The sequence below is a fragment of the Ruegeria sp. YTSA168 genome, assembly GCF_059610045.1.
The window spans coordinates 1-56,799 of record NZ_JBXWMW010000010.1 but is presented as its reverse complement, the minus strand read 5'-3'; the positions used below and the strand labels follow the sequence as shown (position 1 = coordinate 56,799).

Annotated in this window: 56 protein-coding genes and 1 riboswitch (1 of these 57 only partly in view); of the genes, 39 read left to right on the top strand and 17 right to left on the bottom strand. The window is 57.9% G+C overall.

Going from position 1 to position 56,799, the window contains the following annotated elements:
* From AC2FFE_RS16095 to AC2FFE_RS16085, 3 genes are all read left to right on the top strand, one after another.
* Positions 1-306: the final stretch of a class I SAM-dependent RNA methyltransferase gene (locus AC2FFE_RS16095; protein ID WP_496820449.1), read on the top strand. The gene continues 924 nt to the left of window position 1, outside the view; 306 of the gene's 1,230 nt are visible here — the last part of the coding sequence; its start codon lies beyond the left edge, outside the window; it ends in the stop codon at positions 304-306.
* 13 nt (positions 307-319) lie between these two features.
* Positions 320-1,105 carry an ion transporter gene (locus AC2FFE_RS16090; RefSeq protein WP_496820450.1) on the top strand — a complete coding sequence of 262 codons (786 nt, stop codon included), beginning with the start codon at positions 320-322 and terminating at the stop codon, positions 1,103-1,105.
* A gap of 61 nt (positions 1,106-1,166) precedes the next feature.
* Positions 1,167-1,685, top strand: coding sequence for a L,D-transpeptidase family protein (locus AC2FFE_RS16085; protein WP_496820451.1), 519 nt, complete (start codon positions 1,167-1,169; stop codon positions 1,683-1,685).
* On the opposite strand, the gene AC2FFE_RS16080 is transcribed toward AC2FFE_RS16085, so the two are convergent.
* From AC2FFE_RS16080 to cysQ, 7 genes are all read right to left on the bottom strand, one after another.
* Complete coding sequence (locus AC2FFE_RS16080) at positions 1,669-3,114, bottom strand: sulfotransferase family 2 domain-containing protein (protein WP_496847104.1); 1,446 nt, start codon at positions 3,112-3,114, stop codon at positions 1,669-1,671. The genes AC2FFE_RS16085 and AC2FFE_RS16080 overlap by 17 nt on opposite strands.
* 6 nt (positions 3,115-3,120) lie before the next feature.
* Positions 3,121-4,821, bottom strand: a complete 1,701-nt coding sequence (locus AC2FFE_RS16075; RefSeq protein WP_496820453.1) for a DUF5927 domain-containing protein — start codon at positions 4,819-4,821, stop codon at positions 3,121-3,123.
* Entirely contained in the window at positions 4,818-5,804 is a 987-nt protein-coding gene (locus AC2FFE_RS16070; RefSeq protein ID WP_496847137.1) for a glycosyltransferase family 2 protein, read from the bottom strand. Before AC2FFE_RS16070 ends, AC2FFE_RS16075 begins: the two co-directional genes overlap by 4 nt.
* Before the next feature lie 177 nt (positions 5,805-5,981).
* Positions 5,982-7,028, bottom strand: a complete 1,047-nt coding sequence (locus tag AC2FFE_RS16065; protein ID WP_496820456.1) for a glycosyltransferase family 2 protein — start codon at positions 7,026-7,028, stop codon at positions 5,982-5,984.
* 7 nt (positions 7,029-7,035) lie between these two features.
* A complete protein-coding gene (gene galE, locus AC2FFE_RS16060; RefSeq protein WP_496820457.1) occupies positions 7,036-8,019 on the bottom strand; it encodes a UDP-glucose 4-epimerase GalE in 984 nt (327 codons plus the stop codon).
* A gap of 69 nt (positions 8,020-8,088) precedes the next feature.
* A complete protein-coding gene (locus tag AC2FFE_RS16055; protein ID WP_496820458.1) occupies positions 8,089-8,889 on the bottom strand; it encodes a 3-deoxy-manno-octulosonate cytidylyltransferase family protein in 801 nt (266 codons plus the stop codon).
* The gene (gene cysQ, locus AC2FFE_RS16050) at positions 8,889-9,686 is read right to left on the bottom strand and encodes a 3'(2'),5'-bisphosphate nucleotidase CysQ (protein WP_496820460.1); all 798 of its coding nucleotides are present in this window, start codon (positions 9,684-9,686) and stop codon (positions 8,889-8,891) included. Before cysQ ends, AC2FFE_RS16055 begins: the two co-directional genes overlap by 1 nt.
* Before the next feature lie 122 nt (positions 9,687-9,808).
* Between cysQ and AC2FFE_RS16045 the strand changes: the two genes are divergently transcribed.
* Positions 9,809-10,630 carry an ABC transporter permease gene (locus AC2FFE_RS16045; RefSeq protein ID WP_496820461.1) on the top strand — a complete coding sequence of 274 codons (822 nt, stop codon included), beginning with the start codon at positions 9,809-9,811 and terminating at the stop codon, positions 10,628-10,630.
* On the opposite strand, the gene AC2FFE_RS16040 is transcribed toward AC2FFE_RS16045, so the two are convergent.
* The gene (locus AC2FFE_RS16040) at positions 10,627-11,229 is read right to left on the bottom strand and encodes an alpha-ketoglutarate-dependent dioxygenase AlkB family protein (protein ID WP_496820462.1); all 603 of its coding nucleotides are present in this window, start codon (positions 11,227-11,229) and stop codon (positions 10,627-10,629) included. The genes AC2FFE_RS16045 and AC2FFE_RS16040 overlap by 4 nt on opposite strands.
* A gap of 214 nt (positions 11,230-11,443) precedes the next feature.
* On the opposite strand from AC2FFE_RS16040, the gene dnaK reads away from it, so the two are divergent.
* The 13 genes from dnaK to radC all read left to right on the top strand — a co-directional run bounded on the left by dnaK (position 11,444) and on the right by radC (position 23,131).
* Complete coding sequence (gene dnaK / locus AC2FFE_RS16035; RefSeq protein ID WP_496820464.1) at positions 11,444-13,351, top strand: molecular chaperone DnaK; 1,908 nt, start codon at positions 11,444-11,446, stop codon at positions 13,349-13,351.
* Between the two features lie 74 nt (positions 13,352-13,425).
* The gene (gene dnaJ / locus AC2FFE_RS16030; RefSeq protein WP_496820465.1) at positions 13,426-14,574 is read left to right on the top strand and encodes a molecular chaperone DnaJ; all 1,149 of its coding nucleotides are present in this window, start codon (positions 13,426-13,428) and stop codon (positions 14,572-14,574) included.
* Positions 14,575-14,836: 262 nt separating this feature from the next.
* A riboswitch (TPP riboswitch) is annotated at positions 14,837-14,941 on the top strand.
* Positions 14,942-14,984: 43 nt separating this feature from the next.
* On the top strand, positions 14,985-15,788 hold the full coding sequence (gene thiD, locus AC2FFE_RS16025; RefSeq protein ID WP_496820466.1) for a bifunctional hydroxymethylpyrimidine kinase/phosphomethylpyrimidine kinase: 804 nt from the start codon (positions 14,985-14,987) through the stop codon (positions 15,786-15,788).
* Entirely contained in the window at positions 15,785-16,762 is a 978-nt protein-coding gene (locus tag AC2FFE_RS16020; protein WP_496820467.1) for an FAD-dependent oxidoreductase, read from the top strand. The genes thiD and AC2FFE_RS16020 overlap by 4 nt, the downstream gene beginning before the upstream one ends.
* Positions 16,746-16,940, top strand: a complete 195-nt coding sequence (thiS, locus tag AC2FFE_RS16015) for a sulfur carrier protein ThiS (RefSeq protein WP_496820468.1) — start codon at positions 16,746-16,748, stop codon at positions 16,938-16,940. Before AC2FFE_RS16020 ends, thiS begins: the two co-directional genes overlap by 17 nt.
* Positions 16,941-16,942: 2 nt before the next feature.
* Positions 16,943-17,707 (top strand): thiazole synthase, encoded by a 765-nt coding sequence (locus AC2FFE_RS16010; protein ID WP_496820470.1) that lies wholly within the window; start codon positions 16,943-16,945, stop codon positions 17,705-17,707.
* Complete coding sequence (locus AC2FFE_RS16005; RefSeq protein ID WP_496820471.1) at positions 17,704-18,300, top strand: thiamine phosphate synthase; 597 nt, start codon at positions 17,704-17,706, stop codon at positions 18,298-18,300. Before AC2FFE_RS16010 ends, AC2FFE_RS16005 begins: the two co-directional genes overlap by 4 nt.
* Positions 18,297-19,259, top strand: a complete 963-nt coding sequence (locus AC2FFE_RS16000; RefSeq protein WP_496820472.1) for a HesA/MoeB/ThiF family protein — start codon at positions 18,297-18,299, stop codon at positions 19,257-19,259. Before AC2FFE_RS16005 ends, AC2FFE_RS16000 begins: the two co-directional genes overlap by 4 nt.
* A gap of 20 nt (positions 19,260-19,279) precedes the next feature.
* Complete coding sequence (locus AC2FFE_RS15995; protein WP_496820473.1) at positions 19,280-20,215, top strand: ABC transporter substrate-binding protein; 936 nt, start codon at positions 19,280-19,282, stop codon at positions 20,213-20,215.
* Complete coding sequence (gene tenA, locus AC2FFE_RS15990) at positions 20,212-20,886, top strand: thiaminase II (protein ID WP_496847103.1); 675 nt, start codon at positions 20,212-20,214, stop codon at positions 20,884-20,886. Before AC2FFE_RS15995 ends, tenA begins: the two co-directional genes overlap by 4 nt.
* Entirely contained in the window at positions 20,883-21,608 is a 726-nt protein-coding gene (locus AC2FFE_RS15985) for an ABC transporter ATP-binding protein (protein ID WP_496820475.1), read from the top strand. The genes tenA and AC2FFE_RS15985 overlap by 4 nt, the downstream gene beginning before the upstream one ends.
* Positions 21,605-22,339 (top strand): ABC transporter permease, encoded by a 735-nt coding sequence (locus AC2FFE_RS15980; protein WP_496820476.1) that lies wholly within the window; start codon positions 21,605-21,607, stop codon positions 22,337-22,339. Before AC2FFE_RS15985 ends, AC2FFE_RS15980 begins: the two co-directional genes overlap by 4 nt.
* A 36-nt stretch (positions 22,340-22,375) precedes the next feature.
* Entirely contained in the window at positions 22,376-23,131 is a 756-nt protein-coding gene (radC, locus tag AC2FFE_RS15975; protein ID WP_496820477.1) for a RadC family protein, read from the top strand.
* 4 nt (positions 23,132-23,135) lie between these two features.
* Here radC and AC2FFE_RS15970 read toward each other — a convergent pair whose 3' ends face one another.
* From AC2FFE_RS15970 to secA, 3 genes are all read right to left on the bottom strand, one after another.
* Positions 23,136-24,692, bottom strand: a complete 1,557-nt coding sequence (locus AC2FFE_RS15970) for a phosphate ABC transporter substrate-binding/OmpA family protein (RefSeq protein WP_496847102.1) — start codon at positions 24,690-24,692, stop codon at positions 23,136-23,138.
* Between the two features lie 24 nt (positions 24,693-24,716).
* Positions 24,717-25,646 carry a hypothetical protein gene (locus tag AC2FFE_RS15965; protein WP_496847101.1) on the bottom strand — a complete coding sequence of 310 codons (930 nt, stop codon included), beginning with the start codon at positions 25,644-25,646 and terminating at the stop codon, positions 24,717-24,719.
* A gap of 101 nt (positions 25,647-25,747) precedes the next feature.
* Positions 25,748-28,465, bottom strand: coding sequence for a preprotein translocase subunit SecA (secA, locus tag AC2FFE_RS15960; protein ID WP_496820481.1), 2,718 nt, complete (start codon positions 28,463-28,465; stop codon positions 25,748-25,750).
* Positions 28,466-28,641: 176 nt separating this feature from the next.
* Here secA and AC2FFE_RS15955 point away from each other — a divergent pair, with 176 nt between their 5' ends.
* The 4 genes from AC2FFE_RS15955 to AC2FFE_RS15940 all read left to right on the top strand — a co-directional run bounded on the left by AC2FFE_RS15955 (position 28,642) and on the right by AC2FFE_RS15940 (position 31,639).
* Positions 28,642-29,490 (top strand): peptidylprolyl isomerase, encoded by an 849-nt coding sequence (locus AC2FFE_RS15955; protein WP_496847100.1) that lies wholly within the window; start codon positions 28,642-28,644, stop codon positions 29,488-29,490.
* 5 nt (positions 29,491-29,495) lie between these two features.
* A complete protein-coding gene (gene argJ / locus AC2FFE_RS15950; protein ID WP_496847099.1) occupies positions 29,496-30,722 on the top strand; it encodes a bifunctional glutamate N-acetyltransferase/amino-acid acetyltransferase ArgJ in 1,227 nt (408 codons plus the stop codon).
* Complete coding sequence (gene mutT, locus AC2FFE_RS15945; protein ID WP_496847098.1) at positions 30,719-31,117, top strand: 8-oxo-dGTP diphosphatase MutT; 399 nt, start codon at positions 30,719-30,721, stop codon at positions 31,115-31,117. Before argJ ends, mutT begins: the two co-directional genes overlap by 4 nt.
* 168 nt (positions 31,118-31,285) lie before the next feature.
* Positions 31,286-31,639 carry a hypothetical protein gene (locus tag AC2FFE_RS15940; protein ID WP_496847097.1) on the top strand — a complete coding sequence of 118 codons (354 nt, stop codon included), beginning with the start codon at positions 31,286-31,288 and terminating at the stop codon, positions 31,637-31,639.
* Between the two features lie 205 nt (positions 31,640-31,844).
* Here the strand turns inward: AC2FFE_RS15940 and AC2FFE_RS15935 are convergent, their stop codons facing one another.
* Positions 31,845-32,966, bottom strand: coding sequence for a serine/threonine protein kinase (locus tag AC2FFE_RS15935; protein WP_496847096.1), 1,122 nt, complete (start codon positions 32,964-32,966; stop codon positions 31,845-31,847).
* Positions 32,967-33,440: 474 nt separating this feature from the next.
* Positions 33,441-34,292, bottom strand: a complete 852-nt coding sequence (locus AC2FFE_RS15930) for a class I SAM-dependent methyltransferase (protein ID WP_496820487.1) — start codon at positions 34,290-34,292, stop codon at positions 33,441-33,443.
* Between the two features lie 593 nt (positions 34,293-34,885).
* Between AC2FFE_RS15930 and AC2FFE_RS15925 the strand changes: the two genes are divergently transcribed.
* The 11 genes from AC2FFE_RS15925 to AC2FFE_RS15875 all read left to right on the top strand — a co-directional run bounded on the left by AC2FFE_RS15925 (position 34,886) and on the right by AC2FFE_RS15875 (position 46,424).
* On the top strand, positions 34,886-36,829 hold the full coding sequence (locus AC2FFE_RS15925) for an AMP-binding protein (protein ID WP_496847136.1): 1,944 nt from the start codon (positions 34,886-34,888) through the stop codon (positions 36,827-36,829).
* Between the two features lie 79 nt (positions 36,830-36,908).
* Positions 36,909-37,727, top strand: a complete 819-nt coding sequence (locus AC2FFE_RS15920; RefSeq protein ID WP_496820488.1) for an ABC transporter ATP-binding protein — start codon at positions 36,909-36,911, stop codon at positions 37,725-37,727.
* Complete coding sequence (locus AC2FFE_RS15915) at positions 37,720-38,373, top strand: hypothetical protein (protein WP_496847095.1); 654 nt, start codon at positions 37,720-37,722, stop codon at positions 38,371-38,373. The genes AC2FFE_RS15920 and AC2FFE_RS15915 overlap by 8 nt, the downstream gene beginning before the upstream one ends.
* Entirely contained in the window at positions 38,373-39,359 is a 987-nt protein-coding gene (locus tag AC2FFE_RS15910) for a branched-chain amino acid ABC transporter permease (protein ID WP_496820490.1), read from the top strand. The genes AC2FFE_RS15915 and AC2FFE_RS15910 overlap by 1 nt, the downstream gene beginning before the upstream one ends.
* Before the next feature lie 2 nt (positions 39,360-39,361).
* The gene (locus tag AC2FFE_RS15905) at positions 39,362-39,619 is read left to right on the top strand and encodes a hypothetical protein (RefSeq protein WP_496847094.1); all 258 of its coding nucleotides are present in this window, start codon (positions 39,362-39,364) and stop codon (positions 39,617-39,619) included.
* 3 nt (positions 39,620-39,622) lie between these two features.
* The gene (locus tag AC2FFE_RS15900; RefSeq protein ID WP_496847093.1) at positions 39,623-40,699 is read left to right on the top strand and encodes a branched-chain amino acid ABC transporter permease; all 1,077 of its coding nucleotides are present in this window, start codon (positions 39,623-39,625) and stop codon (positions 40,697-40,699) included.
* 75 nt (positions 40,700-40,774) lie between these two features.
* Positions 40,775-42,058 carry an ABC transporter substrate-binding protein gene (locus tag AC2FFE_RS15895; protein WP_480550541.1) on the top strand — a complete coding sequence of 428 codons (1,284 nt, stop codon included), beginning with the start codon at positions 40,775-40,777 and terminating at the stop codon, positions 42,056-42,058.
* Positions 42,059-42,171: 113 nt separating this feature from the next.
* On the top strand, positions 42,172-43,005 hold the full coding sequence (locus AC2FFE_RS15890; protein ID WP_480550543.1) for an ABC transporter ATP-binding protein: 834 nt from the start codon (positions 42,172-42,174) through the stop codon (positions 43,003-43,005).
* A 19-nt stretch (positions 43,006-43,024) separates the two neighbouring features.
* Positions 43,025-44,242 (top strand): phenylacetate--CoA ligase family protein, encoded by a 1,218-nt coding sequence (locus AC2FFE_RS15885; RefSeq protein ID WP_496847135.1) that lies wholly within the window; start codon positions 43,025-43,027, stop codon positions 44,240-44,242.
* A 103-nt stretch (positions 44,243-44,345) separates the two neighbouring features.
* A complete protein-coding gene (locus AC2FFE_RS15880; RefSeq protein WP_496847092.1) occupies positions 44,346-46,010 on the top strand; it encodes an ABC transporter permease in 1,665 nt (554 codons plus the stop codon).
* A 63-nt stretch (positions 46,011-46,073) separates the two neighbouring features.
* A complete protein-coding gene (locus AC2FFE_RS15875) occupies positions 46,074-46,424 on the top strand; it encodes a DUF2794 domain-containing protein (RefSeq protein ID WP_353009256.1) in 351 nt (116 codons plus the stop codon).
* Here AC2FFE_RS15875 and AC2FFE_RS15870 read toward each other — a convergent pair.
* From AC2FFE_RS15870 to AC2FFE_RS15860, 3 genes are all read right to left on the bottom strand, one after another.
* Positions 46,421-47,158, bottom strand: a complete 738-nt coding sequence (locus tag AC2FFE_RS15870) for a C40 family peptidase (protein WP_496847091.1) — start codon at positions 47,156-47,158, stop codon at positions 46,421-46,423. The two genes, AC2FFE_RS15875 and AC2FFE_RS15870, sit on opposite strands and share 4 nt — an antisense overlap.
* Positions 47,155-48,537: a leucyl aminopeptidase family protein gene (locus AC2FFE_RS15865; protein WP_496847090.1), complete on the bottom strand. Its 1,383-nt coding sequence runs from the start codon at positions 48,535-48,537 to the stop codon at positions 47,155-47,157. The genes AC2FFE_RS15870 and AC2FFE_RS15865 overlap by 4 nt, the downstream gene beginning before the upstream one ends.
* Positions 48,538-48,600: 63 nt before the next feature.
* Positions 48,601-48,990, bottom strand: a complete 390-nt coding sequence (locus AC2FFE_RS15860; protein ID WP_496820495.1) for a hypothetical protein — start codon at positions 48,988-48,990, stop codon at positions 48,601-48,603.
* A gap of 144 nt (positions 48,991-49,134) precedes the next feature.
* On the opposite strand from AC2FFE_RS15860, the gene AC2FFE_RS15855 reads away from it, so the two are divergent.
* Together AC2FFE_RS15855 and AC2FFE_RS15850 are read left to right on the top strand one after the other, a co-directional pair.
* Positions 49,135-49,785 carry a carbonic anhydrase gene (locus AC2FFE_RS15855; RefSeq protein WP_496820496.1) on the top strand — a complete coding sequence of 217 codons (651 nt, stop codon included), beginning with the start codon at positions 49,135-49,137 and terminating at the stop codon, positions 49,783-49,785.
* Positions 49,786-49,892: 107 nt separating this feature from the next.
* Positions 49,893-50,429, top strand: coding sequence for an SRPBCC family protein (locus AC2FFE_RS15850; protein WP_496847089.1), 537 nt, complete (start codon positions 49,893-49,895; stop codon positions 50,427-50,429).
* A gap of 10 nt (positions 50,430-50,439) precedes the next feature.
* Here AC2FFE_RS15850 and AC2FFE_RS15845 read toward each other — a convergent pair whose 3' ends face one another.
* Positions 50,440-51,042, bottom strand: a complete 603-nt coding sequence (locus AC2FFE_RS15845; protein ID WP_496820498.1) for a helix-turn-helix domain-containing protein — start codon at positions 51,040-51,042, stop codon at positions 50,440-50,442.
* Between the two features lie 146 nt (positions 51,043-51,188).
* On the opposite strand from AC2FFE_RS15845, the gene glyA reads away from it, so the two are divergent.
* The 5 genes from glyA to AC2FFE_RS15820 all read left to right on the top strand — a co-directional run bounded on the left by glyA (position 51,189) and on the right by AC2FFE_RS15820 (position 56,694).
* Positions 51,189-52,442 carry a serine hydroxymethyltransferase gene (glyA, locus tag AC2FFE_RS15840; protein ID WP_496820499.1) on the top strand — a complete coding sequence of 418 codons (1,254 nt, stop codon included), beginning with the start codon at positions 51,189-51,191 and terminating at the stop codon, positions 52,440-52,442.
* A gap of 11 nt (positions 52,443-52,453) precedes the next feature.
* Positions 52,454-53,836, top strand: coding sequence for a dihydrolipoyl dehydrogenase (gene lpdA, locus AC2FFE_RS15835; protein ID WP_496847088.1), 1,383 nt, complete (start codon positions 52,454-52,456; stop codon positions 53,834-53,836).
* Between the two features lie 15 nt (positions 53,837-53,851).
* A complete protein-coding gene (lipA, locus tag AC2FFE_RS15830) occupies positions 53,852-54,796 on the top strand; it encodes a lipoyl synthase (RefSeq protein ID WP_496847087.1) in 945 nt (314 codons plus the stop codon).
* Positions 54,797-54,821: 25 nt separating this feature from the next.
* On the top strand, positions 54,822-56,195 hold the full coding sequence (locus tag AC2FFE_RS15825) for an alanine/glycine:cation symporter family protein (protein ID WP_496820502.1): 1,374 nt from the start codon (positions 54,822-54,824) through the stop codon (positions 56,193-56,195).
* Between the two features lie 76 nt (positions 56,196-56,271).
* Positions 56,272-56,694, top strand: coding sequence for a universal stress protein (locus AC2FFE_RS15820; protein ID WP_496847086.1), 423 nt, complete (start codon positions 56,272-56,274; stop codon positions 56,692-56,694).
* Positions 56,695-56,799: the final 105 nt, after the last annotated feature.

Sequence of the window (56,799 nt, the reverse complement as noted above, 5' to 3'; positions counted from 1 at the left end):
AAACGCGTCACAACCGAGGCGCGTGATCTGTTTCGCCGCCCATTGATGCCCGATGAACTTAAGACTTTTGATGCGGTCGTGCTGGACCCGCCGCGCGCGGGGGCCGAGGCGCAAGTGGCTGAACTGGCTCAGGCGCTGCGCCCGGTAATCGCTTATGTGTCCTGCAATCCGGTGACCTTCGCGCGCGATGCAAAAATGCTTGTTAACGCAGGCTACACCCTTGAATGGGTACAGGTTGTTGACCAATTTCGGTGGTCGTCACATACGGAACTGGCCGCGCGGTTTGTTTTGAACCCCGCATCCTGAGGAGACAGCGAACATGGGCTTTCAACAGCGATTGCAGCACATCATCGAAACACCCCTGTTCGGGCGTTTCATCACTGGTGTGATCATGTTCAACGCCGTGCTGCTGGGCATGGAGACCTCTCCGACTTTGATGGAAATCGCGGGCCCTCTGATCGTAACGCTGGACAAGCTTTGCCTTGCCATTTTCGTTGCTGAGATTGCGATGAAGCTGGTGGCGACAGGCCGCAATTTCTTCAAAAGCGGCTGGAATCTGTTTGATTTCGTGATCGTGGGGATCGCCTTGGTGCCCAGTGCTGGCAGCTTGTCGGTTCTGCGGGCACTGCGGATCCTGCGGGTGTTGCGCGTCATTTCGGTTGCACCGCGGCTGCGACGGGTGGTCGAAGGCTTTATCTCGGCGCTGCCGGGTATGGCCAGTGTGTTCCTGCTGATGGCGATCCTGTTCTATATCGGCTCGGTAATCTCGACCAAGCTGTTCTCGGAAAGCTTCCCGAACTGGTTCGGTGATCTGGGTTTGTCGGCCTATACATTGTTCCAGATCATGACGCTGGAAAGCTGGTCCATGGGCATCGTCCGCCCGGTGATGGAAGTGTATCCCTACGCCTGGCTGTTCTTTGTCCCGTTCATCATGGTGACCACCTTTGCGGTGGTGAACCTGCTGGTTGGTCTGATCGTGAATTCGATGCAGGATGCCCATCATGCCGAGGACGAAGTTAGAACAGACGCCTACCGTGATGAGGTGCTGGAACGGTTAGAAGCCATCGAACGCCGCTTAATCGAACACTCAAACATCAAAAAGTGATTTCAGTTTTTTGATTTTTTGGCATAATAGCCAAAAAAAACAGAGTAGCAGGCAGTGAAACATGGATCGTCGAGCATTTGGATTGGGTGCGATGGCAACGCTAAGCCTTTCGGCTTGTGCCTCAGCCAGCCCTAGAATTCTATCTTACAACGGGCCCGAAGTGACCTCTTTGGTTGTCAACAAGGGTGCGCGGAAGCTGTATCTTCTGCACAACGAACAGATACTTCGGGAATATGAAGTTGATCTGGGCTTTGCGCCGAGGGGCACCAAAACCCGGCGTGGTGATGGCCGGACACCCGAAGGGACATATCTGATCGACCGCCGCAACCCACGCAGCCGGTATCATCTGTCCTTGGGTATTTCCTATCCAAACTCGGCTGATATCGCCAAGGCCAAAGCTGCCGGGGTCGATCCGGGCGGGGATATCTTTATCCACGGTCAGCCGAACCTGCGGTCTGAATTCAAGCGTGCGAAAAAGACGCCGGATTGGACGGCAGGCTGTATCGCGGTCAAGAATGACGAGATGGAAGAGATCTACGCGATGGTCAATCGGGGTACTTTGATCACCCTGCGGGCCTGACCGGGCGCCATTTGTCAAACCCGAACTGATCAAAGTCGCGCTGGTAGGTTTCGACCGCCAGCGCCTGCAACCTGTCATCACAGATTTGATGCAGAGAAAACGGTGTTTCCCCTGCGCTGTCCTGCGGCGTTGGCGGATTGTCATGACCCATGTTTCGCGCCAGATCGGGTAGGGCGGTTGCCAGCTCATCCTCGCGCAGGATCAGGTCAGGCATGGCGAAGGTCGATATCCCCTCCAGTGCTTGTGCCTGGGTGCACCAGCTTGCATCCACGCGGATTGGGGTTTGGCCTGCAAGGTTGTGGCGCAGAAAGGTCAGGAAGGCGGAAAATGCCTCATAGTGCTGATCTTGGGAGTAATTCTTTTCGCGTACCTGCCCCGGGATTGGCAGCTTGAACCGATTGCGTAACAGGGTGCGGATGTCCTCAAAACACTCCGGCCCTTTGTTCAGGATATGAGTGCAGAACGCACTGTGGGCACGTGCCAGGGGATGGCGTAGCACCGTGAATTTGCGGTGACCGGGCGAAGATCGCATCCAATCGAGGATCGCATCGGGGGTCAGATTTGTGTGCAATGCACCGGCATCCACACCGTCCAGTGCGGCCACCCACTGCTGCACAACCGGATCGACACCACTACGCAGGGGCATGTAAATCAGCGGTGTTTTGGCCGCGATGATGTATCTATCCATCGCAGGATCGCGCTTGGGTTCGAAATTCGGGCTGCGCGTAATGGACAGCAGGTCCAGCCCGGATAGTGCTTTTTGCATTTCGTCCGGGTTGGTGACTTTCGATACAGCTGGTGCCGGGTTTTGTGGTTTCAGTCGGTCATCCAATTGGCCTAGCCTTGACGAAACCCCCAGCCAGGCGGCGAGGCCGTTCAGAATGCTCAGATCGGTCAGGTCTTTGTAATCAATGTAGAACGCGGTCTGACCGGTGCGTTGTATATGGGTGCGCAGACGGGACTGAAACCCATAGTGTTGATCCAGATAGTCAGAGAACTCGGGCCCGTCGAAGACAACTTGGGCCTCAAGCCGTCGTTTGATGTTCTTTAGCTGCCACTGCTTGGTTTCGAGCACGATCTTGAGCGACAGATAGCTGTCCAGCGGATTGCGGGTCAGGATGATTTTGGCACAACGTGGATCGTTCAGGGCCGGTTCCAGCACTCTGGGATCATGGTCCTGAAAATAACGGAAGCCGTTCAACGCATTGGGGTCAGAGCGCATCGCCTCAATCAACTGTGCGGGATCCTTATCCCTTTGTTCCAGAGTTATGCCCAGCACATCCTGCGCTTTGACGCGACCGATGAAATGCGGATTGAAGGCTTCGCCATGGCAGGTGATGCTATCCAGCACGTTCAGATTGGCCTCGAGCAGGTTCGAACCCGTGCGCATGGCGGCCAGTATAACGAAGTAGTCAAACGGTCGGGTCATCGGCCATCACTGAACCAGATAGGGCTTTCGGAACGGTTTGGTCTGGGTTCCAAACACGTCATCCGCAGGGAAATCACCCATCAGTTTCGGGTGCATTCCCTGGTTTTTCAGGTTCTGCAGAAACTGACCAAAGCCGGACAGATCGACCATTGTGGGCGCTTCGGTCAGGTGGCTGGGCATCTGGGTGCCGATTTCATCAATGATGGTTTGTAGCGGTTCCATTGGCGCTTCGACAAAGTCCGACAAGGTCCAGCTGCGCACATTGGCCTTGGTCCAGACCGAGGTCAGAACCTCAATCTGCTTGGTTTCAATCTGTTGCAGGCGTGCGGCCTCGGACCTGATATCGGCGAAGTTCAGGTTTGATCGGAACAGCGGAATCGCCCAGGCACCGGTAATGACCGAGATTTGCGCATTTCGATCCCGTGCCATGAACCAGTTGATGTCTTGGGTGTCGTTCGGCCCGAATTGAAAGCATTGGCGCTCACCGCGTGTATTCCAGACCAGATTCGACAGAAACGCTGTGGGATTGTAATCGCGCAATGTCGCGTCGTCGCTCAACGCACCATTGGTGATGGTCTGGCCCTTGGAAAATTCGGCACGATCAGGGCCAAACAGATGACCATGCACCCGGGCACCCGTCGCGGCCTCTAGCCAGATCTCGAAATCCTCGAATAAATCGGTGAAACCCTGAAACATCGAGTAAGCCGATGAGGTCAGGCCGTTCTCGCTGCCATGTTTGGGAAAGCGGCTTTGCATGTACAGCCCATCGCGACCATGGGTTCGACGCTCGACCGCTTTGGCAAAGACCCGGTCGATCTTGCCGGGGTTGGGCTCTGCCGGTCGCATTGCGCCGGACTGATCTGTGAGAAAGGTTTGATACAAACGATCTGCGCGCCACCAGATCTTGCGTGCCACAAAGCAATCAGAGCGGCGGAGCAATTGCAGGTGGTCGTCATAGAAGATGTGCGGACGCCCCTGATAGTCGAATTTCGACAACGTCAGCGAGCGACTTTCGATATGGGTCGAATAGAGCCGTGCCAAGGTCTGAAAATAGCTTTCATCCGGTATCCAGACATGCCTGAAATAACGATCATAGGTTTTACGTTTCGGGTCCTGAAGAATCGCAGAGAGTGTCTGGCGGGTCAGGCACCACCACTGGCTGCCCATATGGGGCATCAGGCCATCGGGAATTTGGCGGCGCAGCCCCAGGGCGCGCTGCAGCCTGACATAGGTATCGAATAGTTTCCGATGTTTGCGCCAGGAAAACGGAAAACGCAGCGTGAAACGTTCATGATCCAACCCGCCAATGGTCCAGCTGACATCAGCGGTGGTTGCACTTTCAATGAAGTCCACACGGGGGCGATCGGACAGGTAGCTTACAAGCTCCTGCACCGGGCGCAGGGGTAGGCAGGACCCGGAGGACAGAAACACATGCCGCACATCCGGAAACTGTTCCAACATCTGTTCAGAGGCCGCTTGCGTTCCTGCGACGATGCCCCAGCCGCCCCAGTCGCATTTGTGACGTTTGGAAAACGCGATCAGGGGGTCGTCGGCGCAAGAGGCAGCGAATTCCGAATATACGTGGTCCGGGACCTTCAGGTCCACATGGATCACAACGGGACAGCCTGCATCGGTCCAATGCCGCGCCACCTGTTCGGCGCGATCCAGGGCTGTGTGAACCAGCATAACGACGCCCAGAGAGCTCATGCCCAGTTTCCTTTTGACATGAGGCCCAGAATTTCAAGCTGTCGCCAATTGATATAGGTTTCCGAAAAATCGCACCAGAACACCGGCTTTTCATCCAGTTGTTCGGCATAGGCCTTGTATTCGCCTGATCCGCGATAATGCTGCCCGCGCTGCAATTCTTCGCGGGCCTTATCGCCTAGCGTATTGATAAGCTTGGCATGCAGCAGCGCGCCGCTGGTCTTTTCACCGCCCCATTCATCGTAGACTTGGTTCAGGCCTCGTGGCAGCAAGGAATGGGTCGAGCTGACATAGACATAGCGCCGGTCCCATTTCACCAGGGGGATTTTGTTCAATGCCGGCGCCTTTGAGGGATTGTCGCCAAAGAACACACGCGCCCGCGCGCCGCCTTGAATCCAGAGGTTATTGTATTCGGGGTTCTTGGTGATCATGTAGTTGCCCGCATCGAACCAGCGCGCAATCTCGAACGGGTCCTGCCCTTCGTGATAGGGTTCATCCTCGACGGGGCCTTGGGGGTACATATCAATCAGCATGGTGCCGAAACTGCGCACAGCACTGCCATCCAGCCAATCGGTCAGGGCCCGGATCGGGCGGGTATCGCAGAACGGGTAGATAAAGAATTCATCCGGGTCGACGGTCAGAACCCAGTGTTTATGGGCATATTTGCGCAGCAGGTAGTTCGACCAATCCAGCCCAAACCCTGCGCGCTTATAGCTGGTTCTTGTACGCCAGACCGAGACATCCGGCTGTGCCCGAAGGAATTCGAAGCTGCCGTCATCGCTGTCATTGTCGACAAACAGAAAGTGATCGATGCCCAGCTTGCGGTAGTATTCCAGAAAATACGGCAGGCGGATTTTTTCGTTGCGCACAACGCTCATCAACAGGATATCGTTGCGCCGAATAGCGGCGGTGTTGTTGCTGGCGGGTTCAAGCTCGCGTCGACGGCGCAGACAGCGCAAAATACGGCGCTTGCGCCGCAATCTCATCCGATACGAATCCAACAGGCTCACGCGTTTAGCCTACCCTTATTGTGACGCGAGCATTCACCGCCCCTTTTCAAAAAAGGGCCGGGATTATGCTAAGTTATGTCATCTTTGCATATTGCAGGGCAATGGATTTAGAACCGGTTAGCAGAAAACATGACATATATGTGTATGTATTCGTCATGGCTGCCATCCTCCGGCATTCATTAACCCCAATGTTTCGAGCTGTTCCCACCCTTCAAATGGCGCCGATTGCTTTGTCCAAAGGGTTGGGCCATCAATGATCCCATCATAGTACGACCCGAACTGATCGGGGTCGTGAAAGTGCTGGCGGCGCTGTTTTTCGATCTGAGATTTCTCGATGATTTCAGGCAGGAACTTGGTGTGCAGCAAAACGCCAGAAGGTGCCTCCCCGCCGGGCCCGTCATAGGCCGCGTTCAGTTGCCGCGGCAGGGCTGAGTGGCAAGAATTCACATAGGCATAACGTCGGCACCAGCGCACCAGAGGAATCTTGTTGAGTGTTGGTGACCGTTGGCGCGTTTTTGCAAAAAACATGCGCTCACGCGCCCCGCCCTGAACCCAAAGATTACCCATAGGGCTTTGGTGCTGGGCGCGATAGGGGGCTGCGTCGAACCAGTTCAACACGGTTGTTGGGTCGGTTGTTGGGTCATAGCTCTGATCCCCCAGTGCACCTTTTGGATAAAGGTCCAGCATCAGTGCTCCAAAGGCCCGGTGCTGGTTCTGGTCAAGCCATGCGGTCAGATCATGCAGGGTCTGTGTCTCGTGATGGGCGTAGATCAACAGCTCATCCGCATCGACCATCAGGCACCAATGCCCATGGCCGTATCGCATTTGCAGCAAGGTCAGCCAGTCCAGCCCATAGCGAGACGCGCGATAGCTCGCATGGGTTTGCCAGAGCGAGACATCATGCTGATCCAGCAGCAATTCGGTCGAGCGATCGTCGCTGCCATTGTCGACGATCAGAAAGTGATCAACGCCCAACTGCCGATAATGGTGCAGAAACCACGGGATCCGGGTGATTTCATTGCGCAGCGTGGTAACCGCCAGGATGTTGCCGGGTTTGATTTTAGAGGTCTGATTGTTCAGACTGGTCAGTTGATGGCGGCTGCGCCAGGATCGCAGCAACAGGCGGCGACGTTTCCAGCGCAGGCGGTACGCGTCAGCCCATCCAATCCGGGGCAGGGTCTGCGGCGAAGCGCCGCTCAATCCCGCCTCATTGGTCGTAATGTCCGTTCTGATGCCAACGCCAGGCATCGGCAATCATCGTCTCTAACGTTGATCTTTTGGGCTTCCAGCCCAGTTCGGCTTCGGCGCGGACTGAGCCTGAAACCAACTTGGTGCAATCGCCCTCGCGGCGGGCTCCGACCGTGTAAGGCACGGCTCGGTTGGTCACTGCTTTGGAATGCTCGATCACCTCAAGAACCGAAAAGCCCGATCCGGTGCCCAGGTTGAAGACCTGACTGCCCTTGTCCTGTTCCAGCCAGTTCAACCCTAGCACATGGGCGTCGACCAGATCGCAGACGTGGACATAATCGCGGATGCAGGTGCCGTCCGGCGTATCGTAATCCGTGCCGAACACGGTCAGACCGTCCCGTTTGCCGTCGATTGCATCTAGCATCAAAGGTACAAGATGCGTCTCAGGGCGGTGGAACTCGCCCACCTCACCTTCCGGGTCTGCGCCTGCCACATTAAAATAGCGGAAGATCACATGGCGCAGGCCATGGGCGGCCTCGAAATCGCGTAAGATATCTTCGATAGCGCGTTTTGAAGCGCCATAAGCGTTCAGCGGGTGCTGTGATGTGGTCTCATCCAGAACCACATTGTCATGCTCGCCATAGGTGGCACAGGTCGATGAGAACACAAAATCCAGACATCCCGCCGCGACCGCAGCCTCGATCAAGTTCAGGGAGCCGGTCACGTTGTTGGACCAGTATTTGCCCGGTTCCGCCATCGCCTCGCCCACCTGGCTAAGCGCGGCGAAATGCATCACGGCGCCTGGCTGGTATTTGGCGAACACCTCATCCAAACGGGTGCGATCCAGCAGGTCGCCTTGTTCGAACGGCCCGAACTTGACTGCATCCTGCCAGCCTGTGATCAGGTTGTCATAGGTCACGGGAACATACCCCGCCTGCGACAACGCCTTGCAAGCATGGGATCCGATATAGCCAGCGCCACCGGTGACAAGAACAGTTTTCATGTGCGATCCATGGTGTCAGGGTTGGGCGTTCCTACGCCATCTTGAGTTTGGGGTCAGGGGGAAAAGAGGTCACTCCAGCCCCATAGCGGCCATCATCTCTTCGATTTTGGGCACGTCCTCGGGGTTGTTCAGCTCCCAGAATTGGCGACCTTTGGCTTCAACCTCGACACACAGCACTTTGCGCCCATTTTCCATGAAGCGCAGCTGTTCCAGACCTTCCAACTGTTCCAGCGGGCCCGTTGGCCAGCCAGGATAGGCGGCCAGGGCGTCCGGCCGATAGGCATAGACACCCACGTGGTGATAAACCGGAGTTGGCGCATCGCCAGAAAATGTGTCCGAGGTGAAAGGAACGACTTCTTTCGAGAAATACATCGCGCTGTGGTCTTGGGCGAACACCGCCGTGGTGCCGCCAACGCGCCCCTGTTTGCGGTCGTTCAACAGGCTGTTCAGGGCACCGCCGTCACAGCGCAGAACCGGGGTCGCCACGCCGGCATCAGGTGCTGCGCGCAGGCCGGTGATCAGGTCTTCGACAAACCACTGCGGGGTCAGGGGCGCATCACCTTGCAGGTTGACGATGATGTCGTACCCGCCGCCCAGGACCGCATGTGCCTCGGCACAGCGTTCGGTGCCGTTCTGGCAGGTTTCCGACGTCATGACGACCTCGGCCCCGAACCCTTCGGCGGCGGTGCGGATGCGCTCATCGTCGGTGGCCACGACCACCTTGTCCACGCCCGAAACCGAACAGGCGGCGCGCCAGGATCGTTCGATCAGCGTCATCGCCTGACCGGTTGCACCGGTCAGCGGCACCAAAGGTTTGCCGGGATATCGGGTCGAGGCATAGCGGGCCGGGATGGCGATCAGAACAGACATCAGGCGTCTTTCAGCTCTACACCCGGAGCGTAGGCGATGAAGAACGGGTTCGCATAACCGTCCTTGCCATAGGTCAGCGGGGTATGATCGTCGAACCGGACCACCTGACCGCCCGCGCCTGACAGAACTGCATGGCCGGCTGCGGTGTCCCATTCCATGGTGCGACCAACGCGCGGGTAGATATCCGCCTCACCCGTGGCCACCAGGCAGAATTTCAGCGACGATCCCGCGCTTTTGCTGTCCTGCACCTGGTATTTGTTGATGTAGTCATCCGTCGCCTGATCCCGGTGGGATTTTGATGCCACCACCAAAAGCGCGGAATTGTCTGGGTCTGAGACCGAGATCGGCGTGACCTCACCGGGTTGAGCTTTGTCCAATTTGCCGGTTTCTTCCACCGCCTGCCCATCAGCCTGCGTATAGAACATCCGACTGCGCGCCGGAGCATAGACAACGCCGCGTGTGGGAACGCCGTTTTCAACCAACGCAATATTGACGGTGAAATCACCACGGCGGTTGATGAATTCCTTGGTACCATCCAACGGATCAACGATCAGGAAGGTATCCCCTTTGGTCAAATGCGACGCTGCCTGTTCTTCGGTAACCAGCAAGATATCCGGGAAGGCTGCGCGCAGCCCTTTGGAAATCAAGGCGTCGGCGGCTTCGTCCGCCTCGGTCACGGGGCTTTCATCTGATTTGACCTTCACGTCGAAATCATCCGCCTGGTAGATCTCCATGATCTTGTCGCCAGCTTCCAGGGCCAGACGTCGGATGACGGGGATAAGCGCATCGTAGGTCACAAAAATGCTCCGTTTACATGGTTTGTTGATCCAAATCTCTGACGGACTTATGATGCGCCGGTTACCGAACGGCAAGGTATTCGTGCCAGTTTGAGGGCAACAAAACAGGAAAGACCCCTCGCGTGTTTTATTTCAAGCGCAGTCAATCGTTGCTGGGCAGCGCCTTTACCACCGCAGAACTGGTGTTCCACGGCGTGGTGCGCGACGTGCGAACGCAACACTCAAATGCCGTGATCGCGATCTTGATCAACATTGTGCAGATCGTTCTGATGGCGATGGTGTTTTATCTGATTATGTCATTCATGGGTGCACGGGTTGCCAAGATCAGGGGTGAGTTCATCCTGTATCTCTTGTCGGGTATCTTTTTATTCATGGTTCATACCCAGTCGGTGGGTAGTGTTGCGAAACTGGGCGGCAAGAACAATCCGATGATGCAGCACTCGCCGATGAATGCGATGGTCATGATTTTGGCCGCTGCGTTCGGCACGCTTTATAAGCAAATGATGTCAATCTTGGTCATCTTGTTTATCTACAGCGTGGCCGTTGCACCGCTAGAGATACAGCACCCAGGCGGCGCCTTTGGAATGTTGATCCTGGCCTGGTTTACCGGATGTGCCGTGGGCTTGGTTTTCATGGCACTCAAGCCGTGGTTTCCGACAACATCGATGATGCTCAGCAATGTGTACCGACGCATGAATATGGTCTTTTCTGGTAAGATGTTCGTCGCCAACGCGCTGGGCGGGGCAATCCTGATGATGTTTGCCTGGAACCCGTTGTTTCACCTTATTGATCAGTGTCGTGGGTTCGTGTTCCGAAATTATTATCCCCGCAACACAAGCTGGGAATACGCCTTTTGGGTTGGGATCGCGCTGTTGATGATCGGATTGTTAGGCGAGTTCTTTTCCCGCAAACATATGTCCCAAAGCTGGGATGCCCGCCGCTAACGCGCCACGCGCAGGGTCAGGTTGATCCGTCCGCCCTTTGGTAACAAACGGGATGATCCGGGCCTGATCCGATCAATGCCGTGATAGGTCAGCCGGGCCGGGCCGCCCATGATCACCACATCGCCAGAGCTTAACCAAACAGATTCAGTCTTGCCGCCGCGCGTTGCATTGCCGATGCGAAACAGGGCGTCATCCCCCAGCGAGATTGAAAGGACCGGCCAAGAGAAATCCGCCTCGTCCTTGTCCTGATGCAGGCCCATTTTGGCGCTGTTGTCATAGTAATTGATCAGGCAGCAATCGGGTTCACGTTCGGGGCTGACCAGATCGTGCCAGACGGTCAGGATGGGTTCGGGTATCTTGGGCCATTTTCCACCTTTGGGGTGGTGATCCTGATACCGATAGCCTGACCTGTCAGTGACCCAACCCAGCGCCCCGGCCGAGGTCATACGCACCGACATCTCCTTGCCAGACGGTGTCACGGGCCGCACCAGAGGTGCGGCTTTCAGAATCGGGCGCAATGCGTCGATCAGTCGGGTCTGATCGACACCGTCCAGATGCCCCTTCCTGATATCGAACCCCCGCAAAAGCAGCCGTGTCATCCCCGATTCCCCATTCGTTACCAAATCCTTGCCAAAAAAGGCCGCAGATTCCCGAAAACCTGCGATTCTGAGTGCTTGCAGGCCATTGGTCCGGACCTTATATACGCCGGGACGCGCGATGGTGTAGTGCTGTCGCGCACATCAGATCGGGGACAGGATGCCATAACGGGTCCGGCCCTCGGGACATCGCCTTGAAGAGAAAGGGATTGCAAAAATGGGAAAAGTAATCGGGATTGACCTTGGAACCACAAACTCGTGTGTGGCCATCATGGATGGCTCGCAGCCGAAGGTCATCGAAAACGCCGAAGGGGCGCGGACCACGCCCTCGATCGTCGCCTTCACCGAAGAAGAGCGTCTGGTCGGTCAGCCTGCAAAACGTCAGGCGGTCACTAACCCCGACAACACGATCTTTGGCGTCAAGCGCCTGATCGGTCGTCGTGTGGATGATGCCGAAGTCGAAAAAGACAAGAAAATGGTGCCCTATGCCATCGTTGATGGCGGAAATGGCGACGCCTGGGTGGAAGCCCGCGGTGAAAAGTACTCTCCAAGCCAAATCTCGGCCTTCACTCTGGGCAAGATGAAGGAAACTGCCGAGAGCTATCTGGGTGAGGAAGTCACGCAAGCCGTCATCACCGTTCCGGCCTATTTCAATGACGCCCAGCGTCAGGCCACTAAGGACGCCGGCAAGATCGCCGGTCTGGAAGTCCTGCGGATCATCAACGAACCGACAGCTGCCGCGCTCGCCTATGGCCTGGACAAGGAAGAAACCCAAACCATCGCGGTCTATGACCTTGGTGGTGGTACCTTCGACGTGACCATTTTGGAAATCGACGACGGCCTGTTCGAGGTTAAGTCGACCAATGGCGACACCTTCCTGGGTGGTGAAGACTTTGACATGCGGATCGTCAACTACCTGGCGGATGAGTTCAAAAAGGAACACGGTGTCGATCTGTCCAGCGACAAAATGGCCCTGCAGCGTCTGAAAGAAGCCGCTGAGAAAGCCAAGATCGAGCTGTCCTCGACCTCGCAGACCGAGATCAATCAGCCGTTCATATCGATGGGCTCGAATGGTCAGCCACTGCACATGGTCATGAAACTGACCCGTGCCAAGCTGGAATCGCTGGTTGCGGACCTGATCAAGAAGTCGATGAAGCCATGCGCCGCTGCTCTGAAAGATGCTGGTCTGTCGGCTGCTGACGTGGACGAAGTTGTTCTGGTCGGTGGTATGACCCGGATGCCGAAAGTGATCGAAGAGGTCACCAAATTCTTTGGCAAAGAGCCCCACAAAGGCGTGAACCCGGACGAAGTGGTTGCCATGGGCGCTGCCATTCAGGCCGGTGTTCTGCAGGGCGATGTCAAAGATGTGGTTCTGCTGGACGTGACCCCGCTATCGTTGGGCATCGAGACGCTGGGTGGCGTGTTCACTCGTCTGATCGACCGCAATACGACCATTCCGACCAAGAAGTCTCAGGTCTTCTCGACCGCCGAGGACAACCAGAACGCCGTGACCATCCGCGTGTTCCAGGGTGAACGTGAAATGGCCGCGGACAACAAGATCCTGGGTCAATTCAACCTCGAAGACATCCCGCCCGCACCGCGCGGCATGCCCCAGATCGAGGTGACCTTCGACATCGATGCCAACGGCATTGTCTCGGTTTCCGCCAAGGACAAAGGCACTGGAAAAGAGCAGAAGATCACCATCCAGGCCTCGGGTGGTCTGTCGGATGAAGATATCGACAAGATGGTCAAGGACGCCGAAGAGAACGCGGAAGCTGATAAGGAACGCCGCGAGCTGGTCGACGCCAAGAACCAGGCGGAAAGCTTGATCCACTCGACCGAGAAGTCGATGGAAGAGCATGCAGACAAGGTCGACCCGACCACCATCGAAGCCATCGAGTTGGCGATTGCCGCACTGAAGGACGAGCTGGAAACTGAAAATGCTGACAAGATCAAGTCCGGCATCCAGAACGTTACCGAAGCGGCCATGAAGCTAGGTGAAGCCATCTACAAGGCGCAAGCTGAAGAAGGCGAGGACGAGCCTGCCGCGGCAGATGAAGCACCTGCCGATGATGACATCGTCGACGCCGAGTTCGAAGATCTGGACGACGACAAGCGTAAATAACGGGTAACCGGGCCAATTCGGGCCGGTCCGGTCATCGGGCCGGCCCGATTACGTTGAGGCAGAAGGAAACACTGATGTCAAAACGCGACTATTACGATGTGCTCGGCGTGTCCAAGGGCGCATCGGCGGACGAAATTAAAAAGGGTTTTCGCAAGAAAGCCAAGGAATTGCATCCCGACCGCAACAAGGACAACCCGGATGCTGAGGCGCAGTTCAAAGAAGCGAACGAAGCCTATGACGTGCTGAAGGACGCTGAACGCAAAGCCGCTTACGACCGGTTCGGCCATGCTGCCTTTGAAAACGGCATGGGAGGTGGCGGTCGACCTGGCGGTGGCTTTGGACAGGGCGATTTCTCGAACGCATTTTCTGATGTGTTCGACGATCTGTTCGGCGATTTCATGGGTGGCCAGCGGGGTGGCGGCGGTGGCCGACGCGCGGCACGCGGCTCCGACTTGCGTTACAACCTGCGCGTAACGCTGGAAGAGGCCTATGCAGGCCTGCAAAAAACCATCAACGTACCTGCCGCTGTAGCCTGTTCGTCTTGTGACGGAACCGGGGCCGAGGGCGGCGCCGAGCCTGTAACCTGCCCTACCTGTTCCGGCATGGGTAAAGTGCGCGCTCAGCAAGGGTTCTTTACCGTTGAACGCACATGCCCTACCTGTTCCGGCCTGGGTCAGATCATCAAAAACCCGTGTAAGGTCTGTAGCGGCTCAGGCCGGGTGGAAAAAGAACGCGCCCTGTCGGTGAACATCCCCGCTGGTGTCGAAACCGGAACCCGCATTCGTCTGGCGGGTGAAGGCGAGGCTGGCATGCGCGGTGGTCCCCCGGGTGATCTCTATATCTTTGTCGAAGTCTCCGATCACAAATTGTTCGAGCGTGACAGCGTAAACCTCTACTGCCGCGTCCCGGTCAGCATGGCCAAAGCCGCGCTGGGCGGATCGATCGAAGTTCCGACAATTGACGGCGGTCGAGGTCGGGTGCAAATCCCGGCGGGCAGCCAGTCAGGTCGCCAGATGCGCCTGCGTGGCAAGGGCATGCCAGCGCTACGCGGCGGCGGTGTCGGGGACATGTTCATCGAACTGGCGGTGGAGACCCCGGTCAATCTGACAAGCCGCCAGAAAGAGCTTTTGCGTGAGTTTGACGATCTTGGTGAGGATAACCATCCGGAATCAAAAAGCTTTTTCTCATCCGTCAAGTCCTTCTGGGACGGCATGAAAAGCTAAAGCAGAAAATGAGCCGTTCCAAACTGGGGGGCCTTTGTGCATTTAGGGGGCTCTGCCCCCGCCGCCTTGCGGGCGTCTCCCCCGGGATATTTAGAGCCAGATGAAGTTTGGATCCCCTGCTTCATCTGGCCAGAAATATCCCGGAGCGCGAGGCAGAGCCTCGCATGAATTCAACGTCAATTGGTCTTATTTCCTTGTCGGATGTGGACATATGACCCGCCGATTGATGCTTGATTTCTGTGGCCTGCCCTGAGATTGTCCTGATCAACCGTTGGGGTGCCCTGATTGCAGGGCTGAGAGGCGCGCGCGTCAACCCATCGAACCTGATCCGGGCAATACCGGCGGAGGGAACGGTCTAACGCAAACAGACGTTTTCCATGCCCGGTTGCCCAAGTAAGTGGAGCAACGACGTGGTACCAATTGCTTTGACTATTGCAGGATCCGACAGCGGCGGCGGCGCGGGGATTCAGGCCGATCTCAAGGCGATGTCGGCATTGGGCGTGTTTGGCTCTAGCGTAATCACCGCGGTCACCGCGCAAAACACGCAGGCTGTAACGGCTGTGCATGGTATTCCGCTGGATGTGATCACCGCTCAGATCGACGCCGTGTTGAGCGATTTGGATGTTCGGGCCATCAAGATCGGTATGTTGGCAACGCCCGAGATCATTCGGACTGTTGCTGAAGGGATCGCAGGGTTTGGCGGCCCTGTCGTACTGGACCCAGTAATGGTGGCAAAATCCGGTGATGCTTTGTTGGCGCTAGAGGCGGTTCAGATCTTGCGTGAGGTTCTGCTGCCGCGCGCGACGATCCTGACCCCGAATCTGCCCGAGGCGGCGTGTCTGCTTGATCAGCGCAGCGCGGCTACACCCGCAGAGATGGCTGCTCAGGGCAAAGCGCTGTGCGCGCTGGGTGCGGGGGCGGTTTTGATGAAGGGCGGTCATGGCGAGGGTGATATCTGCCACGATCTGCTGATCGACCAAACGGGTGTGATTGCCGAATTTCAGGCGCCACGGCAAAATACAAAGAACACGCATGGAACTGGCTGCACGCTGTCGTCTTCAATTGCTGCCGGTTTGGCTAAAAGTCTGTCTTTGACCGAGGCAGTGGGCCTGGCGCATGACTATTTGCAGGGTGCGATTGCTCAGGCAGATACACTAAAGATTGGAGCGGGCCACGGTCCGGTGCATCACTTCCACCGGATGTGGTCTGCGTGATGATCTGGTCCGTCATAGGGGCCGGTGTGGCGGGGCTGTCCGTTGCCAGCGAGTTGACCGCACGTGGGGCGAAGGTGCAGGTGTACGATCCCAAAGGCCCGCCCGGCCCGCATGGTTGTTCCTGGTGGGCAGGGGGCATGTTAGCGCCCTGGTGTGAATATGAAAACGCCGAAGAACCGGTTCTGCGACTGGGCCAAGAGGCTATCGCGTGGTGGGCGGATCGTACCGGCGTGAACCGGTGTGGTACGTTAATCGTTGCGAGCACTCGGGATGTGCCTGACTTACGGCGTTTCGCGCGCCGGACGGAGGCATTTTGTGAGGTAGACAAGGCAAAAATAGCCCAATTAGAGCCTGATTTGTATGGATTCAGCAAAGGGTTGTACTTTGAACAAGAGGCGCATCTTGATCCCCGGAAAGCGCTGAGTGATTTATATCAGAACCTGAACGACCGAGGCGTGGTGTTTCATCACAAGCCCGCGCCGGCGCAGCTGGAGAATGCAATTGACTGCCGGGGTCTTCAGGCGCGGGATGCTTTGCCTGATCTACGCGGCGTAAAGGGCGAGATGTTGGTCGTGCGGTGCCCGGATGTGACCTTGACGCGCCCGGTGCGCCTGCTGCATCCACGCATACCGCTTTACATCGTGCCGCGCGGGGACGGCATCTACATGCTGGGCGCAACGATGATCGAAAGCGAAGACAGCAGCCGGATCACCGCCCGGTCGATGCTGGAACTGCTGAGTGCCGCATACGCGCTGAACCCCGCCTTTGGTGAAGCTGAGGTATTGGAAATCGGCGTCGATCTGCGCCCGGCTTTCCCTGATAACCTGCCACGCATTCGGCGTTTGGGCGGGACGATCTATGCCAACGGGCTTTACCGCCACGGCTATTTGCTGGCCCCTGCTCTGGCACAGGGCGTGGCCGATCTGGCGCTTGAGAACAAACATTCGGAGATGGTCGATGAAGATCGTGCTTAATGGCGAGCCACGCGACGTGTGTGCCCAAACCTTATCGGACCTGCTGCAAGAATGCGGATTCTCAGGCCGCGTCGCAACGGCAGTGAATGAGGAATTCGTGCCTTCCAGCCTGCGCATTGCCCATGCTTTGAACGACAATGATCGGGTCGAGATTCTGTCACCCATGCAAGGGGGTTAGGGATGAAACGCTTTTATGGGGTTGGGCTACCCAACCCGTTGATGCTGGGCACTGCGCAGTATCCCAGTCCCGCCATATTGGAACAAGCGTTCCGCAAAAGCGGCGCGGCTGTGGCAACGGTGTCATTGCGGCGTGAATCTGGAGCGGGGCAGACCTTCTGGCAGATGATCCGCGATTTGGGTGTGCTGGTGTTGCCCAACACAGCTGGGTGCCACACGGTGAAAGAGGCGGTAACCACTGCCCACATGGCGCGTGAGGTGTTCGAGACGAAGTGGATCAAGCTTGAGCTGATCGGTCACACTGACAGCCTGCAGCCGGATGTGTTTCAACTTGTCGAAGCCGCGCGTATCCTGACCGAGGACGGGTTCGAGGTCTTCCCTTACACAACCGACGACCTGATCGTGGGTGAACGCTTGCTTGAAGCCGGGTGCGAGGTTCTGATGCCCTGGGGCGCGCCGATTGGATCGGGGCGCGGGCTGAACAACGAATATGCCCTGCGTGCGATGCGTTCGGAGTTTCCAGATGTGCCGCTTGTTATCGACGCTGGGATCGGTTTGCCCAGCCATGCCGCGCATGCGATGGAGCTGGGCTATGACGCAGTTCTTTTGAACACCGCCGTGGCGCGGGCCGGTGATCCTGTTCAGATGGCGCGGGCCATGATGCGCGCGGTCGAGGCAGGGCAACTGGCTCATCAGGCCGACCCGATCGAGGCGCGGGACATGGCCGAACCCTCAACCCCCGTTGTTGGAAAGGCGTTTCTATCATGAGCCTTGACCGATTTTATCCCATCTTTGATCACTCGAACTGGCTGCAGCGCATGCTGCCTTTGGGCGTCAAGCTGGTACAGCTGCGTATAAAGGATCAGCCGGACGATGTCGTGCGCGCTCAGATTGCGGCATCGCGTGATCTTTGCCGTGATCATGGTGCGGTTCTGGTGGTGAACGACTATTGGCAGGCCGCGATAGATGCGGGCTGCGATTGGATCCACTTGGGGCAGGAAGATCTGGACGACGCCGACTTGAAAGCGATCCGCAAAGCGGGTCTAAAGCTGGGCGTTTCGACCCATGACGACGATGAGTTGGAGCGTGTCCTGCGCATGGACCCTGACTATGTGGCACTCGGCCCGGTGTACCCCACGATCCTGAAAAAGATGAAGTGGGAGCAGCAGGGCTTGCCGCGCGTCACCGAGTGGAAGGCCCGTGTGGGCGATATCCCTCTGGTCGGGATCGGCGGTATGAGCGTCGAACGCGCGCCCGGCGTGCTTGAGGCGGGTGCCGACATTGTCTCGGTCGTTACTGACATCACCCTGAATGCCGACCCCGAGGTGCGGGTGCGCCAGTGGATCGAGGCCACCAGATGAGCCGCTATTCCCGTCAGATGATCCTGCCTGAGGTCGGCGCCGAAGGTCAGGCACGCCTGTCTGCGGCGCGGGTTTTGGTGGTTGGGGCGGGGGGGCTGGCGGCTCCGGTTCTGCCGCTGTTGGCCGGAGCAGGTGTCGGGCACCTGACAATTCTGGACCCAGACAGTGTCACCCTGTCGAACCTTCACCGGCAGACATTGTTTGCCGAGGCGGATTGTGGTCGGCCAAAGGCCCGGGTTGCGGCGGATCGGTGTCGTGCGCTGAACTCTGAGATCGGAATTGACGCCAAGAAACAGGCTCTAACAAGTGGAAATGCCGCTGAAATCATCGCCAGGGCAGATGTAATCCTGGACTGCGCAGACAGCTATGCCGCCAGCTATACCCTGTCGGACGCCTGTCTGGCGCAGGGAAAGCCGCTGATCAGCGCGTCGGTTCTGGGCTTGTCCGGCTATGTCGGCGGGTTCTGCGGTGGCGGGCCTTCGCTGCGGGCTGTGTTTCCGGATGCGCCGGACAGCGGGGCCAGCTGCGCCACGGCGGGTGTCCTGGGTCCCGTCGTTGGGATGATCGGCGCGATGCAGGCGCAGATGGCGCTGGGGGTGATTTTGGGGGTTGAACCCTCGCCCCTGGGTCAGTTGGTACAGTTTAATGCCCGGTCTCTGCGCAGCACCGGTTTTCGCTTTGACGATGCGCCTGAACCTGAAAAATTCTTCCCCTTTCTGGCGCCCTCGCAACTGGAACAGGACGATCTGATTGTCGAACTGCGCAATCAGAATGAAGCGCCCGAGCCCATACACGCTCAGGCCCGCCGACTGACGGACGAGCAACTAAAAACTGAGTCTAATAAAGGCCAAAGATTAGCTCTGTGCTGTGCAACCGGCCTGCGCGCCTGGCGCGCAGCTGAACAGATTGAACCGGATTGGTCGGGCGAGATTGTCCTCGTCGCGGCCTCAACCATGTGAGTGAAAAGGAAACGCGAGACATGAAGAAACTGATCGCTGCTATTGCCTTGCTGGCCGCAGCGCCCGCCTGGGCCGAGGATAAGATGACCGTTCTGCTGGACTGGTTCGTAAACCCCGACCACGGGCCTATCATTGTGGCGCAGGAAAACGGCTATTTCGCCGAGCAGGGGCTGGAGGTTGAGATCGTTCCGCCTGCCGACCCCTCAGCCCCCCCGCGTCTGGTGGCGGCAGGTCAGGCCGAACTGGCCGTATCTTATCAGCCGCAGCTGCACCTGCAGATCCACGAAGGCCTGCCGCTAAAGCGCGTCGGTACGCTGGTTGCCACCCCTTTGAACTGCCTGCTGGTGCTTGAAGACGGACCGATAAAGTCGCCAGCTGATCTGAAAGGAAAGAAGATCGGTTTCTCGGTTGCCGGTGTGGAAGAAGCAGTGTTGACCACCGTTCTGGGAAAATATGGCGTTGCGCTTGATGAAGTAGAGCTGATCAACGTGAACTTTTCACTCTCGCCGTCATTGATGACCGGTCAGGTGGACGCCGTCATTGGTGCCTATCGCAATTTCGAGCTGAACCAGATGGAAATCGAAGGTGTCCCTGGCACCTGTTTTTATATCGAGGAAGAGGGTGTGCCACCCTATGATGAGCTGATTTATGTCGCCAATCCCGACACGATGGATGCCGACAAGATCGCGCGTTTCCTGGCCGCGACCGAAAAGGCGACGCAATACATCGTCAACAACCCGGAAAAAAGCTGGGAGATCTTTGCCGCCACTTCGCCCGAACTGCAGGATGAGTTGAACGCGCGCGCTTGGGTTGACACGCTGCCCCGCTTTGCATTGCGCCCTGCCGGTTTTGACGCGGGTCGTTATGCGCGGTTCGAGCAGTTCCTGAAGGACAGCGGCATGATCGACAGCGTCAACCCGGTCAGCGAGATCACAATCGACGTGACCGCCCAATGAGAGTTTATGGCAACGCCTTTGCGCTGATGCGCGATGCGGCGCAAGGGCCGTGGCGGGAGTACACCCGCCATGCCTTCGTCGAGGGCCTGAAGGACGGGACGCTACCGCGTGACGCGTTCTTGCACTATCTGCGACAGGACTATGTGTTTCTCACCCATTTCTCGCGTGCCTGGGCATTGGCTGTGGTCAAGGCGCAGACGCATGAGGAAATGCAGGTGGCCGCCGCAACGGTAAACGGGCTGATGCATGAAGAGATGATGCTGCATGTTGGCGTTTGTGAAGCCGCAGGTATTTCCCGCGAGGACCTGATGGCGACGTCTGAGCGGCCTGAAAACCTCGCCTATACCCGCTTTGTGCTCGAATCCGGCTATTCAGGCGATTATCTGAACCTGCTGGCCGCGCTGTTGCCCTGCGTCATTGGCTATGCCGAGATCGGTGTGCGTTTGGCACAAGAGGCAACATCCGAGGCCTATCGCCCCTGGATCGATACCTATGCAGGTGATCAGTATCAAAGCTACTGTCATGACATCGGCGCGCTGATGGATGGCGCTTTGGTTCGGCGCCTGGGCCCGGACTATGCCGCGCTGCCGGTCTGGGCTGACCTCTGCAAGACCTTTGAGATGGCAACGCAGCTTGAGGTTAATTTCTGGCAAATGGGCCTGACGCCATGACGCCAGCCCCCGATCTGACCATCAGCGGTACGGCCTCCATCGACGGCGCGCCTTTGTTCGCGCCGTTGAGCCTGACCCTTGGGGCCGGGGCGTGGACTTGTCTGCTGGGCGGATCGGGCGTGGGCAAAACCACCGTTCTGCGGCTGATTGCCGGACTGGAAACCGGGGCCGTGTTCACTGGTCAGATCATCGCAGGCGACGGACAGCCGGTGCCGGATCGTGTCGCCTATATGGCGCAAGACGATTTGCTGCTGCCTTGGGCGAACGTCGCGCAGAACGTGTCATTGGGGGCAAGGTTGCGGGGTGAGAAACCCGATCTACATCGCCGTGACGGTCTGATTGAACGGATGCGTTTGCAGGATCATATGACCAAGAAACCATCCGAACTGTCCGGCGGCCAGCGCCAGCGCGTGGCCTTGGCCCGCACGTTGATGGAAGATCGTCCTATCGTACTTTTGGATGAGCCTTTCTCGGCCCTCGACGCCCGCACCCGCGCCGATATGCAGGATCTGGCCGCTGAGGTGTTGCAGGGGCGCACCGTTCTGCTTGTCACTCATGATCCGGCGGAGGCCGCGCGTCTGGGCCAAACGATCACCGTTATGACGCAGGATGGTCTGACTCCCTGCGCACCACCCCAGGCCCCGGCGCCGCGTCATGTTGACGACCTTGAGACGCTGGAAACCCAAGGAGCGTTGCTCAAGCTGTTGAGAGAGGCATCATGAAATACCTCTCTGCCCTTGCAGCAACAGTGTTCGCGGTGGCGATCTGGCAAGCCATCGTCTCGATCACCGGCCTGCCGAAATTCATCTTGCCTGGCCCTGCGATTGTGGCCGAGACCTGGTGGCAGAACCGATGGTTGATTGCCGAACACACCTGGATCACTGCTATCGAGGTGATGATTGGTCTGGCGTGCGGCACACTTCTGGGCGTGGTCACTGCGCTACAACTGGCCAATTCCCGCGCCGCACGTGTGCTGGTGCAGCCGATGCTGGTGTTCACGCAGGCGTTGCCGGTCTTTGCGCTGGCCCCGTTGCTGACGCTGTGGCTGGGCTATGGCCTTTGGTCCAAGGTCGCGATGGCGGTGCTGATCATCTATTTCCCGATTACCTCGTCTTTCTTTGACGGGTTGATGCGCACGCCGTCCGGGTATCTGGACCTTGCGCGCACCATGCAGGCCAGCAAACGATCTGTGCTCTGGCATATTCGAATACCGGCGGCGTTGCCTTCGCTGGCATCAGGGATGCGGTTGGCGGCGGTCTATGCACCGATCGGGGCGGTGATCGGTGAATGGGTCGGGTCGTCACAAGGCTTGGGCTATCTGATGCTGTTGGCCAATGGCCGCGCTAAGACCGATCTGATGTTTGCCGCAATGCTGACGCTAGGCGTGTTTTCGATTGTTCTGCACATGGTCGTCCGCCGCGCCACGGCGCGTATGGCGGGTGAGATGCGTTAACCATTCAGAAACCGATTCTGCGCCAAGGTGGGGCCCATGACCCAGGACGCCTTTGCCGAAGCCCCCATGCTGTTCGATACGGACGAAGCGCCAGCGCAGCCGCTGCCGACGGGTCGGTTACCCTCCTACATCAAAGACCATCGCAAGCGGCTGCGCGAACGGTTCATGGCGGGTGGTTCTGCCGCGATGCCGGATTATGAACTACTGGAATTGGTTCTGTTCCGATCCATCCCCCGACAAGACGTGAAACCTTTGGCACGGGCGCTGATGGATACGTTTGGGGATTTCAACCGCGTCCTGACCGCGCCCGAAGAACGGCTGCGGCAGATCAAGGGTGTTGGGGATACGGTGATCACCGACCTGAAAATCCTTGAGGCGTGCGCCCATCGTATGGCCCGCGCGCGGGTGATGCAGCGGCATGTGATCTCAGGCTGGGAAGCGCTGCTGGATTATTGCCATACCACCATGGCTCATCGGGAAACCGAACAGTTTCGCGTCTTCTATCTGGATCGCAAAAACGTGCTGATCGCAGATGAGGAACAAGCCAAAGGCACCGTCGATCACGTACCGGTCTATCCGCGCGAGGTGGCGAAGCGCGCGCTGGAACTGAATGCCTCGGCGCTGATCTTGGTGCATAACCACCCGTCAGGCGACCCGACACCATCAAAATCCGATATCGATATGACCAACCGCATTCAAGATGCCTGCACTGCGCTGGGCCTGACCCTGCATGACCATCTCATCATCGGAAAGTCGACCGAGTTGAGTTTTCGGTCCGAGGGATACCTCTAGCTGGTCACTCGACCCAGATTTCAACACGGCGGTTCACCTTGCGGCCCCATTCGGTGTCGTCGCAGGCCATGGGCATCGCCTCGCCGAACCCGTCGACGGCGATCTCGATACTGTCGGGTATCTCGGTCTCAACAGCCCCGAGAACCGAGTTCCGAACGGTTTGCGCACGCCGCAGGGCGATCCGGGCGTTGGTGCTGGCGGGTCCATCCCCGTCACTGAATCCGACAAACAGCACCTTGCGGGGGTTCAGCGTTCCGGTTTCAAGCGCCTGAGCAAGATATTGGATATTCGAGCGTGATTGGGCGTCGGGCCGCGATGACCCGGGTTCGAACCGAACCGACAGCGACAGACGCGCCATCGGGCGCAAGGTTTCGACCATGCGCTGAACCTCTTCCAACCCAACCTCGACCCCGCCGGACATAATAGCGTTGGAAAGCCGGTCGCCCTGCAGACCAATCCGCGTTCTTTCCGGTGTCTGGTCGACAAACCCGGCCTGCCGAATAGCCAATTGGGCATCAGCGCCCAAGCTATAGGCCAGTAGTTGACGTGCGATCCGCGGGAGGCGGCGTTCGGGCAGGTAGAGGAACATCGGCAGTGTCAGCGGATAATCCTCGGTCTTGATGGCATCGCGTGATGCGGCGAGCGCATGCCCGCACCCACCGGTCAAAGGCAATGCGCGTGTGGTATCGGCCGAGGCATGACTGGCAATCCCGATGGCAAACGCGTCTCGCGCGACGGCCTGTACCAGATCGCCATTGCGACCGTGGCGTATCGCATCGGAGGACAGTGCCGCTCCTGCCGGGGCCAACAGCTGATCTTCAACCGCTTGGGCCAAACCCGATCCCGCATCCGGCATATGCAGCGCAATTGGTGCATCGGGGCCGCCCAGATCCGCCCAATTCGTAACGTCACCGGACAAAACACGTGCCAGATCGGCGGGTGAAATCTGACGGGTAGTGTTGTCCTGGGCAACGACCGGGACCATGGCGTCCAAGGCAATTACCCGCGATCTGCGAGGGCGGGTCAGATCGCCCAGCCCGGCCTCTGCCGCCGCGGTCTGTTCGGCATCGCGGATTTCGCGCAGGGCCATGACGATGTCGGCGTCATTTGCGATCAGATCGGCAAACCCTTGATCCGTGTTTCCAACGCGAAAGAACAATCGCGCCAGTGGCGCTGTTCGCCCGGTCTGAAACAGTTCATAGGCAAAGCTGCGTTCATCCACCCGTTTCGGTGTTGCGGTCAGCCCCTCCTGCCGCGCAAAACCAATGATCAGGGCGGGCAGCACGGTTTCGGCCATGACCGACGAGCCTGAGAACCAAACCTCGGCCACGAAATCTGTCAGATTGGGGCAGGCTGGACCGTCGCAGGTGACGCCTGAGCCATCAAGTGTCAGCTCTCCGAATTGTGTATCGACGCGGTAGAATTCACCATCAAAACCCAGTAGATCGCCCGTGATTTCGACTTGGCCGTCATGCGAAGTGAGCGTGATGTCCTGCGCCGCAGCACCTGTTCCAAGTGTTGCTGAAATCAGCGCGGCCACTGCCACACGGTAAAATGTCATCAGAGAGTCGAGCCTGCCTACGGGTTACTTTGCCGCGATTGTCAGGTCTTGGAGCAGATTATTCAACACCAGAAACTCGCCCAATTGTGAGCAGTCCGGTACAGTCAGGCTCAGATCACGTGACCGTAGGCCTGTGTTGGCCCGCAGTTCGATGGACTGGACGTTCAGGGTATGACCGCAATTATTTTCGGTCACTTCCGCTTCGACAGTCAGGTCGATGGTTCCCGATTGCTGGGACTGGCCCGCCGGGAAAGAATACACTTCGATGTTTTGCGCATCTGTCAGGCCCGAATGGCCCAGGCTGACAACACTGCCAGCGCCTGCTGTGGCGCTGTTCGACCAGACGTGCCCCTCGCCACCATAACTGGCTCCGAATTCTAACGCGTGAATTTGCAACGCTTTGTCGCCCTTCCACTGCAGCGCCACACGATCATATTCCTGCAGATCAGGCACATGGGTCGTGGCGACGGTCCCGGTTTGATCCGGGAATGAGATCAGAAAGATCGCATATTCAGACAGCGCCGGGATGGTTACGCTCAGCGTGCCCCTTTTATCGGTGACCTGCGTCAGGGTCAGGCCGCTGTGGTGGATGCTGATCCGCTCATTGCCGCGGCACGGAGATTTGATTGTCAGGCGGGCCTGCGCGCCGGGTACGGCAACAGCGCGGGCGCTTAGGTTGCAGGCTTTCTGTGCTGGCTTTTTTCGGGGTTCGACACGGGTCGTTTTTGGTGCAACCGCCACGTCGTCAGTGTCAGATGCGGTTGCCGAGGCCGAGGTCAGCACGATGCTATCCAACCCTGCCAGAACCGACGTTTGATTTGTTTGTGTAGCCGCAGCAATTTGGTTCTGCGCATCGCTTGGCTGCGCAGCTGTTCCATATTGCATCAGGTAACCAATGCCCAAGGCACAGGCGATTGTGCCGCACATGGTCACGTAGTTTCTTACAACAAACAAGACACCCTCCCCAGTTGAAGGAGCGAGTCGCACACTGACCCTGAATCGAGGCTTATTTGTGTCCTCGAAACGGACTCATTGTGATCAAGGTGTCGATGACGTCAGGTTAACCGACCGTGGCAATGTTTGAACTTCTTGCCCGATCCGCAAGGGCAAGGGTCATTGCGCGACGGGTTCCCCCATGTTGACGGATCAGTTTCGTCAAAGCCGGGCAGTGCGTCACCCGATGCGGCGGCTTCGGCTTTGGCCTCGGCTCGGTCAGTTGCCTGATCCACCGCCGCTTGCGTCTGAGCCTGCTGTGCCGCCATCTGCGCCAACATTTCTTTCTGCTCTTCCTCGGTCAGCGGACGTACGCGTGACAGTTGCTGTGTCACGGTTTCACGTAAGCTGTCCAACATGCCTTCGAACAGCTGGAAGCTTTCGGTTTTGTATTCATTCAGCGGATCGCGCTGGGCGTAGCCCCGGAATCCAACAACCGAGCGCAGATGTTCCAGCGTGAGCAGATGCTCGCGCCATTTGCTGTCGATGGTTTGCAGCAGCACCTGCTTTTCGATGTTGCGCATGTTTTCAGGGCCAAAGGCCACAGCCTTCTGTGCCATCATCTCGTCGGCGGATTTGATCAGGCGTTCGCGCACCTGTTCGTCATCCACGCCTTCTTCGGCGGCCCAGTCCTGAACCGGTGCGTCGATGGTCAGCTTGTCTTTGATTGCCTCATGCAGACCTTCGGTATCCCACTGATCCGCATAGGATTTCGGCGGCATATATTCGTCGATCAGATCGTCGATCACCTGCTCGCGCATATCCGAGACGATCTCGGACAGGTCGTCTGCCGACATGATCTCGCGCCGTTGGCTAAAGACCACTTTCCGTTGATCGTTCATCACATCGTCGAATTTCAGAACGTTTTTGCGCATGTCAAAGTTGCGGCCTTCGACCTTGGATTGCGCGCGCTCAAGCGACTTGTTCACCCAAGGGTGTACAATCGCTTCGCCTTCTTTCATGCCCAGTGTGGTCAGAACCTTGTCCAGCCGCTCCGAACCGAAGATGCGCATCAGATCGTCTTCGAGGCTTAGGTAGAATACGGTGCGGCCCGGGTCACCCTGACGGCCCGAACGACCACGCAGCTGGTTGTCAATCCGGCGGCTTTCGTGGCGCTCGGATGCCATGACATATAGACCACCAGCATCCAGAACCTTTTGTTTTTCTTCTGCGTGTTTGGCCTCTTCTGCCGTGCGTAGTTCGGCCGGGTCGGTTTCAGGGTTCTCGGCCAGAGCCTGAAGAACCTTCATTTCCACGTTGCCGCCCAGCTGAATGTCGGTGCCACGACCGGCCATGTTGGTGGCGATGGTCACCGCCCCATAGCGGCCCGCATCTGCCACGATCTGCGCTTCTTGCTCGTGCTGGCGGGCGTTCAGAACGTTGTGTTCGATCTTTTCCTTACTCAGCATCTGGCTAAGAACTTCGGATTTCTCAATCGAAGTGGTGCCAATCAGAACTGGTTGGCCTTTTGCGCTGGCCTCTTTCGCTTCTTTGATGATCGCGCCGTATTTCTCCATTGCGGTGCGATAGACCTGATCGTCTTCATCCAGACGTGCAATTGGCTTGTTGGTCGGCACTTCGACCACGCCCAAACCGTAGATTTCAGCGAATTCCTCAGCCTCGGTCAGCGCTGTACCGGTCATGCCGCCCAGCTTGCCATACAGGCGAAAGTAGTTCTGGAAGGTCACACTGGCCAGCGTCACGTTTTCGGGCTGGATCGGTGCACCTTCCTTGGCTTCGATGGCCTGGTGCAGACCTTCTGACAGGCGGCGACCCGGCATCATCCGGCCGGTGAATTCGTCGATCAGAACGACATTGCCATCGCGGACGATGTAATCCTTGTCGCGCTGGAACAGCTTATGCGCGCGCAGGCCCTGGTTCACGTGGTGCACCACTGTCGTGCTTTCAGGATCATACAGGGAATGCCCTTCGGGGATCAGACCTGCCTCGATCAGTTGCTGTTCAAGGAATTCGTTGCCTTCATCGGTGAAGGTCACGTTGCGGGACTTTTCGTCCAGCGTGAAATGCTCATCGCTCAGCGACGGGATCAGTGCGTCAATCGCAGTATACAGATCCGAGCGATCCTGTGACGGCCCCGAAATGATCAGCGGTGTCCGCGCCTCATCAATCAGGATCGAATCCACCTCATCCACAATCGCGAAATTGTGGTGTTTCTGGTAAATCTCACCCAGATCGGCCTTCATGTTGTCACGCAGGTAGTCGAAACCCAGCTCATTGTTTGTGGCGTATGTCACGTCACAGGCATAGGCGGCTTTTTTGTCTGCATCAGGCTGGCCCGACCAGATCACACCGGTTGTCATACCCAGCGCGGCAAACACCTTGCCCATCCATTCCGCGTCCCGCTTGGCGAGATATTCGTTGACGGTGACGATATGTACACCCTTGCCGGTCAAAGCGTTCAGATAGGCGGGGAAAGTGGCAACAAGCGTCTTACCCTCACCCGTTTTCATTTCCGAGATATTGCCCTGATGCAGGAAGGCGCCGCCCATCAACTGCACGTCAAAGGCGCGCAAACCCAGCGCCCGGCGCGCGCCTTCACGGACATTGGCAAAGGCTTCGGGCAGCATCGCATCCAGACTTTCACCGTCCAGCGCGCGTTTGCGTAGTTCCTCGGTCTTTTCCTTTAGACCATCGTCAGAGAGTTTCTCGAACTCGGGCTCCAGTGCATTGATCTGTGCGATCAGCGGGCGGGTCGCCTTGATCTTGCGGTCGTTCGGTGTTCCGAACACCTTTTTGGCGAGCGTTCCGAGTCCCAGCATGTTCACTCCAGCGGATCTGTTCTTGTCTTGGTTGCGACAGGCTTGCCCACCTTGCGCTCAACCCATAGATACGGGGGGTGAAAGGCGGCCCTGTCCAAGGCTTCAAAGCGATGTAAGCGGCAGGTTCTGAAGTGTCAACGCCGCGCCCTGTCGCGGCAAAGAAATAGGAAGATTCCATGCCCAAAGGCCTCACTTTTCTGCCATCGCTGGCTCTGGCTGCCATGATGGCGCTGCCGTTGGCCGCCGAAACCAAGTCTGACGCCAGCACCGTATTGGCACGGGTCAACGGCGATGAGATCACTTTGGGTCACATCATCGCCACTGTCGCGGCGCTGCCGCCGCAATATCAGCAGATCGAAGATGACGTTCTGTATGATTTCGTGCTTGAGCAATTGATCCAACAGCAGTTGCTGGGTCAGCAACAGCAAGAGCTGACATCGCAGAACGCGCTGACACTGGACAACGAAAAACGGTCCTTGCTGGCGGTGCAGACCGTCAGCGCCCTGACCGACTCAGTTGTAACGGACGAGGCCATACAGGCCGCCTATGACGCGCAATATGCCGAGTTCGAAGGGGAAGACGAGTTCGATGCCAGCCACATTCTGGTCGAGAGCGAAGACGAAGCCAAAACCATCAAGGCGCAGCTAGATGACGGTGCGGATTTCGCCGAGATGGCGCGCGAACATTCCACCGGGCCGTCCGGTCCGAATGGCGGATCGCTGGGCTGGTTCGGCAAGGGTCAAATGGTGCCAGAATTCGAAAACGCTGTCGTTGGTCTGGAAAAGGGTCAAATCTCGGCCCCGGTTCAAACCCAATTTGGCTGGCATCTGGTGGTTTTGAACGACAAACGCAAATCAGAAGCGCCCGCACTGGATGCGGTTCGGGATGAACTGGCCCAGACCCTGCAGCAGGACGCGATCCAAGCGCGGATTGATGAACTGACCCAGCAAGCGCAGATCGAACGCGCACCGCTGGAAGGGGCGGGCCCCGAGATCATCCGCCAACTGGACCTGATTCAGGAGTAATCTTCGTGGCCACGATCACCAAGGTTTCGCCGCTGGCCCCTGCCGGTTTCCCTGACCTGCCTGCAATCGACGGGGTGCGGTTAGCCACCGCTGAGGCCGGGGTGCGGTATCAGGGTCGGTCAGATGTTATGCTGGCCGTTCTGGACCCCGGCACCTCGGTCGCCGGGGTGTTCACCCGATCCGCCACCCGCGCGGCGCCTGTGCTGGATTGTCAGTGCAAGATCGGCGGGCCTTGCGACGGCCCGGCGGCGATCCTGGTGAACTCGGGCAACGCCAACGCCTTTACTGGTCACTATGGCCAGACATCGGTCGCCGAAGTCACGCAGGCCGTGTCCAAAGCGACCGGAGTACCGGTCGAGCGGGTCTTTACCTCATCCACCGGTGTGATTGGTGAGCCTTTGCCCCATGACAAGATCGTTGCGCAGCTTGAGGCGTTGAAATCAGGCCTCAGCCGTCATGCAATCGAAGATGCGGCGCGCGCCATCATGACCACGGATACTTTCCCAAAAGGGACGAGTGCGCAGGTCGAGATTGATGGTAAGACAGTCTCTATTGCGGGGATCGCGAAGGGGTCAGGCATGATCGCGCCGGATATGGCGACGATGCTGGTCTATATCTTCACCGACGCGCAGGTCGACCAATCCGCGTTGCAAGCGATGCTGGGTGCGCAGACAGACCGGACGTTCAACTGCATTACCGTCGATAGCGATACCTCAACCTCGGATAGCCTGCTTTTATGCGCCACCGGGGCCTCTGGCGTTGATGCCACTGGAAATGCTGCATTTGCCGAAGCGCTTGAAACGGTGATGCTGGACCTCGCGCAGCAGGTTGTGCGCGACGGCGAAGGGGCCACGAAATTTGTGGAAATCCGCGTGACCGGAGCAGCCACTGACACCGACGCCAAGATCCACGGGCTGGCCATCGCCAATTCCCCGCTGGTCAAAACCGCCATTGCGGGTGAGGACCCGAACTGGGGCCGCGTGGTTATGGCCATCGGCAAATCCGGTGCCGCCGCCGACCGCGACCGCCTAAGAATCTCGTTCGGAGATATCCTTGTGGCCGAAAAAGGCTGGGTTAGTCCCGATTATCGCGAAGAAGACGTGGCCGCGTACATGAAAGGTCAGGACCTTGTGATCGCTGTCGATCTGGGGCTGGGTGAGGGGCAATCCACTGTTTGGACTTGCGATCTGACCCATGGCTATATCGAGATCAACGCGGATTATCGCTCGTGAAAACGGTTCTTGTCTCTGCCGTCGCCCTGATCGACATCGAGGGCCGCGTCCTGCTGGCCCAACGCCCCGCGGGCAAATCCATGGCCGGTCTGTGGGAATTCCCCGGCGGCAAAATCGAACCCGGCGAAACCCCCGAGGCCGCCTTGATCCGCGAGTTGGAAGAGGAGCTGGGCATCAACACCTGGGCCTCCTGCCTCGCGCCGCTGACCTTCGCCAGCCACAGCTATGACGATTTCCATCTGCTGATGCCTCTGTTTGCGTGCCGCAAATGGGAGGGGATTCCGCAGTCTAAGGAAGGTCAGGCTTTGAAATGGGTGCGCGCGACCGATCTGCGGAATTACCCGATGCCCGCCGCAGATGTGCCTCTGGTCCCGATCCTAAGGGACTGGTTGTAGTTGCGGGTTGGTGACAGGGTTGTGGCTATTTGTCCGATCTATGGACAGAACGGGCTTACGCTGCGTTCGCTCCAGAATCCGCTCTAGTTTGAAGTTTTGACCGCGTCCATAATAGCGCGGGCCAGATTTGGCACACCTAATTTCAGACGAGCAAACGAGAAATTGGATATGGAAGATATCGCAGTGTCTATAGGGGCTGGGTCTGTCGGATGTTTGGGATATGGTTTATCCTTCTACGCGTTTGTCGTAGCCATACTAATCGCGTTTTTCTCGTTTCAGCGGAAATTTAAGCAGAAAGCGGCTGTGACTGGCGCTAGCCCAAAACCCGGTAAGATACCGCTCTCCCGAGAAGATCGTCCGTTTGTTTATAAGTTTCTCACGCTCATGGGCTTTGGTTTTGCGATGTGGTCTACAGCGGCCTATTTTGAAAGTCATGGGATACGCGCGGGTTGGTTTGACGAGCAGACTGAATGTCCTTCTTTGTGGCCCACACCGCGTAGTTTAGGCGATGTTGACCTCTAGACGCGCTGCGTTCGCGTTCTCGATTATTGCAGTCGATTTATCAGTCTTTGATTTAGGGGCCTATATACTTACCTAGCCGCCGAGAGGAAATTCGTCGCTTTGTGCTCATCGCTTCCTTTACCACAACACCTATGCGGCACCGTCTTCGTGCCTGAGTGCAGATGCCCGAGCATAACCCGGGCACCCTGTTTTCAAACCGAAAACCCTACATATTGGGAAAGTAATCCTCGCACTCGCCATCGCGATAGACATCCGCCGTGCAGCAATGCAGACCGCCGCCAAAGGCGTAGGCGTCGCGCAGCTCGACTTCGACCACTTCCATGCCCAGCTTGTCCATCTGCTCGGCCTGATAGACCTCGGACTTCTCGACACAGACGGTTTTCGGGTCCAGCACCAGCACGTTCATCGACAGCCAGGTCGAGGAATAGCAGAGCGGCGGCGGCGTGTTGTGGGCAGGTTGGGCGGCGTCCACGATCTCCCATCCGTTTTTCTCGAACATGCCGCGCTGGTCTTCGGGCAGGCGTCGTTGTGGGTTGTTCAGGATCAGGCCGGGGCGCAGCGGTGTGAAGGTGGCATCGATATGGATCGGGTAGGGATCGCCGGGGAAGTTCACCGTGTGGACGCGGTGATCGGGGAAGTGACGGCGTAGCCATTCGATGCCCTTGAGGTTCGTCGTAAATCCATGCTGCACCACCAGATCACGGCCAAACCGCAGCACGTCGGCGGCGTCGAACAGCGGCTCTTCTTCGGTGGTGACAAAGAACTTCTCAGCCGCCCATTGCAGGCGCTTTTCGACGCCGATTTTCTCGCTCAGATAATCGGGATGGTAGTCCGCATCGGTCAGGCGCGGCTTGGGCGCGGCCTCGTGCCGGAAATTGGGGTCTTCATCCCAATACTGTTGCATCAGGGGGCGATAGTTCAGGTATTCGAACCAGCGGCAGCGATAGGACATGGTGGCTTCGAGGATTTCATGCCCGACGGTCAACAGCACATCGCGCGGCGGCATGCAGCCAAACTGACTGTCGGTGTGAAAATCCGGTGTGGTGGCCGGTTGCGAATGGTCGATGGACGTGGGGCGATCCACGCGGATTCCGCGGTTGCGAAGTTGATCGGCGAAAGTGTCGAGCAGCTCATTGGCCCGGTCGATCGTTTCCTGCGGACGGCGGCCCCACTGGCCACGCATGTCGCTGTCTTCCGGCACTTTGGCGTCCAGCGCAGGTTCTTCGGGTGGAATGTGGCAATCATCTGCGCGGCCCACGATGACGTGGCGCAGGGTGTCCCATTCGTTCCAGCTTTTGACTTCGATTTTGTCTGGCGACCAGGCCATGATTGCCTCCTGCTGTGGCAGAGATCGGGGCGGGGCCCTCAATCCCGTGATTGAAAGTCCCGGCGTACAGGATGTGGGGTGAACACGAGTGGTATCCGGCGACGCCATCGCCAGACTGTGTGTCAGCCCCCATAGCATTGCCGACACGTCTTGAAAAGAAGGGGTTTTGAGGTTGGGGCGGTTCGCGGCGCCCTCCTGTTACAATTCGTAAGAATTGAGAAAACATCAGGCAAAACTTGACGCTGATCGAGCCTCTTGTCCTCAACTGAGGCCGCAGCGATCAGGGTCAGGGTTTGTTACGTCGTTCGCTATCGTCGTACCAATTGACGAGGCAAATTTTCACGGACGATCAATGGATGACCCTCAAAATCTGCTAATAGGTGGACATTAAGAGTGGACAAAAGACTATCCAGGCGCTCTCACGCCGCGAAAAAAGCCGATTGTGAAAGCCTTCAGAGTCAGACCGCAATCTTTTCAGTGCAGCGGCAGCTTGTTGTGGTTCGGGTTCTTAAACAGCAATACGCCATCCGTTTCGATCCGTGGACTCCCTTGGATCAACTTATGAATAAGTGGGCGATCCATCTCAAGCTTCCATCCTTTTGACAGGAAAAATTCCTGCAAGGCGCCTTCAAGATAACGAGAGTGCGCTCCTATAAACACACGCTTTACAAGTCTTTCTATGCTTTCGAAATTGTTCTGCGCAAAGTCCAGCTCTGATCCCTGAATGTCGATATGCAGCAAATCGACGGCTTTGCCATCTGAGAGATTCTCGAGCGTATAACAATCCAGCTCGGTATAGTTGCCTTCGGCACGGTGTTTGGCCAGGACCTCATCGTTCGGATAGAAAATCGGTTCTGCACCATATTTTTCGTGCCCGCTTGGAAGTTTCGGGAAAAGGGCAATCCCTTCCTTACTGGCAGCAACTCCGTTGACCAGACGGTATTCGCTGGGATTGAAGCCGTTCAACTGAAACGTTCGCTCGGCATTCGCAAGATGAGAACCGTCACCTTCAATACCGATCAGATCAACGGTCAAGCCTCTCTTTTTTGCAACGAAACCCATGTTGTTCAACCAGCAGGCCCAACCACATCCAAGCTCGATTATTCTGTAAGTGCCAGAGGCCTCTTTCACGGACAGAAGTGCCGCCGCCCACTCTGCGATGTCAGCATGCCAGTTTCCCGGATCAGGGATCGCCTCGACCGAACCTGCCATCGGTTCCAGAATGCTGGGCATCACGCGAGGTTCAATCCTGACGCCAAGGAAGTTGGTTATCAACCCGTCACTTGCTTGTGGGTCAGGTTCGGCAAAATCACGGATCAGGTCCATGGCTGGGAACTCGCAGGTGTAATTATACAGCGGATGCCCGGCACCGGCGTGGTATACCTGAGTTTGCGTTTTAGGGCAAAAATGCCGTCTAATGTATCGCCGTAGTCCCAAGCTTCTGTCCTGAAGTAATTTGAAGGCCACCTCATATTGATCGGATAGCCAGTATTGTCTAGCGCTTCTCGATAAAAAGGGGTTGGTTGTCGCGCTGTGGGATTTTCTGAGCAGTGTTCCGGGTTGGTCCCGAATTCCGTTCGTGGTGTAGTGGCGTAAGTGTTAACTTGTTTCAGCGGCCTTTGAGTGGATGAGTTTTTTCACGAAGGTTCCAGGTGCTCGCGCTAAAACCGAACCAGCCCCTGGTTGGTCCGTACAATGACACGACTTACACATCTTGAGGAATTCTCACCGTCCAATGCCTGTTACAATTCGTAAGAATTGAGAAAACATCAGGCAAAACTTGACGTTGATCTTTCCCGCGTCCCTTATCGGGGCATCGGCATTCGGGGCATGGCCCCGGCCTGTCGTTTCCGACCTCGGGGAGGGGTCGGTTGGGGAGGAGAGAAAGATTGGCTCAGACGCAGTCGGGCGCTGAAGGGATGCAGTCTCTTCCGGCGCTGCTACACCGCAATATGACCCAGTTCGGGGATGCCCCGGCCTATCGGGAAAAGGAATTCGGGATCTGGCAATGCTGGACCTGGGCAGAAGCTGCCAAGGAGATCCGCTCCATTGCGCTAGGGTTTCTGGAGTTGGGCATTGAGAAGGGCGACCATATCGCTGTCATAGGCCGTAACCGTCCGGCGCATTACTGGTCGATGGTGGCCGCTCAGATGGTGGGCGCAGTTCCGGTGCCTTTGTATCAGGATTCAGTCGCGGAAGAGATGGCCTATGTGCTGGAACATTGCGGCGCGAAATACGTGGTCTGTGGCGATCAAGAGCAGGTCGATAAGGTCGTCGAGATTCAGGAAAACCTGCATCAGGTCAAACACATCCTCTATACCGACAAGCGCGGAATGCGGAAGTATGACCACTCCCAGATGAACGCGCTTGAGGACATCATGGCCGAGGGCAGCGCCGGTCACGCGCGGTTTGATGCCGAGTTAGACAAGCGCATTGCGGCGATCACCTATGACGACACTTGCGTTATGCTCTATACCTCGGGCACCACGGGCAAACCCAAGGGTGTGGTGCTCTCGAACCGCAATGTCATTGAAAGCGCCAAGAACTCGGCAGAGTTCGATCATCTGACTCGGAACGAAGACATTCTTTCTTATCTGCCAATGGCTTGGGTTGGGGATTTCATTTTCTCGATTGGTCAGGCCTATTGGTGCGGCTTCTGCGTGAACTGCCCCGAGAGCGCAGATACGATGATGACGGACCTGCGCGAGATCGGGCCGACCTATTTCTTCGCCCCGCCGCGCGTGTTCGAAAGCCAGCTGACCAATGTGATGATCCGGATGGAGGATGCGGGCAAGCTGAAGCGCAAAATGTTCCATCACTTCATGGCGCATGCCAAGAAGGTCGGTGGCCTGCTGCTGGACGGCAAGCCGGTGGGCTTTGGCGACAAGCTGAAATACGCGCTGGGCAATATGCTGGTCTATGGGCCGCTCAAGGATACGCTGGGCTATGGACGCTTCCGCGTGGGCTATACGGCGGGTGAGGCGATCGGGCCGGAAATATTTGATTTCTATCGCTCTTTGGGCATCAACCTGAAACAGCTTTATGGTCAGACCGAGGCGACCGTGTTCATCACCGTGCAGCCGGATGGTGAAGTGCGTGCCGATACGGTTGGTGTTCCGGCCCCGGATGTCGAGCTTAAGATCGGCGACAATGGCGAGATCTATTATCGCTCGCCCGGTGTGTTCGTTGAATATTACAACAACCCCGATTCCACCGCCTCGACCAAGGATGCTGAAGGCTGGGTCGCCACCGGCGACGCCGGGTTCATCGAGGAAAACTCGGGCCATTTACGGATCATCGACCGCGCCAAGGATGTGGGAAAGATGGCCGATGGGTCGATGTTCGCCCCAAAATATGTCGAGAACAAGTTGAAGTTCTATCCCGATATTCTTGAGGTCGTGCTGTTCGGCAACGGCAAGGATCGCTGCGTTGCCTTTATCAATATCGACCTGACGGCGGTCGGAAACTGGGCCGAGCGCAACAACGTGGCTTATGCGTCATACCAGGAACTGGCTGGTCATCCGCGTGTGTTGGAGACGATCAAATCCCATGTGGAAGAGGTGAACAAGTCGGTCGCGGCAGATGAGATGTTGTCGGGCTGTCAGGTGCATCGTTTTGTGGTTCTGCACAAGGAGCTGGATGCTGATGATGGCGAAATGACCCGGACCCGCAAGGTGCGCCGCGGCTTTGTCGAGGACAAATTCCACGACATTATTGCCGCGCTTTATGACGGGTCCCCGAGCGTTTCGACGACAACCGAAGTGACCTATGAGGATGGGCGCAAGGGGTCGATTTCTGCGACGCTTGAGATCGTTGATGCGCCGGTTGTGCCGGTCACGCAGCACAAGGTTGCGGCGGAATGATGGGCCGTTCGAGCGCCGCTCGACCTGCGGTCATCGCCCCGCCCGCCGTCCCGTTTTCGCGTAAGTCTGGGAGAGGCTGATGCTGGATCATTCCGAAGGATATGTCACCGAAGATGGCCGCAAGATCGGCGGTGTGGTGATGGAGATGAAGAACATCACCCTGCGCTTTGGCGGTGTGGTGGCGATCAAGGATATCTCGTTCGATATTCGCGAGGGTGAGATCCGCGCCATTATCGGGCCGAACGGAGCGGGTAAGTCCTCGATGCTGAACGTGATCTCGGGGTTCTATGTCCCTCAGGAGGGGGAGGTTTGGTTCCACGGCTCCAAGCGCCCTCCGATGCGGCCGTTTGAGGTAGCGCAGCAGGGGATTGCGCGGACCTTCCAGAACATCGCCTTGTTCGAAGGCATGAGCGTTCTGGACAATGTCATGACCGGGCGCCTGAGCTTTATGAAGACCAATATCCTCCAGCAGGCGTGGTGGAAGGGGAAGGCCGAGGCCGAAGAGACTGAGAATCGTGAAGCGGTTGAGAGGATCATCGACTTCCTTGAGATTCAGCACATCCGCAAAACGCCGGTTTCGCGCCTGCCCTACGGGCTGAAAAAGCGGGTCGAACTGGCGCGTGCCTTGGCGGCGGAGCCAAAGCTGCTGCTTCTGGATGAACCCATGGCGGGCATGAACGTCGAAGAGAAAGAGGATATGAGCCGCTTCATCCTCGATGTGAATGACGAATTTGGCACCACCATTGCTCTGATCGAGCACGACATGGGCGTGGTGATGGACCTGAGCGATCGGGTCGTCGTGATGGATTACGGCAAGAAGATCGGCGATGGCACACCGGATGAGGTGCGCAACAACCAAGAGGTTATCGACGCCTATCTGGGGGTCAGCCATGACTAAGCTGCTCCAGCTTCTAGAATCGCATGTACTGAAGCGATTTACGGCAGCGCTGTCATTGATGATACCGCCCAGCATAAGTGGTGCCGAAACTTACGCTGAGTACGCTTCGTACCAGACTGCAATCGAAGAGATTTGTGCGCCGCAAATTGAGCGTGGAGACATCTCTATTCGCGCGCTTCTTCAGAAGCTTGAGGGCCCACAATACCAGCAGTTACGTGAGGTCTTGAAATACACATTAGGAAGTGATTCTGTCCAAGATGCTGAGCTATATGCGTTCTGGTTATCGAGCGGTATAGCTCCTGTTTTTGTCGCTTCTCCCATGACGTACGAATGCCGTTTGGTCGCGTTAGATTCCAGAGGTATGAGAAGTTTCGAGGAGCTTTGGGCTCAACAATTCTTGGACGAAACTAGCACTTACCGAGGTTATCGGGCGGTACGCGGAGGCAAAGGCCTATTGCAGAAGTATCGCGATGAGTCGACAGCGTGGGCGGTTCGACCGTTCGAAGACCAGTTCATCAAAGTGACCGGATGGTATGGTGATCTACGCGGGTTCGAAAAACCTGATCTCGGAATTCTACAGATATCGATGACGAAAATCGACAAGACCGAACAAGCTTGCCGGTTGTGGCCTGAGGAGTGCAACTGATGCCTGAACAACTCGTATTTGCGATGGAGGTCATCCTCAACGGTCTGATGGCCGGGGTGCTTTATGCTCTGGTCGCGCTGGGCTTTGTGCTAATCTACAAGGCCTCGGGGATTTTCAATTATGCCCAAGGGGTTATGGCCCTGTTTGCGGCGATGACGCTGGTTGGGATCATGAAGGGTCAGGTGCCGTTTGCGCACCTGATCAACGCTACATTCGGCACGCATATCCACTACTTTGGCTGGAATGTGCCTGCGCTGTTGGCGATCATCCTGACGATGGGTGTGATGGTGTTGCTGGCCTGGGCGGTGCAGCGCTTCGTCATGCGCCATCTGGTCGGGCAGGAGCCGATCATTCTGTTCATGGCCACCATCGGGCTAGCCTATTTCCTTGAGGGCGTGGCCGATCTGATGTGGGGGTCTGAGATCAAGACGCTGGATGTGGGCCTGCCGCAAGGCATCAACCTGTGGATCGACGAGACGACCTTTAACATCTTCGATTATGGCTTCTTCATCGACAACCTGGACATCGTGGCGACGATCATCGCGGCGCTACTGGTGGCAGCTCTGGTCGCGTTCAGCCAATACACCAAGCAAGGTCGCGCCATGCGCGCGGTGGCCGATGACCATCAGGCGGCGCTGTCTGTGGGAATCTCGCTGAACTTCATCTGGATCATGGTCTGGTCAGTCGCCGGGTTCGTCGCTCTGGTCGCGGGGATCATGTGGGGCACCAAGTCGGGCGTGCAGTTCTCGCTGTCTCTGATTGCGCTGAAGGCGCTGCCGGTGCTGATGCTGGGCGGGTTTACATCGATCCCCGGCGCGATTGTCGGCGGGCTGATCATCGGGGTGGGCGAGAAGCTGTTCGAGTTTGCCATCGGACCGCTGGTCGGCGGCGCAACCGAGAACTGGTTTGCTTACGTGCTGGCGCTGATCTTCCTCGTCTTCCGTCCTCAGGGACTGTTCGGCGAGAAGATCATCGAGAGGGTTTAGCCATGCACAAGCTGATCGCCATCATCAACGTCATCGCATGGGCCGGGTTCTGGGCGTTTGGGTATATCGCCGTTACCTCGGATGATCTGAGCGACAGTCAACTGGTCGTGGTGGCGATCCTGGCTTTTGCCGGGCTGGTCACCGGCATCATGGCTTACATGAAACTGGTCCGCGCGTCCGAGGCGAGCGGATATGCCAAAGGATCCAATCAACTGGATGCTGCTGCCCGGGGTCGGGCACAGGAACAATGGGGAAAGTGACGCATGTTCTATCGTGAGGCCGGGGATTTCAAAACCTCGTACATTGCTGACAGCCAAACCTTCCCGATCAAGTTTGACCGGTATCGCTACTATGCCGTGCTGGCGGTGGCGTTTGGCATCATTCCGTTCATCATCAATGATTACTGGGCGAACGCCTTGCTGCTGCCTTTCCTGATCTATGCGATTGCCGCGATTGGGTTGAACATTCTGGTTGGCTATTGCGGACAGGTTAGTCTGGGTACTGGCGGCTTCATGGCCGTGGGGGCCTATGCCTGCTATAAATTGATGACGGCGTTCCCCGATGTCAGCATGTTCATCCATGTTCTGCTGGCAGGTGGCATAACCGCGATTGTTGGCGTGCTGTTTGGCCTGCCTTCGCTGCGGATCAAAGGATTCTATCTTGCCGTGGCCACGCTGGCGGCGCAGTTCTTTCTGGTTTGGCTGTTCAACCGGGTGCCGTGGTTCTACAACTACTCGGCCTCGGGTCAGATCAATGCGCCAGAGCGCGATGTATTTGGCATCATCATCACCGGGCCGAACGCGCCCGCATGGGCGACATATTTGTTCTGCCTGATCTTCCTGACCGTCTGTGCAATCATTGCCCGCAACCTGACGCGAGGCACCACAGGTCGGACATGGATGGCGATCCGGGATATGGATATCGCGGCCGAGATCATCGGGGTGAACCCGCTCAAGGCGAAGCTAACTGCCTTTGCGGTCAGCTCATTCTTCGTGGGCGTTGCCGGAGCGCTGTTCTTTGCCGTCTATCTGGGTGCGGTTGAAGTCGGTGAAGTCTTTGGCATTCAGAAATCGTTCTTGGTGCTGTTTATGGTCATCATCGGTGGATTGGGTTCGATCTTCGGATCCTTTGCCGGGGCCGCGTTCCTGGTATTGCTGCCGGTTGTTCTGAAGCTGTTTGGCGTCGATTTGCTGGGCTGGCCCACGGATATCGTGGCGCATCTCAATCTGGTGATCGTTGGTGCTTTGATCATCATGTTCCTGATCCTCGAACCGCATGGGCTGGCACAGCTGTGGCGCGTCGCGAAAGAGAAACTCAGACTCTGGCCGTTCCCGCACTAAGGGCCGGCCCAATCAAAAGACGGGCAGCTCAAGCCCGAAACCCAACATCGGACTAACCAAGGGAGGAGACACCCGATGAACAAGAAACTGGCAACTCTAGCGCTGGGCGCTGTGATGGCCGCAGGTCCGGTTATGGCCGACCTCGTGTTCCCGTCACTCAGCTATCGGACGGGACCTTATGCGGCGGGCGGTATCCCGTTTGCGGATGGCTATGCTGACTACTTTACCCTGCTGAATGAACGTGACGGTGGGATCGGCGGTGTTCCGGCCCGCGTTCTGGAATGTGAGACCGGCTATAACACCGAAAAAGGTGTGGAATGCTATGAATCCACCAAAGGCGAGGGCGCTTTGGTGTATCAGCCGCTGTCGACCGGCATCACCTATCAGCTGATCCCGAAAGTGACCGCAGATGGCATTCCGCTGCATACGATGGGTTATGGCCGGACTTCGGCCGCGAACGGCAAAGTATTCAGCCATGTGTTCAACTATCCGGCCAACTACTGGAACGGTGCGTCGGGCGCGATCAACTATCTGCTGGATCAGAATGGCGGAGATCTGGGTGGCAAGAAAATCGCTCTGGTCTATCACAACTCTGCTTATGGCAAAGAGCCAATCCGCACGCTGGAAACACTGGCCGAAAAGCATGGCTATGACCTGACCCTGCTGCCGGTGGATCATCCGGGGCAAGAGCAGAAATCTCAGTGGCTGCAAATCCGCCGTGAGAAGCCCGACTATGTGATCATGTGGGGCTGGGGCGTGATGAACCAGGTTGCCGTGCAGGAGGCTGCCAACATCCGCTTCCCGATGGAGAATTTCATCGGCGTCTGGTGGTCCGGTGCGGAATTCGATGTGCAGCCTGCGGGTGACAAAGCCACCGGTTATAAGGCGCTGACCTTCACCGGTCTGGGTGATGACTACCCTGTCTATGACGATCTGCAGAAATACGTTGTCGATTCTGGTAAAGCCGCTGGCGCGGGTGATCAGTTGGGCACGGTGCAGTATAACCGTGGTCTCTACGCCGCGATGCTGGCTGCCGAAGCGGTGAAAACTGCACAGGACATGCATGGCACTGCAGAAATCGACGCATCGATGATGCGCGATGGCATGGAAGCGCTGGAGATGACCAACGCCAAGATGGAAGCGCTGGGCATGTCTGGTTTCGGCCCCGAGTTTTCGGTCAGCTGTGAAAATCACGGCGGCCCCGGCCTTGTCGGCGTCGTTCAGTGGGATGCAGCAGCAGGCACGTGGAATTCGGTTCAGGATTTCAAACCGACCGATGCCGACGTGATCAATGCGCTGATCGAAGAAGATTCGGGCGCATACGCGGCTGAAAACAACATTTCGCAGCGCTGCGAGTAAGAAACTGAGCGCGCGCCCCGGGTTTTCCGGGGCGCCCCAGACAAACGGAGCGGCGGGTTGCTTGCCGCTCCTCACGAACCGCCCTTATTGGGCAGGCATGAGGATAAGCGCTGATGCTGGATGCGGCACAAACCACAGATGTACAGGCGGAAACCCTGCTTGAGGTCAACAATATCGAGGTGATCTACAACCATGTGATCCTTGTGCTGAAAGGGGTCAGCCTGACTGTGCCCAAGGGCGGAATTACGGCTTTGCTGGGCGGCAATGGTGCGGGCAAAACCACGACACTGAAGGCGATTTCGAACCTGCTGCATTCCGAACGTGGCGAGGTGACCAAAGGCACGATCAAGTATCGCGGCCAAAGCGTGCATGAAAGCGACCCTGCCGATCTGGTTGAAAAGGGCGTTATCCAGGTGATGGAAGGCCGTCACTGTTTTGAACACCTGACAGTCGAAGAAAACCTGCTGACCGGTGCCTATACCCGCAAGGATGGAAATGCCGCGATCCAGCAGGATCTGGAACTTGTTTACAATTACTTTCCACGCCTGAAAGAGCGTCGCCGGTCGCAGGCCGGCTATACCTCGGGCGGGGAACAGCAGATGGTCGCGATGGGCCGAGCTTTGATGTCGCGACCCGAGACCATCCTGCTGGACGAACCTTCGATGGGTCTGGCCCCTCAGCTGGTCGAAGAGATTTTCGGCATTGTGAAAGATTTGAACGAGAAAGAAGGCGTATCCTTCCTGCTGGCCGAACAGAACACCAATGTGGCACTGCGCTTTGCGCATTACGGCTACATTCTGGAATCCGGTCGCGTTGTGATGGATGGCCCAGCGGCTGAGCTGCGTGAAAACCCCGACGTGAAAGAGTTCTACCTCGGCATGTCCGAGGATGGCCGCAAGAGCTTTCGTGACGTGCGGTCCTATCGCCGCCGCAAGCGGTGGTTGTGATCTGATGGAGGATATGGCGATGACCTATTTCGACACACTCGAAACGCGCTCTGCCGATCAGCGCGCCTTGGATCAGGCCGCAGCTTTGCGGGCGCAGCTTGTGCAGGTGGCCTCCGCACCCGGGTTTGCAGAGCATCTCGCCGAAATAGACACTAATAAGGTCAAATCCGCCGAAGATTTGCCCCTGTTACCGGTTCTACGCAAGTCAGACCTGACCCGCGCCCAGGCCGCCCATTCGCCATTCGGCGGGTTCACCGTGAAGCCAGCGCATCAGTTCCATCACGTGTTCCAGTCGCCGGGGCCAATCTATGAGCCCGGCAACACCGATCAGGATTGGTGGCGCATGGGCCGTTTTTTGAATGCGGCTGGTATCGGCGCGGGTGATATCGTTCAGAACTGCTTTGGCTATCATCTGACACCGGCTGGAATGATCTTTGAAAGCGGTGCGCGCGCGGTTGGTGCCGCCGTCCTGCCCGCCGGAACAGGTCAGACCGAACTACAGGTCACCGCCGCGCGTGACATCGGATGCACCGCTTATGCGGGCACCCCTGACTACCTGAAGGTCATCCTGGACAAGGCGGATGCGATGGGGGTCGCGCTTAAGTTCTCCAAAGCAGCCGTGGGTGGCGGGGCACTGTTCCCGTCACTGCGTCAGGACTATGCGGATCGCGGGATTTCCTGCCTGCAATGCTATGCCACAGCAGATCTGGGCAATGTTGCCTATGAAAGCGCCGCGATGGAGGGGATGATCATCGACGAGCATGTGATCATCGAGATTGTGACCCCCGGAACTGGCATTCCTGTGTCCGTGGGTGAGGTGGGTGAGGTGGTCGTGACCTCTTTGAACCCCGACTATCCCCTGATCCGCTTTGCCACCGGGGATCTGTCGGCCCTGATGCCGGGTGTCTCGCCCTGTGGGCGGACCAATATGCGGATCAAAGGCTGGATGGGCCGTGCCGATCAGACCACCAAGATCAAGGGGATGTTTGTTCGCCCTGAACAGGTCGCCGCTTTGGTCGAAAAGCACGACGAAATCGTCAAGGCCCGCGTGATCGCTGCTCGGCAGGGAGAGATGGACACCATGACTGTCCAGATCGAAAGCCCCGGCGGCGATGACATGGCCTATGCCAAATCAGTGGCCGAAGTGCTGAAGCTGAAAGGCGCGATCGAGGTGGTCGCCCCCGGTTCCCTTCCGAAAGACGGCTTGGTGATCGAGGATCAGCGGGTTTATGAGTAAGGTCTGCGGCAGTTTGTGCCGCAGAATTGTAACCCACACACTGGCGTTTCCGAGCGTTTTGGTCGATTAAAGGCGAAGTCTTCGGCATCTACGCAGCAGGGCAATGGCTCAGATCGACTATTCTGAAAACGGATCGCGAAACCGCGGCGTGCGCGGGACCCGGCTTTTGGCCGGGCTGGCCTATGTCGTGGCTGGTGCGTGCCTGTTGCCGATGATCGCGGTTGTTCTGGCTGCGCTGACCGGTGGCACCGATGCAATAGCGCATTTGGCCGAGACCGTGTTGCCCAGGTACACAGCCACCACGATTATTCTGGTCATACTGGTGGCTATCGGCACGTTCTGTATCGGAACCGGCGCCGCCTGGCTGGTGACGATGACCCGTTTTCCCGGCGTTCGGTTGCTGGAAATCGCATTGGTCCTGCCGTTGGCCTTTCCGGCCTATGTTCTGGCCTATGCTTATACCTTTGTTCTGGACCATCCAGGCATTGTGCAGGCTACCCTGCGCGATGTGACGGGGTGGGGCCCGCGCGATTACTGGTTCCCCGAGATCCGCTCCACCCAGGGTGCGGCGGCGATGCTGATCCTTGTACTTTATCCTTATGTCTACCTGCTGGCTCGCGCCGCGTTTCTGCAGCAAAGCGCAACGGCGTTTCTGGCGGCGCGCGCCCTGGGGAACAGTCCGTGGCTGGCGTTTCGGCGTGTGTCGTTGCCCATGGCGCGCCCGGCGATTGCGGGTGGGGTGCTGCTGGCAATCATGGAGACCATCGCGGATTTTGGAACCGTCTCCTATTTCGGCGTTCAGACTTTTGCGACCGGCATTTACACGAGCTGGTTTTCGCTGGGTGATCGCGCTGGGGCCGCGCAACTGGCGCTGTGTTTGCTGGGGTTTGCCTTGATGCTGGCCGTGGCCGAACGGACGTTGCGCGGGAACGCAAAATATCATCAAAGCGGTAAACACCATGTGGCGCACCCTGCCGCGCATCTGACTGGGTGGCGCGCCCTTGGAGCGTTTCTTCTTTGCGCAGTGCCTGTCCTGTTTGGGTTCATGTTTCCGGTTCTCATTCTGGTCGACATGGGATTGGAGTCTGAACAGAACCTACTGTCGGACCGGTACCTTGGGTTCATCCAGAACTCTCTGATCCTGGCGGGTACCGCGGCTCTGGTCACTGTTGCGGCGGCGGTCAGCGTCGGGTTTTTTCAGCGCCTAAGACCCGGGCGCGCTTCGACCAGTGCGGCGTATCTGGCGCGGCTGGGTTATGCGGTGCCCGGAGGCGTGATCGCGGTTGGGTTGCTTGTGCCCTTCGCTGCGTTTGACAACGCGCTGGACGCCTGGATGCGCCAGACATTTGATATCTCGACCGGCTTGTTGGTTACGGGGTCTATCTGGCTGTTGGTCGCGGCCTATATGGTACGGTTTTTGGCTGCAGCATTGGGCGCGTATGAAGGCGGGCAGAGCACGGTTCACGCGAATATGGATGCTGCTGCCCGGTCTTTGGGCCAAACACCTTTGGGCACATTGCGGCGGGTCCATCTGCCCATTCTTACCCCATCGCTGCTGACCGCATTGCTGATCGTCTTCGTCGACGTGATGAAAGAGCTGCCCGCGACCCTGATCATGCGCCCGTTCAACTTTGATACACTGGCTGTGCAGGCTTACCGCTTGGCCTCGGACGAACGGCTCGAAGGGGCCGCCGTGCCTTCGTTGGTCATACTGGCTGTTGGATTGTTGCCGGTGGTCCTGATCTGTCGGCAGATCGGGCGGCGGTAAGGAAATACAGCGCTGATGTGCATCGGGCTTGATTCGGGCGCGATTTCCGGCAAGGCTTGAGATATGAATATGCAGCCTCCCAGCCGGTTCTCTGCAAACTCGGCCCAGATGCCCGTCGCGTTCGACCGGCGCGAGATGTCCCATATCCTGTCTGTCTACGGTCGGATGGTCGCCGCCGGTGAATGGCGTGACTACGGAATATCCAACCTGCGTGACACGGCAATCTTCTCGATCTTCCGGCGTACAGCCGAACACCCGATCTACCGCATCGAAAAACACCCGCGCCTGCGGCAGAAGCAAGGGATGTATTCTGTCGTTGGCATGGACGGCCGCATCCTGAAACGTGGCCACGATCTGCGCACGGTGTTGCGCGTGTTGGAGCGTAAGCTGATCCGTTCTGTTTCCCCGGACTAGAGCCGTTTATGGGCGGTCACAGGCCCGTCACCTTGCGCCTGAATGCGCGCAATCGCCTGATCCATTGGCTCATAGGCCACCGCCATGTGACGCGCATTCGCATGCAGCAGCATGTTAGGCCCTGATACCCACGCCACATGACCCTTCCAGAACAACAGATCACCGCGCACGGGTTCGGACCCTTCTGGCAGAGCGGTGCCTACCGCCCGCTCCTGATCCCCGCTGTCGCCGGGGCAGGGGATGCCACAGGCCAGAAGCCCCGCCTGAACCAGACCGGAACAGTCGATCCCAAACCGGCTGTTGCCTCCCCACAGGTAAGGCGTGCCCAGAAACAGCTCTGCCACGGCCACTGGATCGGTTTGCAACTCAGCAATTGGGGTGGTGTGCGCTGCGGGTATGAAGCCCAGCTCGGTTTCCACGAACGTCCCGGTTTCTGACAGGGCTTGCACCGTGCTGCCGAAACTCAGCGAGGTCAAATCGCGCGTCTTCATATCCGCTTGTTCATAAGCATGTGTTGCGGGGGCTGTGATCTTATGGGTTTGCGGGATATCCGGGCCGAGATGCGTTGAGCGGACCCAGCCGGAATAGCCGTCCTTGTCAGCGGTTATCCGGCTCCACTCGTTTTTATCGGCCGTAACCTCGACCGTGTCGCCGTACAGCAATTGACGATCGCGTGGACCACCTGGCTGATGTAACAGGTCAACCACAGGCTTGATGGTACGCAGCCGGGTCACAGGCCCAAAACCTCCGGCAAAGCGCCCAGGATGGCGCGGGGGCCTTGGCCCAGCCCACCTTTGCTACGCCCAGGCGACTTGCTGGGCTGCCACGCATAGATGTCGAAATGCATATATGGGCTGTTCTCGATAAAGCGGCGCAGGAACAGGGCAGCGGTGATGGACCCCGCGAACCCGCCCGAAGGTGCATTGTCCAGATCGGCGATACCTGGTTCGATCATAGCCTCATAAGGCGTGTGGAAGGGCATCCGCCAGACCGGATCAGCGGACCGTTGTGCGGCGTCCGACAGTAAGGCTGCGGTCTGATTGTCATCCGTATAGAACGGCGCCAGATCGGGGCCCAAAGCCACGCGCGCTGCACCCGTCAGGGTGGCCATCGAGATCACCAGATCGGGGTTACCCTCATCCGCCAGAGCCAGTGCATCCGCCAGCACCAGCCGCCCCTCGGCATCGGTATTGTTGATCTCAACCGTAAGCCCCTTGCGCGAGGTCAGGATGTCTCCGGGTCGGAAGGCATTGCCCGCCACCGCATTCTCGACTGCCGGGATCAGAACGCGCAATTGCAGCGGCAGGTTCAGCGCCATGATCATCCGGGCAAGACCCAAGACATTGGCCGCGCCGCCCATATCCTTTTTCATCAAACCCATCGAGGAACCGGGTTTCAGGTTCAGCCCACCCGTGTCAAAGCACACCCCCTTGCCGACAAGCGTTAGTTTTGGCCCAGCCGATCCCCAGTTCATCTCGATCAATCGAGGGGCCTGATCCGCTGCGCGTCCGACGGTGTGGATCATCGGAAAGTTCTGTTCCAACAGCGCATCACCCAGGATGGTCTTGCAGGATGCGCTGAATTCTTCCGCCAGTGCCTTGGTGACCTGCTCTAATTGTGCGGGCCCCATATCCGAGGCGGGCGTGTTGGCCAGATCTCGCGTCAGTGCCTCGGCATTGGCCATTGCTTCGATGCGTGCCGCATCGACACCTGCCGGCGCGATCAACCGTGCCTTGGCGGCGGATTGGCTTGCGTAGCGGTCGAATGTGTATCCGGTGAGCAGCCAGCCCAGACATTCCATTTCAGCCCGGTTCGCATCAAGGCCCGATGTAATCCGATAGGTGCCTTCGGGCAGTGCCTCGGCTGCGGCAGCCAAGGGAAAGCGTTTGCGGGCGCGTTTCGCCTCGGTTCCATAACCTGCCAGTGCACAGGTGGTACCGCCACCATCGCCGGGCACCAACAGCGTTTGACCCAGTGCAGCGGTGAACCCGTTTGCCGCGACCCAGTGGCCTATATGTTCAGGCTGATCCGCCAGCCACGCGTCCAGTTCGGATTGGGCGATGACATGAAGCGGGACAAAGGGATTGGTCGGTTCGGCAAAGCTTAGGGGCATGGACGTCTCGGTTGTTTGACTTTGCGCCCAGACTAGCCACCCGCGATCCGCCTGCAACCCCCGTTAGAGGGACAAGTCCTGCTGATCCCAAATCGCCGTCAATGACCGTTCGCCGATGCGGATCAGCCGCCCCAGCGTCGCCCCGGCGGCAACCGCATCGCCAGCATCAACCGACTGTGCAACATCACCGGCAACCCTTGCCAGCGCCGTCATCCCGATCTGATCGGCAATCGCCACCAGCGATTTCGAGCATTTGCGCAGATTGTCCCAATCGCGTTTCCGCCAGAACCGTTCGCAATTCGACAGGCGCACGGCCAGTTCCTCGACCGTGCGGCACAGGACGTCCAGTGCGTTCTTGTCGCCCAATTGCCGGTACAGGCCGCTCAACCTGTCCGGGTCCAGCCGTACCGTTTCTGTATGTTCAAGCGTGAGTATCTTTTCCACCACATTCACCCTAGTTCAGTCGCCCCCACGGCGTAGACCAGATGTTTGTCGGGAATTCCTTTGCAAAACCTTGCCCCGGCACAGAAAAACTATTCGAATTTTCCGATAACCCGCACTATACCGGCTTCAAATGAAAAGAATTGGGGCTTTAGTATGGACCTCGCCAAACCACTACCGGCGTATCTGATCAAGCGTTACCACGGTTGGAAATCTACCACATACGCCGAAAACCAGGCCTGGTATCGCCGCCTTGCCAACGAAGGGCAGCGCCCGCGTGCGATGGTGATTTCCTGCTGTGACAGCCGGGTTCACGTGACTTCGATTTTTGGTGCGGATCAGGGTGAGTTTTTCATTCACCGCAATATCGCCAATCTTGTGCCGCCCTATGCGCCCGACGGCGATCACCATGGTACCAGTGCAGCGATTGAATACGCGGTCACGGCCCTGAAGGTGGCGCATCTGATCGTACTTGGACATTCGCAATGCGGTGGTGTTCAGGGCTGCATCGACATGTGCAAAGGCAAGGCGCCGCATTTGGAGGCGAAAGAGAGCTTTGTTGGTCGCTGGATGGATATTCTGAAGTCGAAATACGATCTGGTTGCGGATGTCGAAGATAGCGAAGAACAGGCGCGGCAGTTCGAACAGCAGGCGGTTGTCGCGTCGCTGGAGAACCTGATGACTTTCCCCTTTGTGTCTACTGCGGTTGAAGATGGCTCGATCAGCTTGCATGGGCTATGGACAGATATCGGGGAAGGCGGCCTGCAGTGCTATGACCCGAATGAAAAGAGATTCCTGACGATTTAGTCGATCTTGGCGTGGGCAGATTTGAAATGGCTCGGATCAGGCCTCTGATTCCGAGCCATTTTTTGGTATGGTCCGGCTACATTGTTTTTTGGAATCGGACTGGACCCATGAGATTTGTCAAACGTCTTATTGTCTTTTTGCTTGTGATTGTCGTGGCGCTGGTGGGCATCTCTTATCTGCTGCCTGGAAAGGCCGAGGTGTCTCGATCAATCACCATCGACGCCCCGGCTGAGGCAATCTTTCCTTTCGTGAACTCCATGCAAGAGACCGAACAATGGTCCCCTTGGCTGCATCGTGATCCCGACACCAAACTGTCCTACGCAGGTCCGGAGGCAGGAGTTGGCAACACCCTGAACTGGAGTTCGGACCACCCGCAGGTTGGCACCGGTTCGCAGGAGATTATCGAAAGCATCGAAAACCAAACCGTCCGTACTGCGCTTGATTTCGGCCCGATGGGCACGGCGATGGCTGCGTTTGTGCTGCAGCCCCAGGGCGGCCAGACTCAGGTTACCTGGGGTTTTGAATCCGATCTGGGCCTGAATCCCATGACGCGCTGGATGGGCCTGATGATGGACAATTGGGTCGGTGGAGACTACGAGCGGGGCTTGTCCAACCTGAAGGCACTGGTTGAATCACAGGGGTGATCCGGGCGGCTTACTCCAAAGACACCCACAAAACGCGCGCATCTTCTTCGCTGGTCGAGATACAGCCATGCCCCATGCCGCTGTCGTAATACAGTGAATCCCCGGCTTTCATCGGCAGGGGACGATAGTGTTCGGACACAAAGGTCAGCTCTCCGCTGATGACATACAGGAACTCTTCCCCGCTGTGTCTGATCCAGTTTTCGAATTCGGAAACGTCACGGGCCTTGATGGTCGCGATATAGGGCAGCATGCGTTTGCTGGTTAGTTCCGGGCACAACAGCTCGTGCAGATAGGTGGGGGTGTCCCGCATCTCACCTTCGCCCTTTGGGGTGAAATCGCGCCGACCCGCGATCCCTGTCTGGCCTGATTGCAGGAAAAGCTGCGGGGTGCTCATGTCCAAGGCCTGTGTCAGTCGTCGCACAATGTCAAAGCTGGGCCTTGTTTGGTTGTTTTCGATCTTGGACAGCGTCGATCGACCGATTCCCGCAGCGCGCCCGGCTTCCTCCAGCGTCCACCCTTTGGCGCGGCGTGCGTCCCGGATCGAGCGCCCCAAGGCGGCGCCTTCATCCTCTTCATCCGGCCCGACGGCGTCGTTCAGGCTGTCATCGACCATGGAAATCCCCCCGATTTTCCGCAGGTTACCGATTTCCACCTGCTGACACAACTTTACAATCCGAGATTTCTGTTGCTTTTGCCCATATAATTCCCCTATAGGAAACAAAGTTTCGTACTTGGGAATCGAGCATGAGGGAGGAAATCATGTTCAAAACGTCACTCACGGATGCTGATCCGGTCATTGCCGCGTCGATTGATCGCGAGGGCGAGCGCCAGGCTCAGCAGATTGAGCTTATTGCGTCCGAGAACATTGTCTCGCAGGCCGTGATCGACGCGCAGGGTTCCGTACTGACGAACAAATATGCCGAAGGCTATCCCGGTCGTCGTTACTATGGCGGGTGCGAATATGTGGATGAGGTCGAGGTCGAGGCGATCGAGCGGCTCAAGAAGCTGTTCGGTTGCGAACATGCCAATGTCCAGCCGCATTCCGGTGCGCAGGCAAACGGCGCTGTAAAGCTGGCGCTGCTCAGCCCCGGTGACACGATCCTGGGCATGTCCCTGGATGCGGGCGGGCACCTGACCCATGGCGCAAAGCCCGCGCAATCGGGCAAGTGGTTTCACCCGGTTCAATACGGCCTGACCGATGCGGGGCTGATCGATTATGATCAGGTCGAAGCACTGGCCAAAGCAGAGAAGCCGAAGCTTATCATCGCGGGTGCGTCGGCCTATTCGCAAAAGATCGATTTCGCGCGGTTCCGCGCCATCGCGGATGAGGTAGGGGCCTGGCTGTTGGCTGACATGGCCCATATCGCGGGTCTGGTTGCGACCGGGTTGCATCCTTCACCGGTTGGTCACGCACATGTCGTGACGTCGACCACGCACAAAACCCTACGCGGTCCGCGCGGCGGGATCATCCTGACGAATGACGAAGCGCTGGCAAAAAAGATCAACTCGGCGGTGTTTCCCGGTCTTCAGGGCGGTCCGCTGATGCATGTGATTGCCGGTAAGGCCGTCGCATTCGGAGAGGCGCTGAAACCTGAATTCAAGGATTACATGCAGCGCGTCGTCGACAGCGCGGCAGCGCTGGCCAATGTGATGATGGCACGGGGATGTGACATTGTTTCAGGCGGCACCGAAAACCATCTGATGCTGGTCGACCTGAGGCCGCTTGGCGTGACCGGAAAAGACGCTGAAGCCGCGTTGGAACGTGCCGGTTTCACCTGCAACAAGAACAGCGTACCGGGCGATCCGGAAAAACCGACAATCACCAGCGGTATCCGTTTGGGAACGGCAGCCGGGTGCAGCCGCGGGTTTGGCCCGGACGAGTTCACCCGGATCGGCCACCTGATCGGCGACGTTCTGGATGCCCTGCGTGAGACGCCCGAAGGCAACGCCGCTGTCGAGACCGAGACCCGCGAAAAAGTCCGCGCCCTGTGCGCCAACCATCCAATTTACTGAAAGAAGACCCAATGAGCACCTATGACCTCATCATCATCGGGGGTGGTCCCGGCGGATATGTCGCTGCGATCCGCGCGGCTCAGTTGGGTTTGAAAGTGGCCTGTGTCGAAGGGCGTGGTGCCCTTGGCGGGACCTGTCTGAATGTGGGGTGCATACCCTCCAAAGCGCTGCTGACCTCCTCGGCCAAATATGCCGAGCTTGCACATCTCTCCTCCCATGGCATTGCGGTCGAGGGGGCCAGCGTTGATCTGGGCGCGATGATGGGCCGAAAGGACAAGATCGTTGGCGATCTGACCAAGGGCATCGGATTTCTTTTCAAGAAAAACGGCGTTGATCTGATTGAAGGCTGGGCCAGCATTCCCGCCGCCGGACAGGTCAAGGTAGGCGACGACATCCATACCGCCAAGAACATCCTGATTGCCACCGGGTCCGAGCCCACGCCGCTGCCGGGGATCGAGATTGACGAGCAGGATATCCTCAGTTCAACCGGCGCAATTGCGCTGGAGACTGTGCCGGAGCATCTGGTGGTGATTGGCGCGGGCGTAATCGGGCTGGAACTGGGTCAGGTCTGGGCGCGTCTGGGTGCCAAGGTCACTGTTGTTGAATATCTGGACCGGGTTCTGCCCGGAATTGATGGCGAGATTGCCAAGCTGGCGCAGCGGGCGTTGTCCAAGCGCGGGCTGAAATTCCAGTTGGGTCGCGCGTTGAAGTCGGTCGACAAAAGTGATGTGGGCCTGAGCTTGACCGTCGACCGCGTCGGCAAGGACAAGGAAGAGGTGATCGAGGCTGACAAGGTCCTGATTGCTGTTGGGCGGCGTCCCGTAACGCGCGGGCTTGGTCTGGATGACCTTGGCGTCGCGGTGAACCCGCGCGGCTTCATCGAGGTTGATGGCCATTTCCAGACCTCGGTCCCCGGCATCTATGCCATTGGCGATTGTGTGCCTGGTCCGATGCTGGCGCATAAGGCGGAAGAAGACGGCGTGGCCTGTGTGGAAATGCTGGCCGGGCAGGGTGGCCATGTGGATTACAACACCGTGCCGGGCGTGGTCTACACCGACCCCGAGGTCGCCTCGGTTGGTTTGACCGAAGAGGCGCTGAAAGAAGCCGGCACGGAATACGCGGTGGGAAAGTTTGCTTTCATGGCGAACTCGCGTGCGCGGTCGACCGGTGAAACCGATGGTGCGGTCAAGGTTTTGGCGGACCCCAGCGGAAAAATCCTGGGCGCGCATATCTGCGGGGCCCATGGTGGTGATCTGATCGCCGAACTGGTTCTGGCCATGACCAAAGGCGCAACAGTCGCCGAGGTCGCAGCCACCTGTCATGCGCACCCGGCCATGGGCGAGGCGGTCAAAGAGGCCTGCCTTGACGCCATGGGCCGTGCGATCCACGCGTAAGGGAAGACCGGCCAGATGACCATCCAGCTTCGCCCCCGACATCCGGAAAAAGCCAAAAAGGCAGACAGCGTTATCCCGCGCAAGCCCAAGTGGATTCGTAAGAAAAAGGGCGATAGCGCCGAGTATTACGAAACCCGCCGCCTGATGCGCGAGCACAGCCTGGCAACGGTCTGTGAAGAGGCCGCCTGCCCCAATATCGGCGAGTGCTGGTCCAAACGTCACGCCACCATGATGATTATGGGTGAGGTCTGCACCCGTGGCTGTTCCTTCTGCAATGTTGCCACTGGTCGCCCCGATGCGCTGGACGCGTTTGAACCGGGCCGGGTTGCCGCTGCTGTCAAGAAGCTGGGCCTGCGTCACGTGGTGATCACCTCAGTCGACCGTGATGATCTGGCTGACGGCGGCGCTGAACATATTGCCCAAACCATCCGTGCTGTGCGGCACCAGAATCCTGGCACGACGGTAGAAGTTCTGACCCCCGACTTTCTGGGCAAAGGGGACGCGGCCGATCTGGTCTTTGCGGCCGCCCCCGACGTATTCAACCACAACCTGGAAACGGTACCGCACCTGTATCCAACGGTCCGGCCTGGCGCGCGCTATTACACGTCGCTGCGCCTGCTGGACGATGCCAAACGCGCAAATCCTGAGATTTTCACCAAGTCCGGCCTGATGGTCGGTTTGGGTGAATCCCTGGACGATGTGCGGCAGGTCATGGATGACCTGCGCGCGGCCAATGTCGATTTTCTGACGGTCGGTCAATATCTGCAACCGACCCCGAAACATCACCCGATTGACCGGTTCTGGACACCGGAGGAGTTCGCCCAACTGGAGCAGATCGCTCGATCCAAGGGTTTTTTGCACGTGTCGGCCACGCCGCTGACCCGTTCGTCGTTCCATGCGGACGAAGACTTTGCCGCCCTCAAGCAGGCCCGCCAGCGGGCTATCGCCAAAGGGGCATAACGAAAACGCAATTGGGAGGGAATCCATGGAAGCGTTGAATTCAATCGTAGGGGCCATCAATGGCGTCGTGTGGGGGCCGCTGATGCTGGTTCTCATTCTTGGCGTCGGCTTCTTCCTGCAGGTGGGGCTGAAGTTCATGCCGATCCTGCGCATTGGCACGGGCTTCAGCCTGCTGTTCAAAGGCCGCGAAGGTCAGGGCGAAGGGCAGATCAGTCCGTTCAACGCGCTGATGACCTCGCTGTCGGCGACCATCGGTACGGGGAACATCGCCGGTGTGGCCACTGCTGTCTTCCTGGGCGGTCCGGGTGCCTTGTTCTGGATGTGGATGACCGCCCTGGTGGGCATGGCCACCAAATATGCCGAAGCTGTTCTGGCGGTGAAGTACCGCGAGAAGGATGAGCTGGGCAACTATGTTGGCGGCCCGATGTACTACATCAAGAACGGTCTTGGCGCGAAATGGGCCTGGCTGGGCGTAGCCTTTGCCTTGTTTGGCGCCGTTGCGGCCTTTGGCATCGGCAACGGTGTGCAGGCCAATGGTGTGGCGCAGGTTCTGGAAGCCAACTTTGGCCTGAACACCTCGATCACCGGTGTTGTCCTGATGGTCCTGACCGCTGCCGTGATCCTGGGTGGCATCACCCGTATCGGTGCGGTTGCTGGTAAGCTGGTTCCGTTCATGGCCATCGCATACATCGTCGCAGGCCTGCTGGTTCTGCTGATCAACATCGGCAATATCGGCTCTGCCTTGTCGCTGGTCTTCACCCACGCCTTCACCCCGTCCGCCGCCGAAGGTGGCTTTGCCGGTGCAGCCGTCTGGGCCGCGATCCGCTTTGGTGTGGCCCGTGGTGTGTTCTCGAACGAAGCCGGTCTGGGTTCCGCTCCGATCGCACATGCCGCAGCCGAGACCAAAGGTCCGGTCAATCAGGGCCTGATCGCGATGCTGGGTACGTTCATCGACACCATCATCGTTTGTTCGATCACTGGTCTGGCAATCATCGCGTCAGGTGCCTGGACATCGGGTGAATCCGGCGCCGCGCTGACCTCGGCCGCGTTCGAATTGTCGCTGCCAGGCATCGGTGGGTATCTGATCGCCATCGCTCTGTCGATCTTTGCCTTCACCACCATCCTGGGCTGGTCCTTCTACGGCGAGAAATGCGTCGAGTTCCTGCTGGGTGTCAAATCGCTGTTGCCCTACCGCGTCCTGTGGATCGTCATGATCTATTTTGGCGCAACTGCGGATCTGGGCTTTATCTGGCTGCTGGCGGACACGCTGAACGCCATGATGGCCATCCCGAACCTGATTGCCCTGGCGCTGCTGAGCCCGATCGTCTTCAAACTGACGAAAGAGTTCTTTGCCTCAGGTGGCAAGTCCGAAGAGCCGGGCGCAACACCTGCCGAGTAATCTCGGATGAAATGACGGGGGGCCAACCCGGCCCCTCGGCTTCGAAACAGTATTCCATATCTCGAGGAGAGACGTGATGGCGACGAAAATCCTGCTGCCAATAGATCACACTGATGATCGGTCGTGGAAAAATGCCCTGCCGCTGGCGCAGGAACAGGCGAAGTTCTACGGTGCCGAACTGCACGCGGTCGCTGTCATCCCCGAGATCATCCAGTTGCCGAACCTGCCCGCCAACTACGGCGCTGGCGCGAAAGAGCATGTCTGCAACGCGGTTCAGGCGATCCTGGATCAGGGCGATGCCTCCGATGTGGCGATCCATGTTGAAGAAGGCAGCGTTTACCGCGAAATCCTGAAACTCGCCTATAAGGACGGTTTTGACCTGATTATCATGGCCTCCACCAAGGGCGACTTCCCGAATTATGAGATCGGCCCGAACCTGGCCCGTGTCGTGCGCAACGCGCATTGCACCGTGATGGTCGTTCGCGACCAGTCCCGCTAATCGAAAGGTTGGAATTATGTCCGAACTAAAACGCACCCCTCTTTATTCTCTTCACGTTGGTTTGGGAGGAAAGTTGGTTGATTTTGCGGGATGGGAGATGCCTGT

Bases quoted from the DNA above. Each gene is read 5' to 3' on its own strand.
- dnaJ (WP_496820465.1), top strand. From the start codon at position 13,426: ATGTCAAAACGCGACTATTACGATGTGCTCGGCGTGTCCAAGGGCGCA.
- AC2FFE_RS15910 (WP_496820490.1), top strand. From the start codon at position 38,373: ATGCCTGAACAACTCGTATTTGCGATGGAGGTCATCCTCAACGGTCTG.
- AC2FFE_RS15885 (WP_496847135.1), top strand. From the start codon at position 43,025: ATGACCTATTTCGACACACTCGAAACGCGCTCTGCCGATCAGCGCGCC.
- AC2FFE_RS16010 (WP_496820470.1), top strand. From the start codon at position 16,943: ATGAAACGCTTTTATGGGGTTGGGCTACCCAACCCGTTGATGCTGGGC.
- dnaK (WP_496820464.1), top strand. From the start codon at position 11,444: ATGGGAAAAGTAATCGGGATTGACCTTGGAACCACAAACTCGTGTGTG.
- AC2FFE_RS15915 (WP_496847095.1), top strand. From the start codon at position 37,720: ATGACTAAGCTGCTCCAGCTTCTAGAATCGCATGTACTGAAGCGATTT.
- AC2FFE_RS15820 (WP_496847086.1), top strand. From the start codon at position 56,272: ATGGCGACGAAAATCCTGCTGCCAATAGATCACACTGATGATCGGTCG.
- AC2FFE_RS15855 (WP_496820496.1), top strand. From the start codon at position 49,135: ATGGACCTCGCCAAACCACTACCGGCGTATCTGATCAAGCGTTACCAC.
- thiS (WP_496820468.1), top strand. From the start codon at position 16,746: ATGAAGATCGTGCTTAATGGCGAGCCACGCGACGTGTGTGCCCAAACC.
- AC2FFE_RS15850 (WP_496847089.1), top strand. From the start codon at position 49,893: ATGAGATTTGTCAAACGTCTTATTGTCTTTTTGCTTGTGATTGTCGTG.
- AC2FFE_RS15875 (WP_353009256.1), top strand. From the start codon at position 46,074: ATGAATATGCAGCCTCCCAGCCGGTTCTCTGCAAACTCGGCCCAGATG.
- AC2FFE_RS16040 (WP_496820462.1), bottom strand. From the start codon at position 11,229: ATGACACGGCTGCTTTTGCGGGGGTTCGATATCAGGAAGGGGCATCTG.
- AC2FFE_RS15935 (WP_496847096.1), bottom strand. From the start codon at position 32,966: ATGGCCTGGTCGCCAGACAAAATCGAAGTCAAAAGCTGGAACGAATGG.
- AC2FFE_RS15890 (WP_480550543.1), top strand. From the start codon at position 42,172: ATGCTGGATGCGGCACAAACCACAGATGTACAGGCGGAAACCCTGCTT.
- secA (WP_496820481.1), bottom strand. From the start codon at position 28,465: ATGCTGGGACTCGGAACGCTCGCCAAAAAGGTGTTCGGAACACCGAAC.
- AC2FFE_RS15940 (WP_496847097.1), top strand. From the start codon at position 31,286: ATGGAAGATATCGCAGTGTCTATAGGGGCTGGGTCTGTCGGATGTTTG.
- glyA (WP_496820499.1), top strand. From the start codon at position 51,189: ATGTTCAAAACGTCACTCACGGATGCTGATCCGGTCATTGCCGCGTCG.
- AC2FFE_RS15900 (WP_496847093.1), top strand. From the start codon at position 39,623: ATGTTCTATCGTGAGGCCGGGGATTTCAAAACCTCGTACATTGCTGAC.
- tenA (WP_496847103.1), top strand. From the start codon at position 20,212: ATGAGAGTTTATGGCAACGCCTTTGCGCTGATGCGCGATGCGGCGCAA.
- AC2FFE_RS16090 (WP_496820450.1), top strand. From the start codon at position 320: ATGGGCTTTCAACAGCGATTGCAGCACATCATCGAAACACCCCTGTTC.
- AC2FFE_RS15895 (WP_480550541.1), top strand. From the start codon at position 40,775: ATGAACAAGAAACTGGCAACTCTAGCGCTGGGCGCTGTGATGGCCGCA.
- galE (WP_496820457.1), bottom strand. From the start codon at position 8,019: ATGAAAACTGTTCTTGTCACCGGTGGCGCTGGCTATATCGGATCCCAT.
- lipA (WP_496847087.1), top strand. From the start codon at position 53,852: ATGACCATCCAGCTTCGCCCCCGACATCCGGAAAAAGCCAAAAAGGCA.
- AC2FFE_RS15995 (WP_496820473.1), top strand. From the start codon at position 19,280: ATGAAGAAACTGATCGCTGCTATTGCCTTGCTGGCCGCAGCGCCCGCC.
- AC2FFE_RS15905 (WP_496847094.1), top strand. From the start codon at position 39,362: ATGCACAAGCTGATCGCCATCATCAACGTCATCGCATGGGCCGGGTTC.
- AC2FFE_RS16070 (WP_496847137.1), bottom strand. From the start codon at position 5,804: ATGAGATTGCGGCGCAAGCGCCGTATTTTGCGCTGTCTGCGCCGTCGA.
- AC2FFE_RS15825 (WP_496820502.1), top strand. From the start codon at position 54,822: ATGGAAGCGTTGAATTCAATCGTAGGGGCCATCAATGGCGTCGTGTGG.
- AC2FFE_RS15955 (WP_496847100.1), top strand. From the start codon at position 28,642: ATGCCCAAAGGCCTCACTTTTCTGCCATCGCTGGCTCTGGCTGCCATG.
- AC2FFE_RS15865 (WP_496847090.1), bottom strand. From the start codon at position 48,537: ATGCCCCTAAGCTTTGCCGAACCGACCAATCCCTTTGTCCCGCTTCAT.
- AC2FFE_RS15925 (WP_496847136.1), top strand. From the start codon at position 34,886: ATGCAGTCTCTTCCGGCGCTGCTACACCGCAATATGACCCAGTTCGGG.
- AC2FFE_RS16075 (WP_496820453.1), bottom strand. From the start codon at position 4,821: ATGAGCTCTCTGGGCGTCGTTATGCTGGTTCACACAGCCCTGGATCGC.
- AC2FFE_RS15985 (WP_496820475.1), top strand. From the start codon at position 20,883: ATGACGCCAGCCCCCGATCTGACCATCAGCGGTACGGCCTCCATCGAC.
- radC (WP_496820477.1), top strand. From the start codon at position 22,376: ATGACCCAGGACGCCTTTGCCGAAGCCCCCATGCTGTTCGATACGGAC.
- AC2FFE_RS15980 (WP_496820476.1), top strand. From the start codon at position 21,605: ATGAAATACCTCTCTGCCCTTGCAGCAACAGTGTTCGCGGTGGCGATC.
- AC2FFE_RS16000 (WP_496820472.1), top strand. From the start codon at position 18,297: ATGAGCCGCTATTCCCGTCAGATGATCCTGCCTGAGGTCGGCGCCGAA.
- AC2FFE_RS15970 (WP_496847102.1), bottom strand. From the start codon at position 24,692: ATGACATTTTACCGTGTGGCAGTGGCCGCGCTGATTTCAGCAACACTT.
- AC2FFE_RS16005 (WP_496820471.1), top strand. From the start codon at position 17,704: ATGAGCCTTGACCGATTTTATCCCATCTTTGATCACTCGAACTGGCTG.
- AC2FFE_RS15880 (WP_496847092.1), top strand. From the start codon at position 44,346: ATGGCTCAGATCGACTATTCTGAAAACGGATCGCGAAACCGCGGCGTG.
- lpdA (WP_496847088.1), top strand. From the start codon at position 52,454: ATGAGCACCTATGACCTCATCATCATCGGGGGTGGTCCCGGCGGATAT.
- AC2FFE_RS16055 (WP_496820458.1), bottom strand. From the start codon at position 8,889: ATGTCTGTTCTGATCGCCATCCCGGCCCGCTATGCCTCGACCCGATAT.
- AC2FFE_RS15920 (WP_496820488.1), top strand. From the start codon at position 36,909: ATGCTGGATCATTCCGAAGGATATGTCACCGAAGATGGCCGCAAGATC.
- AC2FFE_RS16085 (WP_496820451.1), top strand. From the start codon at position 1,167: ATGGATCGTCGAGCATTTGGATTGGGTGCGATGGCAACGCTAAGCCTT.
- AC2FFE_RS15845 (WP_496820498.1), bottom strand. From the start codon at position 51,042: ATGGTCGATGACAGCCTGAACGACGCCGTCGGGCCGGATGAAGAGGAT.
- AC2FFE_RS16080 (WP_496847104.1), bottom strand. From the start codon at position 3,114: ATGACCCGACCGTTTGACTACTTCGTTATACTGGCCGCCATGCGCACG.
- AC2FFE_RS15930 (WP_496820487.1), bottom strand. From the start codon at position 34,292: ATGGACCTGATCCGTGATTTTGCCGAACCTGACCCACAAGCAAGTGAC.